Here is a 56,332-nt window from a genome sequence, read left to right on the forward strand (position 1 = left end):
GTGGGCGAATATTCCAAACTGCTCAAGGATCAGCGGGACGCTTTCGCGATGGCGGAAACGCTGCTCGGGGATCTGAACATCGAGCAGGAAAGCACCATGCACAAGGTGCTGATGCAGATGATCGCCACCGCGGCATTCCAGATGATGAACTCAGTATCGGAGGCGGGCGGCGATTGGGACCCGAAGGGGCTCGCGCATCTGTCGCGCATGCTGAAAGACCTGATGCAATCCGCCGGGCTGCGCGAACGCCTGCGCGAAGACGAAGAGCGGCGCATCGCCCGAAAGGAACGCGAGCGCCTTGCCGGAGAGATCGAGCAGAAGGCGCATCAGCTCGGCATGACCAAGGACACCGTGGCATCGATCAAAGCCGATATTCTCGGGGTGAACACATGACGGCAACCGAGGTCATCACAGACGCGGATTGGGAGGCGCAGCGCGCAGCCGACCGGCAAATGCTGCCGAACGTGCTGGACCAAAGTATGGAGCTGCCGCATGTGCTTCTGTCCTACCAGCAGCAGCTCCTGCAAACGACCGCTCACTATCAATTTGTGGTCTGCGAGAAATCGCGCCGGATCGGGATGACCTGGGCGGTCGGGGCCGATGGCGTTTTGACCTCTGGTCTGGCGCGAGCCGAGGGCGGAATGGATACGCTTTACATTGGCTTCAACCTCGATATGGCGCGCGAGTTTATCGACACCTGCGCCATGTGGGCGAAGGCCTTCATGCCCGCCGCCAGTTCGGTGCAGGAGTTCCTGTTCAAGGACCAGGATGACGGCAAGGAAGACCGCGATATTCAGGCGTTCCGCATCCGCTTTGCCTCCGGGTTCGAGATCGTGGCCCTGTCCTCCAAGCCACGTTCGCTGCGCGGTCGCCAGGGCTACGTGATCTTCGACGAGGCCGCGTTCCATGACGAACTGGAAGAGATGCTGAAGGCCGCAAACGCCCTGCTGATGTGGGGCGGTAAGGTTCTGGTGATCTCCACCCATGACGGCGACGCCAATGCCTTCAACGTGCTGGTGCGTCAGGTCAACGAGGGGGAGAAGGGCGACACCGCCAAGGTCGTGCGTGTCACCTTCAATGATGCGGTCGACGCGGGGCTTTATGAGCGCATTGCGTTGATCCAACGCGCCCAGGGCCGTGAGCCAATGGGCAAGCAGAAATGGATCGACAGCACACATGCGGTCTATGGCGACGACGCGGACGAAGAGCTGCACTGCATAGCCAAGGCCGGGACCGGCGCTTGGTTGTCCGCGCCACTGATTGAGGCGCGCATGAATGCCGAGGCACCTTGCCTGGAGCTGGAGTTGCCCGACGACTACTTGCAGCGCACCAATGCTCAACAGAAGGAGCTGATGCGCCTCTTCCTGGAACGTCTGGAAAAGGTGCTGAGTGCCGTGCCGCTGGACGTGCTCTATGCGCTCGGCTTTGACTTCGCCCGCGTCTCTGACCTCTCGGTGCTAACGCTGCTCGCCATCGAGAAGAACATGCATCGCCGCGAGGCGCTCTCAATCGAGATGCGCAACGTTCCGGGCAACGAGCAGAAGCTCATTGTCGGCATGGTCATGGAGCGTATCCGCACGCGCTGCGTTGGCGCGGCCTTTGATGCCACCGGCATGGGCTGGACCGTGGCCGAGGATGTCGGGCGCAAGTTTGGGCTGAAGGAGGGCGACGACAGCCCTGGTATGGTCTGGGCGATCAAGTTCTCGCAGGACTGGTACCGCATCAACATGCCGCCGCTGAAAACCGCCTTTGAAGAGGCGACAATTTCTATTGGCCGCTGGGATCCACACATGAGCGACCTGCGCGCCGTCAAGAAAGTGCGCGGCATTCCCCGCGTGCCTGAGATCCGCGAGGCCGACGCCAAGGGTAAGAAACGCCACGGCGACTATGCCATCGCCCTGGCACTCGCCCACTTCGCCTCGCGTATGCGCTGGGTCGAGATCGACTATACCCCGGTGCCCAACAACCAGAACCGAGAGCCGCACAGCGGTCAATTGGGCATGACCGCAGATGAACAAGACGCGCTGAACCGCCCCTGGTGGAACCCTCCGCTGGGCACCGCAATGCGCGGCGGTCTTTAGACACCTTAACGGCAAAGGGCTGAAACATGGCACGTAGCAAACAAGTGCTGGACCGCTGGGGCAACCCGGTGCGCCGCGCCGAATTGGCAAAATACGAAGAACCCTCGATGATCGGCGGCGTGCGCAGCCCTCTGACCGGATATCCGGGCGATGGGCTGAACCCGGAGCGGTTGGCGTCCATCCTGCGTGAGGCCGACGCGGGCGATCCGATCCGCTATCTGGAATTGGCAGAAACCATTGAAGAGCGGGATCTGCATTATCTCGGGGTTCTGGGAACGCGCCGCCGTTCCGTCTCGCAGCTCGACATCACGGTGGAGCCACGCGACGACAGCGAATTGGCAGAACAGATCGCCGAGCGTGTGCGCACCTGGTTAAAGCGCGATGAGCTGACGGACGAGCTGTTCGACATCCTCGATGCGCTCGGTAAAGGATACAGCTTCACCCATATCCGGTGGGATACCTCCGAGGGGGAGTATGAACCTGCCGCGCTGGAATACTGCGACCCGCGCTGGTTCCGCTTTGATCGCAGGGATCTCAAAACGCCCCGGATGCTGAACCCGCAGACCGGCGAAGAAGAGATCCTGCCGCCGTTCCAATACATCTACGCACCAATGAAGGCGAAGTCGGGCTTGCCGTTGCGCTCCGGGCTGGCGCGTGTTGCGTTGTGGGCGTGGCTATTCAAGGCATTCACCCAGCGCGATTGGGCGATTTTCACCCAGACCTACGGTCAGCCGCTTCGGATCGGCAAATACGGGCCGGGCACCTCTGAAGAGGATCGCAAGACGCTGTTTCGCGCGGTGGCGAATATTGCGGGCGATTGCGCGGCCATCATTCCCGAAAGCATGATGATCGAGTTTCAGGAGGCCAAGAGCATTGGCGCGTCGACCGATCACTATGAACGGCGAAGCGACTGGCTCGACAGACAGACGTCAAAGCTGGTGCTGGGGCAGACCTCGACCACCGATGCGGAAACTGGCGGCTTGGGATCCGGCAAGGAGCACCGTCAGGTGCAAGAGGACATCGAGCGCGCCGACGCCAAGCAATTGGGTGCGATCATCAACCGCGATTTGATCCGCCCCTGGGTGCAGCTCGAATATGGGGCGGACGCGCCATCGCCGCGATTGAAGATCGGCCGCCCGGAAGAGGAAGACCTCGCATCCTTCTCAAAAGCCCTGTCGCCGTTGGTGGCGCGGGGGCTGCGGGTGAAGCAATCGGAAGTCCGAGCTAAGTTCGGCCTGTCTGATCCGGGCGAAACAGATGACGTGATTGGCGGAAAATCGGAGAAAACGCCCCAAACCCCGCCGAAAGCTGCCCCGGCACCCACCGAAACAGGCCCAGCAGCGCCACAGAGCGAAATTGAAGGGCGATTGAATGTACATCTCGGCGTTTTAGGGGGCGTTGGGGCCGCGCAGGCAGAAGAGGCCTCAGAGGCGCTCTCTGCGCCGGTTTCGCCAGAGGCTGGTCTCGCGGCGCGCCTCGGAACGGACGGGCGCAAGGCCATGGCGTCGATGCTGGCACGGATCGAGGCGATGCTGCAGGCGTCTGGTAGCTTGGAAGAGTTCCGCGAAACCCTGTTGGCAAGCTACGGTGATCTCGATGCAAGCGAGCTGCAACAGGCGCTCGCGCTGGCGAACTTGGCAGCACATTCCGGCGGCCGGGCCATGACCGAGGGTGAAGCGGATGGCTGAACTGGCGGCGATCTTCCGCAAACCGTTCCCTGAGCAGGTCGCCGCATTCCGGCTTCGCTTGGGCGATCTGGTGCCCACCGCGCGGTGGGATGACATCACCAGGAACGCGCACGACCGAGCGTTTATGGTGGCGGGCGCGACCAAGGCTGACCTGCTTTCAGATATTGGCGCAGCCGTGGAGAAAGCCATCGCCGACGGCACCGGGTTTGAGGCGTTCCAGCGTGATTTCCGAGATATCGTGGAACGCCACGGCTGGCATGGCTGGACGGGCGAGGGCACGCCGGGCGGCGAGGCCTGGCGCATGCGCGTGATCTACCGCACCAATATGCGCGTCTCCTATCAAGCCGGGCGCTTTGCGCAGCTTCGCGAGGGCGGTTTTAAATATTGGGTCTACCGTCATGGCGGCTCGGATGATCCGCGCCCGGAGCATCTGGCGCTCGATGGCCTGATCCTGCCTGCCGACCATCCGTTCTGGATGATCTGGTTTCCGCCGAACGGCTGGGGGTGTTCCTGCCGGGTCTTTGGCGCGCGGTCTATGGAGGCTGCGATACGGCGCGGCGGCAATCCGGCTGTGAGGCTGCCGACAGGCTGGAACACGCGAGATCCGCGTTCGGGCACGCCCAAGGGGATCGACAAGGGTTGGGACTATGCCCCAGGCGCAAGTGCGGCTGACACGATCCTGGCCTTCCGCGATAAACTCGAAAAGCTGCAGGCGCAGCCGTCGCAGGATTTGATCGGCGACTGGCTTCAATGGCCGTTCAAAGACTGGTTTGAGAATCCGCGCGGGGCGTGGCCTTTGGCGCGATTGGGCGATGACGATGCCCAACTGATCGGCTCACAGCCCCGGGTGGCGGAACTGTCGGCTGAGACGCTCGCCAAACAGCGCCGCCGTCACCCGGAATTGACGCTGGAAGACTATGCACAGGCACAAGCCACCGTGAACCTCGCTACCAATAAGGTGCAGGACGGCGATAGCAGCATGATCTTCGTCCGAGCTGATCCGGGCGAGGCGGGGCATGTGCTGGTGGTGAAGACCACCAAAACGGGGCAGGGTCTGTTCGTGACCAGCTTCCGCCGCCTGAGCAGCGATGACCTGAAACGAGATCAGGAACTGATCCGCCTGATGAGAAAAGGCGATTGAGTTTTGAACGCGTGGCAGTGGGGCGCGACACTGTGGTGAAAACTGCAGGCGGTGGGGCCTCCCAATCCAGCAAGCTGGCAACCCCACATTGCGCTCCGATCCAAGGACCGTGCTACGGCCGGGAGAGTTTCACCGCGTCACGCCTGCAGTTAGAAGAATAGCTATGTACACCCTGAAATTCAATGAAGATGGGTTCGAACTGCGCCTGAAGCAGCTTGAAACTCAGCTATCCGACCTGTCGCCCGTGATGCAGGATCTGGGCGAGCTCCTGGTGCAATCAACCCAAGACCGAATGCTGAAGGGGCAGCAACCAGACGGCAAGCCCTTCGCGCCACGCTCTCAGAACACGCTGGAACGCTACGCCGCGCGCGGGTTCCGGTTCGGCCCGCAACCATTGAACAAGAGCGGTGAAATGCGCCAGCAGCTTCACTACCAGGCCAGCGCCGCCGGTGTGTCCTGGGGCAGTAATGCAATTCAGGCTGCTGTGATGCAGTTCGGTGCGCAGAAAGGGGCTTTCGGCACATATGAGGGCAAGGGGTTCGGCGATACGACCCCGAAGATCTCGATCCCTTGGGGCAACATCCCGGCGCGCCCGTTCCTCGGGGTCTCCGAGGGGGACCGCAGCGCGATTGTGGAGGAACTGGAAGACTGGCTTTATAATAATAGGTGAAATAGCTTGCGCCTTACCCACCTTCAGCCATGCTGCGTGCGCCCTTCTTGCCAATATCAAGTTCAAGCCCGTTTGGGCCTACTTTTGCTGCGCCTGCCAAGCCCATAAGGGCGCGAAGTGCACGAGTGCTTTCATCTTCTTGAGCTTTTTGTGCTCCACCTGAAAAGAGATTCCGGGTCACAGCCTCAATCCATTCAGACGGGAGTTCCCCCTTGGCCTCATGTTTGACCTCATGGATGGCTTCAATTACCCATGAGGCGCGCTCGATGTCAGCTGCAAAGGCAATCATTTCACGAGACATGCGCATTTCTTCATCGTAATAGCGCTTCATCCAGGCAACTGCTGCTGAGAACCCGACAAGCGCTACTACAGTGGACAAAACTAGCTTAATAATCATGAACCATTCAAGCGCGATAGACCCGTCTTTCGCAGGTGAAATGCTAGTTTCTACCGCTTGCGCAGAAGACTCGAGGTCTCCAGAAGTTGTCTGTGTGATATCGGGAGTTGCTGCGCCTCCGGTATTTTCGTCAAATCTCACTTCGCCTTGGTTGGCGTTTGACGATAGACGTTCGATCACCTTAGACATCAACGCACTTTCTGCTGGCGATGGACCCGTGTCATTCATTGAAGAGAAAGATAAGTAACTGCTCATCGCGCCAAATGCACCAATTGACATGTAGGCAAGAAAAACAGCGGTTGCGAAAAACAATGATCTACGACCTTCGCGCTTCAAAGCATTTGATTGCATCAGGTCTTTGATCGATGTGGTAATATTCCTTCGTTCACTCATATGAGACTGTAGAAGCAATTTCTTCCGTTCAGCCTCGAGAGCTTCCAACGCCTCAGTGTGAGCTGTTTCTCTGATTTTCTCGGCGGTCGACGCTTCTTCTTCTAGTTCCGCACGCTTGGCCATCATGTCTTCAACTGACTTATTCAGAGAAGCCATGATCTCTCGATGGGTGGCGCTATTGCTCAAGATTAGTTCTCTGAGAACGCTAGGACCTTCTCCCGTGTCGACATGTGCAGCAGGAGTGCCTCTACTCGAAATTATGCGCAATACATCCGCAACAATTTCTGGCTTCTTCTTCCAAGCATTTCGCTCACTGCTGAATATTACAGTCACTTGATCAAACAGAGGTGAGTGATCTCGAGTATTTGTTTGATTTAATCTCGAGAAACGAACTGAAATCCCTAGGTTGGGAGCTAGACTGAAGTCAAACGACATTTCATTGATCGAATAAGAGTCCGCGGTTAGGTTTGTTTCACCGTATTCTTCTAAAGTAAATGGAAACCCGTGAACGGGGAAAAGTAATATCTCCTCACGTTCCCCCTGCAGCCGCTCGCGTATTTCCTGCAACATCGAGTAGGCTGCTCTGTCATCAATCTTGTGCAGCTTGAAGTTCTGTACACCTGTAGTCGCCATTAAATTCACCCGCAAAAAATTCGTACTGCAACGCCTTGCTTCATTTCAGGCCAAGGGCAGTGGCAGAAGTTATCTCTCTCATAGCAGGATCGAGCGGAGCGGGTCGATAGCTTTGCGGTACTGAGAGTAGACTACCAAACCTAAGCCAGTTCTCGTTTTGGGGATTCGAAGCGAGGCTGCGATGCCACTATCTTACAAAGAGATTGACCAAGACTAAGCTTCACAACAGGATTAGGACACAGATCCATTAACCCCCAAACGAACACCCGCACATCGCTGCGGGTGTTTTGCGTTTGGGCCATTCGCGAAGATGGCTGCATGAGCAGAGCATCACATATCGCCTTGATGGCCTCCCAGGAACTCCCTTCTGTCACTGAAGACGCGGGCGTTCCCGAATGGATCCAACTGACCCCGGCCGGGCGCATCGAGACCTTTGATGCGCGTGGCCCTTACGAGATCACGGACCCGCAAGCCGTGATTGAGGCCAGCTTTGAAGGCCGGGACGAAATCGAGATCGACGTCAATCACGCCTCCTTCACCGCTGCCAAGGCGGGAGGGGACGCGCCCGCGCGCGGTTGGATCATTGAGATGCAAGCGCGGGAGGACGGCATCTGGGGGAAAGTGCGCTGGACCTCTGAAGGTGCGCGGCTTGTGGCCGATCAGGCATATCGACGGATTTCCCCGGTTCTCCGACATGACAGCCACAACAGGGTTCAAAAGCTCCTGAACGCGTCGCTCGTGAACCGTCCCAACCTGCGCGGCATGGCTGCGCTCAACTTTGAACAGGAGGACGACAGCATGTCGTTTCTGAAACAGCTCGCGGCTTTGTCCGGCCTTGGTGACGACGCCACCGAAGACCAGGTCATTGCCGCGATCAAGAAGCAGGGCGAGGGCAGTGACGGCGCAATCGCCGCGCAGTCCCAGCTTGACGAGGTTGCGACCATTCTCGGCGTAGATGTTGGGGGTGATGTGGTTGCGGCGGCAAAGGCGACGACTGCGGGGGCACCGGATGTGGTGGCGCTTCAATCCGCGCTGACCGAGCTGCAGGGCACCATCGCTATGCAGGCCGAGCAGCTCACCACGCTGCAGGGCACAGCCTCCAAGGATAAGGCGGAGGCCTTCATCGACGGCGAAATCAAGAAGGGCCGCATGATCCCGAAATCCCTGCGCGATCACTACGTCTCGATGCACCAGGAAGACCCCGCGCGCGTCGAAAAGGAGATCGCCGGTCTGCCGGTATTGAACAGCACCGGCGTCGCCCACCTCACGCCCGCGAGCGAGGACGGCAAGATTTCTCTGAACGCCGAACAGCAAAGCGCTGCCCGCCTTCTGGGGCTTTCGTCCGAGGATTACCAAACCGTTCTCGAAGAAGAACGCGAAGCGCAGGAGGGCCTTTAAATGACGGCGTTGACAACTGATCGGAACACCCCCCGCCATGACGGCGAGCTGCGCCACGGACTGGTGGCAGCAGCCTCCCTGATCTACGCCGGGTCCATCGTGCTGCGTGCCGCAGACGGCTACCTGCACGAAGGCCACACCGCGACCGGGCTGGTTGGCGTGGGCCGGGCCGAGGCGCGGGTCGACAACCGCCTGGGCGCAGACGGCGACGAGGATCTGACCTATCGCCCCGGCATTTTCCGGTTCGCCAACTCCGCAGGCGCGGACGGAATCACGTTCGCCGATGTCGGCGAACTGGCCTTTGTGGTGGATGACCAGACCGTCGCCAAGACGGACGGCACCACCACCCGCTCGCCTGCCGGGATCATCGACGGCGTGGACGCGAATGGCGTCTGGGTTCGCTTCGATGAAGCCCTGACCAAAGCATCCTGAAAGGACTGACACATGCTCGTTAACGCAGCAAACCTCGACGCGCTTCGGGTCGGGTTCAAGAAGAACTTCCAGAATGGGTTGGCGCAGGCCTCCTCCGACTGGACCAGCGTCGCGACCGAAGTGCCGTCGATGACCAAGGAACAGAAATACGGATGGCTGGGCAAGATGCCCAACGTCCGTGAATGGATCGGCGCGCGTGCGATCCAGAACCTCGCCCAGCATGACTACTCCATCGCGGAGAAGCCCTGGGAACTGACCATCGGCGTCGACCGTGACGACATCGAGACCGACAACCTCGGGATCTATGCGCCGCTGTTCACCGAGATGGGCGCATCCACTGGCGCGAAGAAGGATCTTCTTGTCTACGGCGACACGCTGAAGAAGGGCTTCGACATGGCCTGCTATGACGGTCAGCCCTTCTTTGACACCGACCACCTTGTGCTGGACGAGAACGGCAACGAGACCTCCGTCGCCAACACCGATGGCGGCTCCGATGCGCCGTGGTTCCTGATCGACGACACCCGCGCGTTGAAACCGATCATCCTGCAGCGCCGCAAGGACTTCGAGTTCGTGAACATGGACAAGCTGACGGACCAGAATGTGTTCATGAACAAGGAATTCATCTACGGAGCGGACGCCCGGTTCAACACCGGCTTTGGCTTCTGGCAGATGGCATGGGGGTCCAAGCAACCGCTGACTGCCGCGAACTACGCCAAGGCGCGTGCCGCTCTGTCCAGCATGAAAGGCGACCACGGCCGCCCGCTGGGGATCCGCCCGAGCTTGCTGGTGGTGGGGCCGAGCAATGAAAGCGCGGCGCTGAAGATCCTCAACTCCGAATTCGCTGCTGGCGGCGAGACCAACGAGTGGAAGGGCACCGCCAAGATGCTCAACACTCCCTGGTTGGCATAAGGAGCTGAGCGATGAGTGAACGTGATGACCTCAAAGCGCGCGCGGAAGAGCTGAAGCTCGACTTCGCGCCCAACCTCTCAACCGCCAAGCTCGCCGAGCTGGTTGCAGAGGCCGAGGCGCAAGGCGCCTCTGCTGATGAGGACAAGGCCCCCGCCGATGACGGGAGCAACTCCTTCGAGGAAGCCTTGGCCGTTGCCGCCGCTTCCAGCGAGAACGCCAAGCAACCGGGCGGCACAGATGCGGCGCAACCGACCTTTCATGGTCGCAAGTTCCTGCGCGTCGTGGGGCCGGAAAAGGGGTTCCGCCGTGCCGGGCGTAAGTTCGGGTCCAAGCCCGTGGACATCCCGCTTGATGAATTGAGCGAGGAGCAGGAGCTGGCGCTCAAAGGAGAGCGCCGCCTGATCACCAGTTACCACGTCGAAGGCGTGTCCGACTAAGCGGCCGTCTCTGCCCCAATAGCCGCTTTGCCCTGGCAGACAGGGCCTTGCTCCGGCGGCGATCCTCGCGTCGCCGGAGCATCACCTTCCGCCCATCGGAGCGCAGGCAGATGACCTATACCACCCTTGACCAGCTTACCGACCGCTACGGCGAAGGCATGCTGGTTTCTCTCACAGATCGCGGCGAGGTCGTAACCGGCGCGGTCGATCTGGACACAGTGAACCAGGCGATTGCCGACGCGGACGCCATGATCGACGGCTACCTGAAGGGGCGCTATCAGCTCCCGCTGGCCGAGGCACCCGCCCAGGTCTCCGCCCTGAGCCGGGCCATCACGATCTGGAACCTTCATATCTATGACGCGCCGGAAAAGATCGCCGCCGACTACAAGGACGCGGTGCGGCAGCTCAAGGAAATCTCTCAGGGCGTGATTACGCTGGATGTCGCAGGCGTGGAGCCGAAGACCAGCGGCAGCCAGGGCGTGCTGACCACCGACCGCGAACGGCCATTCACCGGACAGAGCCTGAAGGGGTTCATCTGATGCTGGACGCGGTCAAGGATCGTCTTGAGGCGCGTTTGCCCGAATTCGCGGGGCGCATCGAGACTGCCGTGGATTTCACCCGCCTGCTGAAAGACCGGGGCCTGCCGCAGTCGTCGACCGCCTTTGTGATCCCGCTTGGCCTTCAGGGGCAGCGTGCAAACGACGCCACCGGGATTTTCTCGCAGGCCTATTCCGAGACCGTCGGCGTTCTTCTGGTTGCGCGCTCCCACGACCAGACCGGCTCCAAAGCATTGGGGCAGTTGCGACCGATCATCGGTCAGGTGCTGGAGGCTTTGGCGGGCTGGTCGCCGGGGTCCGATTTCGGCGTCTTCGAGCTGCGTCGGGGCGATCTCGCCGGAGTGGGCGGCGGGGCGCTGTTCTACATGATCGAGTTTTCCATCAACGACCAACTGAGGATCACGGTGCAATGACCAAGCCGACCAAACCACAAAAGCCCAAATTGCCCGCCTCGGGCGGCAGCTATGCCGTCCAGCGTGATGGCGCCCTGAAACAAGAGGCGGCGACCCAGCCCAAACCACCTCGCACCTCTGCCGGTCAAGCCGCGAAAAAGGAGGCCTAAATGTCCCTGAATTGGAAGCAGAAGATCCTCCTGGTCAAAACCGAGGTGACCTATGGCACTGACGCGGCCCCAAGCGGCGCGGCCAATGCCATTCTCGCCCAGGACGTGCAGCTCAAGCCCATGGAAGGCACCGACGTTTCGCGTGATTTGGAACGGCCCTACTTCGGCGCAGATGCCACGATCCCGACCGAGCTGATGAGCGAGATTTCGTTTGATGTGGAACTTGCCCCGTCTGGAACGGCTGGCACGGTGCCCGCCTGGGGCGCGCTTTTGCGCGGATGCGGGCTGGCTGAAACAGTCAACGCGGGCACCTCGGTGATCTATAACCCGATCACTCAAAACCCGGAGAGCACCACCATCCACCTGCATATCGACAGCACCCGCTATGTGATCCTGGGCGCGCGCGGCAACGTGCGGTTTGACCTTCAGGCGCAGGCGGTGCCCAAGCTGCGGTTCACCTTCAAAGGCCTGTTCGTGAAACCGACCGAGGCTGCCTATCCCACGGCAGACCTGTCGCCCTGGCAGATGCCGCAGGTCGTGACCATGGGCAACACGCCGGTCTTTGAGATCGACGGTACGGATCTGGTGATGCGGTCCTTTGCCATGGATCTGGGCAATCAGATCGAAGGGCGGTTCCTGGTCGGGCGCGAAGAGGTCAAGTTGGGCGACCGCCAGGAGAGCATCGAGACCACAGTCGAGGCGGTGCCGCTGACCACCTTTGACCCGTTCCAGCGGGCGCTCGACCAAAGCGCAACCGCGCTGCAGCTCGTCCACGGGACCGGGGCGGGCAAGATCGCGACGCTGGATATCCCCGCCGCGCAGATGCAGCGGCCGCAGGGGCTGTCTACTGCACAGAACGTGAAGGAATGGCCGCTGCGCCTGGTGCCGCTGCCACAATCCGGCAACGACGAATTCACCCTGACACTCACCTGATCCGAGGGACAGACCATGTTCAAAATCGACGAAAACCCCTCCTTTACCCGTACCGTCAAAGTCAATGTCCCCAAGGGCGAGGGACACGAGCAACAGACCTTCAAAGCCACCTTCAATGTGGTGGATGACGAGGTGGTGGACGGCGTGGCGCTGAACGATTCAGCCAACGTCAAGGCCGCCCTGCGCGAAGTGCTGGCCGGGATGGAAGACCTGGTGAACACAGCCGGTGAGGCGATCCCTTACAGCGAAGAGATCCGCGAACACATGCTGAAGCGGCCCTATGTGCGGCTTGCGCTGATCGCGGCCTACTACAGCGGCGTGACGGATAACCGCTCGGGAAACTGAGGTGGGCCGGTCGCGCCTGGGCGACCGGCACTTTGGCCGCCGAGGCGACCGGGGGCGAGGTGATCGACGACGCGGCCCTGTTCGGTCTTCAGTTCGACACCGATGCGTTGGACCAAAAGCGGGCACATTCGGCGATTTGGCGCTGCAACCTTCCATCACTGAACGCTTTTCTAGCGGCACAGACGCAATGGCGGGCCTTGGCTCAGGCAGACGGCTCGCGCTTCTGGATCGGTCTTGACTACGCCGCTGTTGAACCGGCGCTCCGCCTGGAAGGTCTGGACCTAACACCCGCCGAATGGATCGGGTTTCGCATCATCGAGGACGCGGCGCGTACGGCGCTGAACGAGAGGTAGCCAATGACGTTTGTCGTGCAAGGTGAGATCCTGATGGACGGCTCCGACGCAAAGTCGGAGCTTCAACGCCTGCGGTCCGAAAACGCGAAGCTGGTGGCCTCCACGGACAAGGTCAACCAATCCACAACCCGCTGGGGGCGTGCAATGTCGGGCGTGCGATCCCGCGTGTCTGCATTGCGCTCCAATACGGCCAGTTGGGTCGCCGGGTTGCGCAATGTTGACCAATCGCAGGCGCTTGCCGCCGGGAGCGCCGCAAACCTCACAGCGCAGTTCAACGACATCGGCGTGATGATGGCAGCGGGCCAGGACCCGATGCAGCTTGCGATCCAGCAGGGCACCCAGATCACCCAGGTGTTTGGCAACCGGGGCGCGGCTGCGGCCTTGGGGGCCACCCGCCAAGCCGTTCTTAACATGATCTCGCCGCTGAACCTGATCACCATTGGCTCAATCGCGGCGGGGGCGGCGTTGGTGAACTGGCTCTCCAGCGCGGGCGAAGAGGCCGAGAGTTTTGAAGATCGTTTGAAGGCCATGAGTGATGCCGTCAGCACCTTCGGTGACCGTCAGGAAGACGCCTTTCAAAGCGCCGCCGATATGATCAAGAAATTTGGTTCGGCGTCGCCTGAATTGCGTGCAATCCTTGGCGACCTCGCCTTGATGTCGAAGCTTGAAGCAAAGGAAGAGCTGGACGAAATCTCTGAGAGTGTTCGTGATCTGGTGCTGGATCTTTCCTTCTTGGATGACCGCACGTCGCGGTCGGCCGCGCAGGATTTTCTGGGCCTGAGTTCTATCAGCAGTAAAGCCCGTGAACTGGGCGCGATCTTCGCTTACAATCTGGAAATCTTGAGCAAGTCGGAAGACCCGGTCACGAAGCTGCGGGCGGCGCTCGATGTCCGCGATATGCTTCTTGAGGCGGGCGGCGGTATTGAAAACCTCAACGCTCAGCAGCGGGAGTTTTACCAAGGGCTAGCCCAGTTGATCCAGCAACTGGAGCTTTTCGGCGCTCGGATCCGCCAGCCATGGGAAGATCTGCGTGAGACCGGCAGCGACTTGTGGTCGTCGCTGGCGGCAAACGCGCAAGACTACCTCGGCAACCGGCTGGAGATCGACGCGGCTGCCAGATCCACGATCCAGCAACTTCAGCTGGAAGCCGAAATCAATGAGGCAATCCGGGTCAGCGGCGAAGGCAGCGTTGAAGTCGCGGAACTGCGTCTGCAGGCCGAACGCGAGTTGCACCAGGAACGCGTGAACGAGCTGGAAATCACCGAAACCCTGAAGGCCGAAATGATGGCGTCCTGGGACGCTGCAAACGGCGTCGCCTCGGTCGATATGGCCGGGAATATCTCGCTGGCGGCGGATCAGGCGCAACGACTGAAGGAACAGCTCCACGCGGCACGCGGTGCGCGCATCATGGCGCGCGTGAGGGAAAACCCGGATTTTAGCGACCCGCGTGGCGAAAGCCCCGGAGCGGGCAACTCCGACTATGTCTATCACGATCAGGGGCTACCGCCTGTGCGGATGCCGCCAAACCCACGCAAGTCACGTTCTGGTGGCGGTGCGGCGGCCACCAACCGCGAGCGCAAGGCGATTGAAGAGTTGCTGCGCCGCGAGGCCGAGCGCCTCGAAGTCCTGCGCGAGACCGATCCTGTTCAGCAGGAGATGATCCGCCACCGCGAGGCCATGAAATCCGCCACGGACGCCGAGCGCGAAGCCCTGGAGAAGATCGTCCGCGAGCGTGTCGAGGAACAGCAGGTTATCGAGGCGACGCAACAGGCGGGCGCGTTTCTCGGCGACACGATGGGCGATGTGCTGACGGCGCTGCAGGCGCAGGGCGATGATGCGGCCGCCGCCTGGGACCGGGTCAAAGCCTCCATTGCCGCTGCGATCCTTGAGGCCGCGCTGCTGGGCGACGGGCCGCTCGCCGGGGTGTTTGGCACCGCTGATGGCGGCGGGCTTCTGGGCAGCCTGTTCGGGGTGCAGAAGAAGGCTGACGGCGGGATCATCACGGGGCAGGGCGGTGACCGCAGTGACAAGGAAATTGCCCTGGTCAGCCCCGGCGAATTCTTCGTGAACGCCAAAGCGACGCGCAAGCACCGCCACCTTTTGGAAGCCATCAACGCGGGTGCGTTGCTGCCCGGTATGGCACCGGCCTTTGCCAACGGCGGGGCCTTTGCCGCGCCGCCCTTGCCAAGCGCGCCGGGTGGTTCGCTGGGCGCTGAAACCGGCGGCGGCGTGTCGCGAGTGCTGATCCAGCCGAGTCCGCTGTTCAAGGCGGTGGTCGAGCAGCAATCACGCGATACCGCCATCGAGGTGACCGAGACTTACGACCGGGAACACTCACGATCCACCTTTGACCGCAATGTAAATGACCCTTGGAGTGTTGGCTGATGCCGTTGTCCTGGCCTCTTACCGTCGATCAGTTTTTCGCGGGCCTTCCGATTCAGAAGATCAGTTGCCGCCTTGGCCGCTCGGAAACCACGTCCGAGACCGGCGGCGGTGAAATCATCAGCCATGGCATGGGCACCCGGCTTTGGCGGGGGCGCGTTGTCCTGGACAAGGACACCCACGCCTATTGGGCGGCGGTGGAGGCCAAGTTGGCGCTTTTGGAGCAACCGGGGGCAAGCCTGCTGCTTTGGGACACGCGGATGCGTGGCACGATCCTCGACCCGGATCTTGCGCTCCTGGGCGCATCGGCCCCGGTGATCGGCGACCTCGCGGCCAATAACCGCGAGCTGGGACTTTCGGGCCTGCCTGCGGGCTATGAGATCTCGGCCGGGGACCTGCTGGGCTTCACCTACGGGGCCAACCCAACCCGCTATGCCTACCACCGCGTGGTGGTCGGAAGCTCCGCCGATGGCAGCGGCGTCGCCAGCAACATCGAGGTGATCCCCTACATCCGCCCCGGCGCGCAGACCGGCGCGGCCGTCACCCTTGGGGTGCCGGTGCTGAAGGCCCGGATCGCAACCGCAGAATACGGAGAGAGCCGGGCCAGCCTGAGCGAGGGCGGCTCCTTCGAGTGGGTTCAGACGCTGAGGTGACCATGCAGTATGACGCAACAACGCAATCCCAGCTTGAGGAACGGCGCGGCACCGATGCGCGGGTTCTGCTGTGGATCGAGGCCAAGAACCGCGCCACCGGCTTGCCGGAGGTCATTGGCTTTTGGTCGGGTGACGACCACCAGGAGTTCCTGATCGACGGTGAGCTGCGCACCTATTTCGGCGCGGGTCAGGTGATCGACGTGCCGCCGATCATTGTCGAGCCGGGGTTCCAGGTGCGCAATTACCGGGTCAAACTGCCGCCCTTCACCGAGGAGGTGAAGACGCTTCTGCAGGCCTATGAGCCGCGCCTGGCGCGCGTGCAAATCCATTCCTGCCCGCTCGACATCGACACCGGCGCGCCACTTGGCACGCCGCAGCGCCGGTTCAAAGGCTTCCTCAATCAGGCCCCGGAAGAGCGCAAACGCAAAGGGGTCAGCTTCACCGAGCTGGTGATGGTGTCGAATGCCCGCATGCTGACCTTTGGCCTGCCGTTGAAGCGGTCCAGCGCCGAGCTGCAGCGCCGCAACCCGGATGATCGGGGCCGGGAATACATCGACACCACCGGCCAATGGACCGTGCCATGGGGGGGCTGATGCAGGATCGCGGCGAGCTGTTGTTGACCTATCTACGTGGCGTGCGCCTTCGGTGGTCCGGGTTTCGTCCTGGGCGGGTGGACTGCGCGAACTTCGCGGGCGGGTGGCACAAGCTGCTGACCGGCCAGGACGTGCGCGCCCAGCTCGGCGTGCAATACAGCTCGCTGGAAGAGGGCAAGCGGGTGTTGAGGGACAACGGCTATGCGGACCTCGCAGCCCTTGCCGCCAGCGTGATGCCGGAGCTGCAGCCCGCAGACGCGGCCCTGGGCGACATTGTCGCCTTACGCGAAAATGACGAGCTGGCGCTTGGCATCATCGGCGGGCCGCAGATCCATGTTCTGACACTGCAGGGCCTGAGCGTTGTTAGCCGCTGCAAAGCCGAGCGGGTGTTCCGCCCATGACCCGCTTTCTTCTGATCCTCGCGCTGGCGCTCTGGGCGGGACCGGCTGCTGCTGACCCGATCAGCACGATTGCGGCGGCAATAACGACGTTCTTTGGCGGTGGTGCCGCCTTTGCAGCGGCAACTGCTGCCGTCCTGCGGTCGCTGGTCAAAGCCGGGATTTCCCTCTTGGTGGCGAAGATCCAGCAGCGCAAGCAAAAGACGCCGGGCATTCAGTCCAGCCACACCACAAGCGGCGGCACCGAGCCGCAGGCGACGGTCTTGGGGCGGTTCACCACGCGCGGCCATCTCGTCTATCAAAACAGCTATGATGAGAACAACAAGTGGCTGACTCATGTGGTCGAACTGGGCGATGTGCCGGGCGCGTCCCTGCGCCGCCTGATCATCGACGGGGCCTTTCAGGATCTGCCCGACACGTTGGTGAATGGCCAGTCCTACCCGATCACCAACAAGCAGAAAGACGGCAGTATCTACGGCTACCTGTGGTTCTATGACGGCAGGCAGACGGCGGCATCGCCGTATCTCACCGGCATTTATGGCGGTGCGGGGCGGCCTTGGACGCCTGATCACATTCTGACCGGCACCTGCTACGCGATCCTGGCCTTTCATCGCTCCAATGAAGTGTTTCCCAACGGCGTGCCGAACTATGCCTTCGAGCTGGACGGGCCGCCGCTCTATGACCCGCGCCAGGACAGCACGGCGGACGGTTCTGGCCCGCAGCGCTTTGGCGATCCCGGCACCTGGGCACAGACCGCCAACCCCATGGTTATCGCCTATAACGTCCTGCGCGGGATCACCCTGCCAGACGGTCGGATCTGGGGCGGCGGGTTTGACGCCGAGGATCTGCCCTTTGCCGATTGGTCGGATGCGATGGACGCTTGCGATCTGGGCATCGGGGCGGAGACCCGTCCGCAGTTCACAGCCGGGTTTGAAGTCAAGTTTGAAGAGCCACCGGCTGACTTCCTGCAGGAGCTGTTCGCCTCGGCGAATGCGCAAATTGTCGAGATGGGCGGCTATTGGTTCCCCATGGTCGGCAGTGCGTCGGCGGTGTCTGCGCAGGTGGGCGATGATGACCTGCTGGTGACTGAGCAATGGCAGCATGACCCTTTTCCCGGCCTTGAAAACACCTTCAATGCGGTGACCACGACCTACACCAGCCCCGCCTCGCTGTGGGAGGCCTCGACGCTGGAGAGCATCGTGAAGGAGGATTGGGTCGCCGAGGACGGGCGACAGAAGCTCTTCGAGCTGCGCTTGCCGATGGTCTATGCCCCGGAGCAGGCCCGCCAGCTTGCCAATGCGCTGCTGCTGGAAAACCGCCGGTTTCGGTCACACCGCCTGCCGCTGCCCGGTGAGTTCGCGCGTCTGCGCCCGCTGCAGAACATTGCCCTGTCGCTGGCAGACTATGGCTATGAGCAGAAGGTGTTCCGCATCATCGAGGCGGCCTATGACCTTCAAACGCTGAACGTCTCGCTGTCGCTTCGCGAAACCGATCCCAGTGACTTTGACCCGGATCCGGGGCTTGAGCTGCCGGAGACCCCGCATCCGGTTGGACCGATCGCGCCCACCGACGCCGGTGTCGTCGGCTTTGCGGTGGCGGGCGAGACGGTGAAGAACGACAGCGGCGCGGCGTTTGCCCCGGCGATCCGCATCGTCTGGGACGGGCGTCTGTCGGACACCTGCGAGGGGCTGACGTTCCAGGTGCGTCTGCAGGGGCAGACCGACGAGGACACGATCAGCACGACGAATGTGGCCAGCGGCACCTATCGCCACCAGCCGGTGCAACCGGCGTCGGAGTATGAGGTCCGGGCCAAGGCCATTGCGTCCAGACGGGCCACCGCGTGGAGCGTCTGGCTGCCGGTCAGCACCCCGGATGTGAGGATCTCGCCCGCGCTTTTGGACGATGCCGTCTGGGAGGCCATCAGCACAGACGCGGCCAGCGTGGCCTCTGCCCTTGATGCGGAGCTGACGGCCGAGGTGATCGCGCCGATTGCTCGCGATCTGGAGCTGCGCACCGTCGAGCAGCGCACCGTTGCGGAGGCGGTGGGGATCATCGGCGAGCAGGTGGTCTGGGCGATCAGTCGCCTGTCGGACGTGGACGGGCGGCTGTCTGATGCGGGCATCGTGCAGGACCCGGAAACCGGCACCGTTCGGATCTATGCGCTGGAGCATGAGGCCGAGCGGATCAGCGAGACGGAAATCCGCCTCAACGCGGCGGAGGCGTCCCTGTCGCTCTCCGCCACTGAGGCTTGGGTCAATGAGCAGATCTCGCTCGCGGTTCTCGACCCGTCGCAGATCCCGCTGGTCGATGACCTACAGATGCAGGTCAACCAGGTGCGGGTGGATCTGGACGCCGCCGAGGCGGAGCTGGCGCTGTCGGCGTCGCAAACCGAAGTGGACGGCATGTCCGCGCGGCTGTCCACGGCAGAGGCGGATCTGGACGCGGCAGAGGCGGCGATTGCTTTGAAGGCCGAGCAGTCGCAATATGAGGATCTGCAGGGCCGCGTGCAAACCGCAGAGGTGCAGATCGACGCGCTCGACGGGGCGCAGATCACGCAGACCGTCGCGGACACCCGGCACCTTCTGAACAGTGATGATGCGGCGGCGGTCCAGACGCTTGCCAACCTGCTGCACGCCCATGAGGCGGGCGAGCGTGTGCAGCAGGACATCGCCTATGCGACACAGGATCTGCGGGCACGGGTCAATGAGGATCGCGAGGCCGTGGCGGCGCTTGGCGTCACCTTGGGCGCGTCCATCGACAATGCCGTGGCGCTGGTGCAGGCGGAGACGCTCGCCCGCGCGGCGGCGGATAGCGCTCTGGCCTCGGATGTGGTCACGCTGGATGCGCGTCTGGAGGATGCCGAGGGCGAGATTTCCGGGCAGGCGCAGGCGCAATCACAACTGGCAAGCCGGGTCACGTCGCTGGAAGGCACGACCAGCAGTCAGGCGCAATCCATCACGTCCCTGACCGCGCGTCTGACCGTGGCGGAGGACGAGCAGGGCGATCAGGCGACGGCGGTGCACTCCCTGACCACGCGCATGTCGGATGCCGAGGGCACGATTACGGCGCAGGCGCAGTCACTGGCGTCCCTGTCGACCACGGTTGGCACCAATACCAGCACGGTGCAGACCGTTTCGGAAAGCGTCGACGGCGTGCTGGGGCGGCATATGCTGCGCGTCAATGTGAACGGTGTGGCCACCGGCATGGTGATCGCGTCTGAGGCGGGCGATGACGGGGCGGTCAGCAGCACTATCGCCTTTGCGGCGGATGCCTTCACGATTTCCGCGCCAAGCGGGGCCGGGGCGGTCTCGCCCTTTGCGGTCTATACCTCGGGCCGCACCATCGGCGGGATCTACTATCCGGCGGGCGTCTATCTGGAACGCGCCTATATCGGGCAGGCCGCCATCGGGCGGGGGCAGATCACCGACACGCTGCAGTCTGACAACTACGCAGAAGATGGCGATGGCCGTCCGACTGCCGGTCTAAAGCTAGACTTCGCGGCTGGTGAGCTGAAGGCATTCGGTGCGGTCATGTCCCGCGATCAGGTGCTGGCGTCTGGATCATTTACCTACGGTGGGCAGATCGGCAACGGCGCGGTGTTCCGGTTTGTGAACACCGGGATCCGCGTGTCATCGACCGATGTGCGCTCTGTCACCGAGGCCTCTTTGATTGTCGAGGCGGGCATCAAGACATTCAGTCAGGCGGCCAGTGGCTTTGATCCCAACAATTCATGGTGGTGCGCCAAATGCACCCTCCTGAACGGGCCGCGCTGGTACGGGTTCAACGCCAGCCGCCCGCAACCCGCCGTCAGCTACCGCCAGGACCCGGCGGATCTTGTCGATCCCTATTGGGCGACCGGCATTGATCAGCGCGTCTGGTTGGAAATCGAGGTTGTCCTGGAGGGCATCCCCTGGATCGAAAACCCCACCATCGAGTGGATCGTCAAGCAAGTCACATAAGGAGACATCATGGCTTGGGTATCATCTGGCACGGTGAGCGTGACCAACGGCAGCACCACCGTAACCGGCACCGGCACCAGCTGGTACGGCGGTCTGCAGAATGGCTGGGGCTTTGTCGGCCCGGACGGTCGGGTCTATGAGATCCTGACCGTCGATGACGCGGCCACGCTTACATTGAAAACCCCGTATCAGGGCGCAACGGCGGGCGGGCAGGTCTATGCGGCGTTCCCGACCGGATCCCTGACGGCGGATCTGACGGCCTCGCTGCAGGAGCTGATCGCGAATTACCAGGGCGTCTATGACACCGTGGGGCAGGGGCGGTTTACCAGTGATCTGGTGGCCGACAACGACCGCGATACCGGCTTGAGCTGGTTGGCAAGCAATCATCTGGGGATCTTGGTCGGCGGCGCTGTTGTCGCGGCAATGAAGGCGGGCAAGTTGGGCGTGAACGTCCAGGATCCCTCGGCCCCGCTGGAGGTGCTGGGCGCGCCCGGCGTGCTGGCTAAGTTCCGCGATGGCGTTGCCTCCAACCTCCTTGTGCAGACCGATGGCAACAAAACCACCATCGGCAATGCGGCGGGCAGTTCCCGGCTGGCGCTGATGGCGGGCAATCAGGAGGCTATCGAGTTCGACAGCAACGGTCGCGCATCCGGCGCGGCGGTGCAGAGTAGCCCTACTGATACAACTGCCGGGCGGTTGATGACGGTGCCAGCTTTTGGTCTAGGAGTGATGGATGGCATGACGTCCGTCGATGTTGATGACATGGATACTGCCCCTTCGGGGTTTGGCAGGATCTCTGGAAACACCACAGGTGTGAGACCCACTGGCGTTACCAGTGGGGCGGTTCTTACACTTGCGAACCAAGATGGGCGTTCAAGCCAGTTGGTCTTTCGCGCGGCCAGCAACCGGGTCTATGCGCGTACAAAACACGATGGCGCCTGGCGTCAGTGGTCCGAAATATTCTGCTCAGAAAACCTGATCGGTACCGTCTCGCATTCCGGCGGCACCCCCACCGGCGCCGTGATTGAGCGCGGCAGCAACGCCAACGGGGAATATGTGCGCTTTGCCGATGGCACGCAGATTTGTATGAGTGAAGTTTCAACGTCTGCCTCTGGCGGCGTTTCATGGACATTTCCGGCCGCATTCGCGGCTCTGGTCCACTACGGAGGGGCGGCCATCGCCGCAGCGGCTCCACTATTCATCGCATGTTCATCGCCAACGGCAACGTCCTTGCTGATCCATGGGTGGTCTGCCGCTGAGGCGCGATCAGCTTTTAATTGCAAGGTCGTGGCGATTGGCCGCTGGTTCTAAAGGAGCATCACAGCATGCAAATCTCACTCACACCCATGCGCTGCGACACGGCGCTGACCGCAACCCGCCAGGGCGATGTGCTGACCCTCAACGGCGAGACCTTCGACTTCACCGCATTGTCCGAGGGCGACGTGCTGCCCCGCGAGGCGGTGACCTGCGATTGGCTGGCCTCGGAGGTCACCCGCGAAGGCGGCGCGCTCCACCTGACCCTGATCCTTCCCCATGGGCCGCACGCGCCAGAGGAAACCCGCTTTCCGCAGCCTGTGACCCTGACCGGAGACGGGCCGGTGCCCCTGCCGCCCTATGAGGTGGAGCAGACTCCAACTGATGAAACGGAGGGCGAGGCATGAGCAACATCGACTTTTCCAAAGTGGTCACCGCTGCCGCGCGCATCGAACAGGACCGGGCCAAGGCGCTGTCCGACCTCGCCGATATCCGCTGGCAGTGTGCCATGGCGGGCGTGGTTCTGCCGGGCGGTCTGCAGGTGCCGGGCGATGAGGTGACGCGGGTGTCGCTCTCCGGCGCGGTCAGTGCCTTGCAGCAGGGCATGATCAGCGAGCCGCTGGCGTGGAAAACACCCACCGGCTTTGTGGAGCTGACGCAGGCGCAGGTCGAGGCGGCGGCGCAGGCTGTGGTGCAGCACATTCAGGCCTGCTTTGCCGCCGAGGCCAGTGTGGCCGCGCAGATCGAGGCGGCGAGCGATCCGGCGGGCTTTGACATCCAGGCGGCCTTTGGCGCGGCGCTCGCCGCATAACGCAATCGGGAGGCTGAGAGGCGCGCAAACGCCTCTCAACACGGGGCTTACATTCTCACACGCAACCCCGCCGACCAGCTATCGCTTCATGGCCGCTCCCTGTCCTCGAGGACGGCCTTCTTTGGAGTGATTCCACTTGAAGCTGCAAGACCAACGTTGTGGCGGATGCCGCAAGTTGCTATTCAAACTGGAGCCCGGCGCACTTGTCGGGGCGTTGTCTATCAAATGCCCCAGGTGCCGCGCTCATATCGAATTGAGGCCCTTGAGCCCTTCACCAGAACGCCCCGAGCGTGACGGAAAGGACCGGCCTAGTGCCCAAATCCCAAACCATCCCATTGCCGCCTCTACCGGCTGATACCCACGGCAAACCCAAGGGCAAGCGCTACAAACAGCAGTTTGGCGTGATTGCCCTTGTCCAGGACGAGCAGGCGCAGAAAGCGCTGTTCGAGCGGCTGACCTCCGAAGGCCTCAAGTGCAAGGTGGTGAACACATGAAGATTACCGTTCACCACCCGTCGCCCATTCCCGCAACCTATCGTGCAGCGCGGGTGTCCAGCCTGTTCAATGTCGAAGGCGACGCGGACTTCAAGATCAGCTTTGAAGCCCCTTTGAAGGACCGGCCATGGCAGGTCGGTCTGATCAAGGGGCCGTCAGGATCCGGCAAAAGCTCCATCGCGCGCCGCCTGTTTGGCGCGCGCCGGGTCAAATGCGCCAACCGCTGGCCGGGCAAAGGGGCCATCGTGGATGAGATCACCCCTGACGGGTCGTTTGATGCGGTGACGGCGGCGCTGTCGGCGGTGGGGCTTGGGTCGGTGCCGTCCTGGCTTCGCCCCTATGCTGCCCTGTCCACGGGTGAGAAGTTCCGGGCCGATCTGGCGCGCGTACTGTGTGAGCGGCCCGGCCTTTATGTGATGGATGAGTTCACCTCCGCCATCGACCGGCGGGTGGCGACCATTGCGGCCGGGGCATTCGGCAAGGCCTGGCGGCGCGGGGCAGGGCAGTTTGTCGCCGTGGCCTGCCACGATGACGTGGAGGACTGGCTGCAGCCCGATTGGGTGATCGACACCGGCCGGGGCGGTGAGTTTGCATGGAGGCGTCTTCGACGATGCCCCAGCCTCGAAGTCGACATCCACCAGGTCGACGGCAGCCTCTGGCCCGCCTTTGAGCCGCATTACTACCTGAAATTGAACGCGATGCCGAACGCTGCCTATTTTGTCGGCCGGGTCAACGGCGAGGATGTCGCGCATGTCGCATTCTCGCCGCGCCCTGGCATGACGGAAATCCGGGCAAGCCGCCTTGTGGTCATGCCAGAATGGCAGGGCGCGGGCATCGGGCTGCGGTTCCTGAACGAGCTGGCGGCGCTGTGGCGGCGCGGGCTGAACCGTTGGGAGAAGCCGCTGCCGACGCTGTTCCACACATCCCACCCCGGCCTCGCGGCGGCGCTCCGGCGCGATCCGCTCTGGGCGCAGACCTCGGCTGCGCTGCACGGGGCCACAAAGAAACCGCTCAAATACGGTGGCCATTTCCGGCCGGTGCAGGGCTTCCGCTACATCGAGGGCATGGCATGAAGGTTCTTCTCTTCGGCAACAAACACCTCGGCGCGCTTGTCCTGGACATGCTTCTGGCGCGGGGCCACGAGGTCACGGTGGTCACGGCAGACGCTCAGAATGCCTGTGCGGTCTGGGCGTCGCGGCTTGGCGTGAACACCATCGTGAAGGCAAACAGCATGCCGCTGGTGGGGGAGGACATCCCGGCCGGGCTTGACCTGATTGTCTCGGCGCATTCGCACCGCGTCCTGCCGGGGTGGGTGACCGCGCGGGCAGGGCGCGGCTCTGTCGGCTATCACCCGTCGCTCTTGCCCCGGTTCAAGGGCCGCAATGCGATTGCCGACGCGCTGGCCGCTGGCGTGCCGTTCACCGGTGGGACGGTCTACCACCTGACGGGGGAGCTGGACGGCGGCGCGGCGGTGCGGGCGCGGGGGCGTGCGTTGCAGCGCGCGGTCCAGGTCATTTGGGGGGAGAGTGCCGCGCAGATCTGGCGGCGCGCCCTACTGCCCTTGGGGGTGGAGCTGCTCACCGCTGCGGTTGAAGAGTTCGAAGGGGCTTAAACGCCCCTTCAATCCCATGTCAGACCAAAACCGCGTTGCTGTAAAAAAGTCTGTAAATCACTGTAAAAAAGTCCGTCACGCTACAACAAAGACGCTACAGGAATGGGAAACCATGGCCCGGTTCACGGGAAATCATGGGCGGTATGGGAAATCATGGCCCGCCGCCAAGTTTGGCGTAAAACGAATCACATAAATTGAGAAAAGCAGCGGTTGGAGGCGGTATTTTGCATGCTGTGTGTGAACAAGGGGTGAACAAATGCTCCCGCCTGTCATCTGCCTAAAGGAATCGTGGGAAATTAGGGGAGATTTTTCACAGACGCAAGCGTGCCATATATATGGTGTTGATCTGAAGTTTCTGCCCCACATGCAGCTGTATTCGAGTATTTCGGCCTTGCGGACGACTTTGAAGTGCGACTCGGAGGGGCGATTCTCACCCTGCTACCTGTAGAAATCCCTTGCGGGGCCATGCATTCCCATTGTATCCCTAATTCATCGGATGAGAACGAAGAGCACGGGGCAACAAACGACCCCAACCTTACAAAACGGCAGGTTTCATACAGGCCTTCGCTTTCATCAATGAAGAGATCCGGCGCGCGAGCGAGCAGACATCCCCCCAGGTGGCGCGCGCAGTCGGACACCCCGCATAGCGGGTCAAGGCGGCGGGTTGATCAGTGGCAGCGGATCAACTCGCCCCTTTTGGTTTTAAGGCCCCGGGTTCAGGACGAAGCCGGGGAAACGCGCGGGACGCGGGAAAGGGCGGCGCAGTGGGTCGCAGGTTCAGAGGCGAGAGCCACCACAAGGTGGACAGCAAGGGGCGGGTGTCTATCCCAGCCTCCTTTCGCCGTGTGCTGGAATCCTCCGACCCGAACTGGCAGCCCGGTGACAGTCCCGAACTGGTGATCGTTTACGGCGACCACCGCCGCCAGTACCTCGAATGCTACACCATGGAGGCCATTGAAGAGGTCGACGCCAAGATCGCGGCGTTGCCCCGTGGCTCTCGCGGGCGCAAGGTCCTTGAGCGTATCTTCAATGGTCAGTCCCTGCCCACCACCGTCGATGAGACCGGTCGCCTTGTGCTGCCGGCCAAACTGCGGCAGAAGATCGACCTCGATAACGAGGCCTTCTTTATCGCATCCGGCGACACCTTTCAGATCTGGAAGCCCGAGACCTACGATGAGGTCGAGATGGCCGAAGCTGAGAAGCTGCTGGACGATCTGCCCGAAGACTTCGATCCCCTTGAATTCCTAGACGGCGCCGGAGGCGCGTAACTCATGTCGGACCGCCCCGCTGCTTCTTCCGGTCCCCATATCCCCGTCCTGCTGAAGCCGCTGCTGGCGGCTGTGGCGCCGGTCCGGGGGCGCTGGCTCGATGGCACATTCGGGGCAGGGGGCTATACCAAGGGTCTGCTGGCCGCCGGGGCCGATCAGGTCATCGGCGTCGACCGCGATCCGCTGGCTTTCGAGATGGCGCAGCCCTGGGCGGCGGACTACGGCGACAAGCTGGTGCTGCAGCAGGGGGTCTTCTCCCGCATGGATGACTACGCGCAGGATCTGGACGGCGTGGTGCTGGACCTTGGTGTCTCCTCTATGCAGCTTGACCTGGCCGAGCGGGGGTTTTCCTTCATGAAGGACGGCCCGCTCGATATGCGCATGTCGCAGGACGGCCCCTCTGCCGCGGATCTGGTGGCAGAGCTCACCGAGGTGCAACTGGCGGATATCATTTACAATTTCGGCGAGGAGCGTGCCTCGCGCCGGATCGCCAAGGCCATCGTGCGCGAGCGCGCCATTGAGCCGATCACCACCACCCTGCGCCTGACCGAGATCATTGAGAGCTGCCTGCCGCGTCCCAAGCCCGGCCAGTCGCATCCCGCCACACGCAGCTTTCAGGCGCTGCGCATCGCGGTGAACGGCGAATACGAGGAGCTGATGGGCGGTTTGCTGGCTGCCGAACGGGCGCTGAAACCCGGCGGCCTCTTGGCGGTGGTGACCTTCCATTCGGTCGAGGATCGCATGGTCAAACGCTTCTTCCAGCACCGCGCCAACAAGACCGGAAATGCCAACCGCTACGCCCCCGCACTTGAAGAGCTGCCAAGCCAGTTCGAGCTGGTCACCCGCAAGGCCGTTGGTCCCGATGACGAGGAGCTGGCGCAGAACCCTAGATCGCGCTCGGCCCTGTTGCGCGTGGGGCGCCGTACGGATGCGGCCCCGACCGAAATCACCGCCCGCGAACTGAGCATGCCGCAGTTGAAAGAGACGCGCTGATGAGAACCCTTGCCTATATTCTGACGATCCTCGCGGTCTTTGGTCTGGCATTCTGGGCCTACCGCGAGAATTACGCCACGCAACAGGTGCTGAAAGAAACCCGCGGCCTGCGCAGCAATATTGCCGCGGCCCAGGTGCGTCTCAGCGTGTTGCGGGCGGAATGGGCCTATCTCAACCGCCCGGATCGGCTGCGCAATCTTGCCGAGCTGAACTTTGACAGCCTCGGTCTGGTGCCGCTGCGTCCGGATCAGTTTGGCCGCGTCGACGAAGTGTCCTTTCCGCCCTCAGGTCTGGTGATCGAAGAGGGCGTTGAAGTGTCCGCCTATGGGCAGGAGGACGACCAATGATCCGCACGCCTCTGCGTCCCTTGGCCCGTGTGCTGCCAGCCCGTGCGCGCGGCGAGAACCCGGACCTGATCGAGCGCGAGAACCTCGCGCAGCGCCACAGCGAGATGGAGGTGCGCGCGCGCACCCGTGCCGAGGGCCGGCTGCTGGTCTTGGCGGCGTTCTTTGTCTGTGCCTATGTGGCGATCGGCGGGCGTATGGCGTTTATGGCAACCTCCGAGCCGTCAGAGCCGGTGGCCTCCGTCGGGGGCAGCGCGATTGCCAACCAGCGGGCCGATATCGTGGACCGTGATGGCCGCATCTTGGCGACCAACTTCGAGACCCATTCGCTCTATGCGCAGCCGCCGCAGATGATTGATCCCGTCGCCGCCGCCGACAAGCTGGTGGCGATCTTCCCCGATCTGGAGCGCGAGCGCCTGCTGAAGGATTTCACGGGTAAGCGCAAGTTCCTGTGGATCAAGAAGAAAATCAGCCCGGAACAGCTTCAGGCAGTGCATGATATCGGTGATCCGGGGTTGATGTTCGGGCCGCGTGAAATGCGCCTGTATCCCAATGGTCAACTGGCGTCCCATGTGCTGGGCGGTGCGTCCTTCGGCAAGGAGGGCGTGAGCGCGGCCGAAGTGATCGGTGTAGCCGGGGTTGAAAAACAATTCGACGACTACCTGCGCGACCCGGCCAATGCGGGTAAGCCGCTGGAGTTGAGCCTCGATCTGTCGGTGCAGGACGCCTCCGAAGAGGTGCTCTATGGCGGCATGAAGCTGATGAACGCCAAGGGGGCGACTTCGATCCTGATGGACGTGCACACCGGGGAGGTGATCTCGGTCGCAAGCCTGCCGGATTTCGACCCCAACGAGCGGCCCCGGCCGCCAACCTCCGGTTTCGACCCGTCGCAAAGCCCGCTGTTCAACCGCTCGGTTCAGGGGGTCTATGAGCTGGGCTCCACCTTCAAGATCTTCACCGCGGCGCAGGCGATGGAGCTGGATCTGGTGACGCCGGACACGGTCATCGACATTCGTGGCCCCCTGCGCTGGGGCAAGTTCTCGATCAAAGATTTCAGCAACTACGGCAAGGAGTTGACGGTTTCCCGTATCATCGAGAAATCGTCCAACATCGGCACGGCGCGCATGGCCCAGCAGATCGGGGCCGAGCGTCAGCGGGCGTTCCTCGACCGGCTCGGCATGCTGAAGCCCACCCCGTTCGAGATCGTCGAGGCCTCCGGTGGTCAGCCGCTGTTGCCCAAGAACTGGTCGGAACTGTCAACAATGACCATTTCCTACGGTCACGGTATTTCCACCACCCCAATGCATCTTGCGGCGGGCTACGCGGCGATTGCCAATGGCGGGCGCTATGTGGCGCCAACGATCCTGAAGCAGACTGGCCCTCAGATGGGTGAGCGCATCGTGAGTGAAGAGGTGGCAAAGGCGTCACTGGACATGCTGCGACTGGTCGTCAGCAACGGCACAGCCTCCATGGCTGAGGTGAAAGGCTACAGCGTGGGTGGGAAAACCGGCTCCGCTGACAAGCCAAAGCCGATGGGCGGCTATTACAAGGACAAGGTGATCGCGACCTTTGCGGCTGTCTTTCCCACCGATGAGCCGAAGTATGTGTTGGTGGTGACGCTCGATGAACCTGAAATCATCGCCCATGGCGAGGATCGTCGCACCGCGGGTTGGACTGCGGCACCGGTTGCCGGAGAGATGATTGCACGGCTGGCGCCGCTGCTTGGCCTCAGACCGCAGATTGAACCCGCCCATATCTCTGGTGTAACCCTCACCTCAAACTAACATGTGGGGACACCATGAACGACAAACCAGCGCTTAAGCTCAGCCAGTTGGGGCTGACCGCACGTGGCGGTATCGATCCGGTGATTTCCGGGCTGGCGGTGGACAGCCGTGATGTGCGGCAAGGCTTTGTTTTTGCGGCCCTGCCGGGCACCCGTGTGCATGGGGCCGAATTTGTCCCGCAGGTTCTGGAGCAGGGCGCAGTTGCGATTCTGACCGATGCCCATGGTGCAGAGACCGCAGGGGCGGCAATTGCGGCCGCCGGGGCCGCGCTGGTTGTCACAGAGGACCCGCGGCAGGCCCTGTCGGGCGCGGCGGCGCTGTGGTTCGGCGGACAACCGCCGGTCGCGGTGGCGGTGACCGGCACCAACGGCAAGACCTCGGTTGCCACCTTCCTGCGCATGATCTGGACGGAACTCGGCCATCAGGCGGTGAACCTTGGCACCACCGGGATCGAGGGGGCATGGACCCATCCGCTCGCCCATACCACGCCGGAGCCGATCACGCTTCACCGTGCCCTCGCGGCGGCGGCAGAGGCGGGTGTCACCCATGTGGCGATGGAGGCATCTTCGCACGGGCTGGATCAGCGCCGCCTGGACGGCGTGCAGCTTCTGGCCGGGGGCTTTACCAACTTCACGCAGGATCATCTCGACTATCACGAAACCTTCGAGGCCTATTTCGCCGCCAAGGCCGGTTTGTTTCGCCGTGTCATGTCGGAAGATGACGTGGCCGTTATCAACATGTCTGACCCGCGCGGTGCGGAGATGCGGGCCATTGCAGCTGCACGCGGCCAGGAGGTGATCTCCGTTGGTCGCGGCCTCGGGGATCTTGCGTTGATGGGCATGCGGGTGGATGCCACCGGGCAGGATATCCGCTTCACCTGGCATGACCGCCCCTTTGCCAAGCGGCTCAACCTGATCGGCGGTTTCCAGGCGGAGAACATTCTGGTTGCGGCGGGGCTTGCCATTGCCAGCGGCGAGGTGCCGGAGCAGGTGTTTGAAACACTGCCGCATCTCAGCACAGTGCGGGGCCGGATGGAGCTGGCCGCGACGCGTGATAATGGCGCGACGGTTTTTGTCGATTACGCCCATACGCCCGATGCGGTGGCCACCGCGATCAAGGCCTTGCGCCCGCATGTGCTGGGACGTCTTGTGGCCATCGTTGGTGCGGGCGGCGACCGGGACGCAACCAAGCGCCCCCTGATGGGGCAGGCGGCGCATGACCACGCGGATGCGGTGATCGTCACCGACGACAACCCCCGCTCGGAAGATCCCGAAGCGATCCGCGCTGCCGTCATGGGTGGTGCGCCAAATGCCCTGAACGTGGGCGACCGGGCCGAGGCGATCCTGCGCGGGGTCGACATGCTGGAGCCGGGTGACGCGCTGCTGATTTGTGGCAAGGGCCATGAGAGCGGCCAGACCATTGGCAACGACGTGTTGCCCTTTGACGATGTGGAACAGGCCAGCATGGCCGTCGCCGCGCTGGATGGGAGGCTGGCATGAGCCTTTGGACCGCACAGGAGGCCGCCGCCGCAACGGGCGGGCAGGCCATAACCGACTGGCGCGTCGACGGGATTTCCATCGACACCCGTAGCCTGCAACCGGGCGATCTGTTCGTGGCGCTCACTGCGGCGCGGGACGGGCATGACTTCGTGGCGCAGGCGCTGGAAAAGGGGGCGGGGGCCGCATTGGTGTCGAGCATCCCTGAAGGGGTCGCCGCCGATGCGCCGCTCTTGGTCGTGGAGGACGTACAGGCCGGGCTTGAGGCATTGGGACGGGCCGGGCGGGCCCGGACGCAGGCCCGCGTGGTTGCGGTTACGGGGTCTGTCGGCAAGACCTCGACCAAGGAAATGCTGGCCGCGATGCTGGCGCCGCAGGGCCGCACCCATGCCGCTGTGGCGAGTTTCAACAACCACTGGGGCGTGCCGCTGACACTGGCGCGGATGCCTGCCGATACGGAATTTGCGGTGATCGAGGTCGGTATGAACCACCCCGGCGAGATCGCGCCACTGGCCCTGCAGGCGCGCCCGCATGTGGCCATGGTGACCACCGTCGCCGCCGTGCATCTGGAAGCGTTTGAGGATGTGGCCGGCATCGCCCGCGAGAAGGCGGCCATCCTTGAGGGGCTGGAGCCCGGCGGGGTTGCGGTGCTGAACGCCGACCTCGACGAAAGCCCGGTGCTGGGTGAGGTGGCCGTGGCCAAGGGCTGCGAGACCCGCTGGTTTGGACGCAGCGCATCAGACTATGCGCTCTGCGCCGTGGAGCTGGACGGTGATGTCACCCGCGCCTCCTATCGCTTTGAGGGGCGCGAGATCAGTGCAGAGATCCAGTCGCTTGGTGCGCATTTTGCCATGAATGCCATTGGCGCGCTTGCGGCGGTCACAGCACTTGGCGCGGACCTCGATCTGGCGCTGGCCGGGCTGGCGGGCTGGTCGCCGGTCAAGGGGCGCGGCGCGCGCTTCACTGTAGATCTACCCGACGGCACCGTCACCGTGCTGGACGACGCCTATAACGCCAACCCCACCTCGGTCACGGCGGCGCTGACGGTGCTGGCCGCGACCAAGGGCGAGGGGCGCAGGATTGCCTTTCTGGGCGATATGGGCGAACTGGGCGACGAGGCCGCGACGCTCCATGCGCAGCTGGCCGCGTTTCCGGCGATGGACAATATTGATACCGTTCACTGTATCGGACCGTTGATGGCAGCGCTGCATGCGGCTCTGCCCGAGGCCAAACGAGGCCTGCGGGTCGCAACCAGCGCCGAGGCGGTGGCAGCCCTCAAGGGGGAAATCCGCGCCGGCGATGTGGTCTTGGCCAAGGGCTCTCTCTACATGCAGATGGCGCGCGTGGTTGACGCGATCCGGGAAATCGGTCAAGGCAACGCACCTTCATGACACATCAACTTGCACCACTCAGAACAGGAACCGCTCTGGTATGCTTTACTGGCTGACCGCCCTGTCGGACGGGGGGGACTTTTTCAACCTCTTCCGCTACATCACCTTCCGCGCTGGCGGAGCTTTCCTGACCGCGCTGATCTTTGGCTTCGTGTTTGGCAAACCGCTGATCAACGTGCTGCGCCGCCGGCAAGGCAAGGGGCAGCCGATCCGCGACGACGGGCCGGAGGGGCATCTGGCCAAGGCCGGCACCCCCACCATGGGCGGCTTGCTGATCGTGGGGGCGCTGTTGTTCTCGACCCTCGTCTGGGCGCGCTGGGACAACCCGTTTGTCTGGCTGGTGCTGTTTGTGACCATGTCGTTCGGCCTGATCGGGTTTGCGGATGACTATGCCAAGGTCTCCAAGCAGAACACCAAGGGCGTGCCGGGCAAGGTGCGGTTGGCGTTGGGGTTTGCGATCGCGATCATCGCGGCGCTTTGGGCCAGCTGGAGCCATCCGGTCGAGCTGCAGAACCAGCTTGCTCTGCCGGTGTTCAAGGACACGCTGGTAAACCTCGGGCTGCTCTATGTGCCGTTCTGCATCTGCGTCATCGTCGGCGCGGCCAACGCGGTGAACCTGACGGATGGCTTGGATGGTCTGGCGATCATGCCGGTGATGGTCGCGGCGGGCACGCTGGGCATCATCGCCTACGCGGTGGGGCGTGTCGATTTTACCGAATACCTGGATGTGCACTATGTGCCGGGCACCGGTGAAATTCTGATCTTTACCGCGGCGCTGTTTGGCGGCGGGCTGGGGTTCTTGTGGTACAACGCGCCACCGGCTGCTGTGTTCATGGGCGACACCGGCTCTCTCGCGCTGGGTGGGGCCCTTGGTGCGATCGCCGTGGCGACCAAACACGAACTGGTGCTGGCCATCGTGGGTGGGCTGTTTGTGGTCGAGGCGCTGTCGGTGATCGTGCAGGTGCTCTACTTCAAGCGCACCGGCAAGCGGGTGTTCCTGATGGCGCCGATCCATCACCACTACGAGAAAAAGGGCTGGGCAGAGCCGACCATCGTGATCCGCTTCTGGATCATCTCGCTGATCCTGGCGTTGATCGGACTGGCAACACTGAAGGTCCGCTGAGGCCCAAGCGAAAGGGCAGCGCCCGACCCTGGGTGGGTGCAAAGCGCCCTCCCAGGGTCGGGCGCTGTCCGACCTCTCGGTCGAACGGGGGGGAGGCATCCAATCCACCTTGGGCACCCGACCTGCTGGCGGGGCGCTCAAGCGTTACTCTGAGATATGTGACACCGCGTTGGGGAAGCCTTGCGCGGTTTCGTCGTTAAGAAAGGCGGCGCCGCCGGAGGGGCGGAGCATGGGCTGGCCTGTTTTAAGGGCCAAATCCAGTGAGGCCTCGGGTGGATCCGCCCTGCACCCAATGAGGGGGTGGTCTCGGGACGGGCCGAACTCCTGTGGGTCTTTGATGTCGCGACGCATCAAGACTAGCACGCTGGCATGAAGGTGGTGTCAGCAGGGAGCGCGCGAGGATGGCAACGGTTCGGTCCGACCTCTCGGTCAGGCGCTTTCCGGGTGCTCAAGCCCGCTTGCATTCCCGCCGCGCTCCGGTGCAGTGTCGCGCCGAACAGAGATGTCAGAAGAGGTGCGGCATGATCCCGGTTAAAGGTGTCACAGGGCAGAAGATTGCGGTCTTGGGGCTGGGCCGGTCCGGCCTCGCCACGGCGCGGGCGCTGCGCGAGGGCGGCGCGGAGGCGATCTGCTGGGACGACAACCCCGCCGCGCGGGAGGCCGCCGAAGGTGAGGGCTTTGCCTGCCGCGAGCTGACCAGACAGGACGCGTTCGACGATATCGCGGCGCTGATCGTGTCGCCGGGTATTCCGCATCTCTACCCCAAGCCAAACCCGGTGGTGCGCGCCGCCCTGATTGCGGGCGTGCCGGTGGACAATGACATCGGGCTGTTTTTCCGCTCTGTCGCCTCGGGCGAATGGGACGAGTTTGTCACCATGCCCAAGGTGATCGCGATCACCGGATCCAACGGCAAATCCACCACGGTGGCGCTCTTGAATCATATCCTTGAGCACGTGGGCCGCGACAGCCAGATGGCGGGCAACATCGGCCGCGGGGTGCTGGACATCGACCCGCCTGGCGATGGCGGCGTGGTGGTGCTGGAGCTCTCGTCCTACCAGACGGATCTGGCCCGGGCGCTGACGCCGGATGTGGCGGTCTTTACCAATCTGACGCCGGATCACCTGGACCGTCACGCCGGTATGGGCGGCTATTTTGCGGCCAAGCGACGGCTGTTCGCCGAAGGTGGTCCCGACCGCGCGGTCATCGGCGTTGACGAGGACGAGGGGCTGTTCCTGGCCGGGCAGCTGAGCGAGGGCAATGGCGATGACCGGGTGATCCGGGTGTCGTCAGGGCAGAAGCTGTCGGGCGGCGCGGGCTGGACGGTTTTTGCCCGCAAAGGGTTCCTGTCGGAATATCGCAAGGGGCGGCAGGCAGGATCGATCGACCTGCGCGACATTCCCGGTCTGCCCGGAGCGCACAACCATCAGAACGCCTGTGCGGCCTATGCGGCGGCGCGCACCCTGGGCCTGGCGCCCCGGGTGATCGAGGCGGCGATGCGCACATATCCCGGTCTGCCACACCGCAGTCAGCGCGTGGCCGAGGTGGATGGGGTGTCTTATGTGAATGACAGCAAGGCCACCAATGTCGACAGCGCGGCCAAGGCGCTAAGTGCCTTCAAGAAGATCCGCTGGATCTGCGGCGGGCTGGAGAAGGAAGGCGGGCTTGAGGGCCTCAAAGGCGCGACCGACGAGGTGGTCAAAGCCTATGTGATCGGCCGCGAGGCGGCGCAGTTCGCCATGCAGCTGGACGTGGAAGCCGAGGTCTGCACCTCCATGGCGCAGGCGGTCGCGCGCGCGGTGGCGGATGCAGAGCCGGGCGAAACCGTGCTGCTGGCTCCGGCGGCGGCAAGTTTCGACCAATACGACAGCTTTGAGAAGCGCGGCGAGGATTTCATCGCCGAAGTCACGGCCCGATTGCAACTCTGAGGTCTGAGGCTGCCCGGACCTGCTGGCGCGGCCTTGGTCACAGGCCGAGGTCGCGCAGCATGTGGTCGGACATATGCGACAGCTCACGGCGGGCGTGGCGGTGCAGCGCGTGCTGACTCGGGCCGCGTTTGTGCGTGGGGCGGGTAAAAAACCTGCTGATGGCGGCCCAAAGGCTCAGCTGTGCGATCATGGTGGTCATGGCAGTCTTCCTTGCGTGATGTCCCATAGATGTGTGCGTTGCAGCGGCAAATGACCAATTGAAACTCAAGGGGCTTGGTATAAGCTGCCCTAATGGATAAAGCGAAATCCCCCCTACCACCCCTGCCTGCGGTGCGCGCCTTTGAGGCGGCGGCCCGGTTGGGCAGTTTCAGCCGCGCCGCGGAAGAGCTTGCGATGACGCAGGCGGCGGTCAGCTATCAGATCAAGCTGCTTGAGGATCGCGCCGGTCAGCCCCTGTTTCGGCGCCTGCCGCGTGGCGTGGTGCCAACAGCGGCGGGCAAGGCGCTGCAGCTGCAGGTTGGTGAGGCGCTGGACATGGTGCGTCGCGGCTGGGCAGAGGTGCGCGGTGGCGGTGGGCAGGAGCTGGTGATCAGCGCCATTGCCAGTTTCGCGGCCTTCATTCTGGGCCCGCGACTGGGTCTGTTTCAGGTCGCCCATCCCGGCATCACCACGCGGGTCGAGGTCAATCACCGTTACGTCGATCTGGAGGCAGGCGAGGCCAGCGTGGCCATTCGTGTCGGACATGGCAGCTGGCCCGGGTTGGCTGCGGACCTGTTGTTTCGCTCCAGCTATACGCCGTTACTGACCCCGGCCCTGATGGAGACCTATGGCCCGATCACGCAGCCAGAAGATCTGCTGCGGGTGCCCTTGGTGGATGCGGCTGATCCGGCCTGGGAGATGTGGTTCCGGGCGGCCGGTGTCGATTATGTTCCGCAGGCAGAACGGCACAGTCTGGGCACTCAGGTGCTGGAGGTGCAGGCGGCCTTGGCGGGGCATGGGGCTTGTCTGCTGACCCCGGCCTATGCCAGCGGCATGATCGCCAGCGGCGCGTTGGTGCAGCCGTTTGATCAGGTGACGGAGGATGATATCTCGGTGTGGCTGGCCTATCCGGAAGCGCGTCGCGCGGACCCTGCGGTTGCCGCCTTTCGCAACTGGCTGCTGGCAGAGGTTGCGGATTTCGACAGCAACTGAGGCGGGTTGGATCGCAGTGCCTGTGTCAGGGCGCGTATCAGGCGCTGGTGGCGATGGCCTGTCCAGCGGCAAAACCGGAGGCCCAGGCCCATTGGAAGTTGTAGCCGCCGAGCCAGCCTGTGACATCCACCGCCTCGCCGATCGCATAGAGGCCGGGCTGGGCCTTGGCCTCCATCGTGCGCGAGGAGAGCGCGTCGGTGTCGATCCCGCCAAGGGTCACTTCGGCGGTGCGGTAGCCTTCGGTTCCTGTCGGTTTCAGGCGCCAGTTGTGCAGCCGGTCGCACAGCGCCTGCAAGGCGGCGTCGGACTGATCTGCAAGGCGTCCCTTTAGGCTGCCATCGGCGGCGAGGTCTTCGACCAGCCGGGCGGGCAGGTGGCGCGCAAGCTCGGTGGTCAGATCCTTGCGCCCGCTTTGCTGACGCTGGTCGCGCAGGGCGCTGAACAGGTCGAAGTCGGGCAACAGATGCGCGGTGATTTCCTCGCCTTCATGCCAGTAGCTGGAGATCTGCAGCACCGCCGGGCCCGACAGGCCACGATGGGTGAACAGCAGCGCCTCGTCAAAGCTGGTGCGCGCGTTCGACAGGCGCGCGGGCAGCGCGACGCCGGCCAGCGGCTTGAACCGGTCCGCGCCAAACGTGAAGGGCACGAGGCCGGGGCGGGTGTCCAGCACCGAGAGGTCGAATTGCTGTGCGATGTCATAGGCCAGCCCGGTGGCGCCCATCTTGGGGATTGATTTGCCGCCGGTGGCCAGCACCAGGTTCTGCGCGGTGACGGTGATCGGTTTGCCTTCGCGCTCCAGCCGGACTGTGTATCCACCGGCGCCGTGGCGCACATCCACCACCGAGGTTTGCAGCCACAGATCCGCGCCCGCATCGCGCAGTTCTTTCACCAGCATGGCAACGATTTGGCGGGCCGAGTCATCGCAAAACAGCTGCCCGAGGGTTTTTTCGTGCCAGGCGATGCCGTAGCGGGTGACCAGGTCGATGAAATCCCACTGGGTGTAGCGGGCCATGGCCGATTTGCAGAAATGCGGGTTCTGCGAGATGTAGTTCTCGGGCGTGGCATACATATTGGTGAAGTTGCAGCGCCCGCCGCCGGAGATGCGGATTTTCTCGCCCGGGTTCTTGGCGTGATCCACCACCAGACAATCGCCGCCCGCATGAGCCGCACACATCATGCCAGCTGCGCCGGCGCCGAGAATCAGGGTCTTGATCTGCATGAGCCGCATCGACCACGAAAGCTGTGTCCGCGCAAGCATCGCCGCTGCGGGCAATTGTGGTCGCTACGGGGCCGAACTGCGGTAATTTCCCGTGTGATCGGGGAGGAAGTGACTGGCCTGCGCAGCGTTATCAGGTTACACTTTATGTAATAAGTCCCGCAAATGGGACATTTTCGAGGCAAAACCGGCGCTGATTTCAGCGCCCAATCAAGGCAGTGAACCCATGACTGAGATGGTCTATGGCGCGCTCCCCGCGCAAGAAGGGGAGCCGATTCTTCCCAAATGGTGGCGAACACTGGACAAGTGGACGATGACCTTTGTGGTCACATTGTTCATTGTCGGGCTTCTGCTGGGCCTGGCGGCCTCGGTGCCGCTGGCGGCCCGCAACGGGTTTGACAATTTCCACTATGTGCAACGTCAGGCCTTCTTTGGCTGTACCGCGCTGGTGGCGATGGTGCTGACCTCGATGATGTCCCCGACACTGGTGCGACGGCTGGCTGTGATCGGATTTGTCTGTGCCTTTGTCGCGATGGCCTTGCTGCCGATCTTCGGCACCGATTTCGGCAAGGGGGCTGTGCGCTGGTACAGCCTTGGGTTTGCCTCGCTGCAACCGTCGGAATTCCTGAAGCCGGGCTTCATCGTGCTGGCCGCCTGGATGATCGCGGCGAGCCATCAGATCTATGGCCCGCCGGGCACCTTGCTGTCCTTTGGCCTGTGTCTGTCGGTGGTGATGCTGCTGGTGATGCAGCCGGACTTTGGTCAGGCCTGTCTGATCCTCTTTGGCTGGGGCGTGATGTATTTCGTCGCCGGGGCGCCGATGCTGCTGCTGGTGGGCATGGCGGCTGTGGTGATTTTTGGCGGCGTTATCGCCTATTCCAACTCCGAACACTTTGCCCGTCGTATTGATGGCTTCCTGAGCCCGGATCTCGACCCGACCACGCAGCTGGGCTATGCCACCAACGCCATTCGCGAGGGCGGCCTGTTTGGTGTTGGCGTCGGTGAGGGGCAGGTGAAATGGTCCCTGCCGGATGCGCATACCGATTTCATTATCGCCGTGGCGGCCGAGGAATACGGGCTGGTGCTCGTGTCGATCATTATCTTCCTCTACGCCATGATCGTCGTGCGGTCGTTGTTCCGCCTGATGCGCGAGCGGGATACATTCATCCGTCTGGCGGGGGCCGGTCTGGCCTGCTCCTTTGGTGTTCAGGCGATGATCAACATGGGGGTTGCGGTGCGGCTTCTGCCCGCGAAAGGCATGACTTTGCCGTTCGTGAGCTATGGTGGCTCCTCCCTGATTGCAGGCGGCATCGCAATGGGTATGCTCCTGGCCTTCACCCGGTCCCGACCTCAGGGCGAAATCGCGGACGCATTGCGCGGACGTGGGCGCGGATAAGAGAGGTGGGCCGGTCAACGGATAAGAACGCGAAGGCAGGCACGAAATGACACAGAAACTGCTCCTGATGGCGGCGGGCGGCACCGGGGGGCATATGTTCCCCGCGCAGGCGCTGGCAGAGGCGATGTTGCGCAAGGGCTGGCGGGTGAAGCTCTCCACCGATGCGCGCGGCGCGCGCTACACTGGCGGCTTTCCCCATTCGACCGAAATCTCCGAGGTGCCTTCGGCCACATTTGCCCGTGGCGGGCTGCTGGCCAAGGCGCTGGTGGGGCCGAAGATCCTGTCGGGCGTGGCGCAGATGGCACTGGACATGAGGCGCGACCGTCCCGATGCGGTGGTGGGCTTTGGCGGCTACCCGTCGATCCCGGCGCTGGGTGCGGCGACGCTGTTGGGCCTGCCACGGATGATCCACGAACAGAACGGCGTGCTGGGCAAGGTGAACCGCAAGTTCGCCACGCGCGTGGCGCAGGTGGCCTGCGGTGTCTGGCCCACGGACCTGCCGGAGGGCGCGCAGGGCGTGCATGTGGGCAATCCGGTGCGCGGCGCGGTGCTGGAACGTCAGGGCGCGCCCTATATTCCGCCCGGGGATTACCCGATGTCGATCCTGGTGATCGGCGGCAGCCAGGGCGCACGCATCCTGTCCGACGTGGTGCCAGAAGCAATTCTGGCCCTGCCACCCGAGCTGCGCCAGCATATGCGGATCAGCCACCAGGCGCGCGGCGAGGATGAGGCGCGGGTGGCCAAGGTCTATGCCGACAATGGTATTGATGCCGACGTGCAGCCGTTCTTTACCGATGTGCCGTCGCGCATTTCCGAGGCGCAGCTGGTGATATCGCGCTCGGGTGCGTCGTCGATTGCCGATATTTCCGTCATCGGGCGGCCCTCGATCCTGATCCCGCTGGCCTCGGCCGCTGGCGATCACCAGACCGCCAATGCGCGCGGGCTGGTTGAGGCCGGAGGTGCCATCCGCATCCCCGAAAGCGCCCTTGACAGCAACAGCCTTGCAGAGCAGATCGCCGCTGTTCTGACCCATCCGCAAGGGGCCACCCAGATGGCCAATGCGGCGATGAACGCCGGAATACCCGATGCCACGGACCGTCTCGTGGCGCTTGTTGAACACTTGTCCGAGGAAGCTGCCCCATGACACCTGCCACCAAACTGCCCGGCGACGTCGGCCCGATCCATTTTGTCGGTATCGGTGGCATCGGCATGTCCGGCATCGCCGAAGTGCTGTTGAACCTTGGCTATGTGGTGCAGGGGTCCGACCTGAAGTCCTCCAAGATCACCCAGCGGCTGGAAACCCTCGGGGCCACCGTGTTCGAGGGCCAGCGGGCCGAGAACCTGGAAAACGCCGAGGTGGTTGTGATTTCCTCCGCCATCAAACCCGGCAATGCCGAGCTGGACGAGGCGCGCGCGCGAGGCCTGCCGGTGGTGCGCCGGGCCGAGATGCTGGCGGAGCTGATGCGGCTCAAGTCCAACATCGCCATCGGCGGCACCCACGGCAAGACCACCACCACCACCATGATGGCCGAGCTGATGGTCGCGGGCGGCTTTGATCCCACCGTGGTCAACGGCGGCATTATTCATGCCTATGGCTCCAACGCGCGGATGGGGCAGGGCGAGTGGATGGTGGTCGAGGCCGACGAGAGTGACGGCACCTTCAACCGGCTGCCCGCCACCATCGCCGTGGTGACCAATATCGACCCCGAGCATATGGAGCATTGGGGCGACTTTGATCGCCTGCGCGACGGGTTTTATGAGTTTGTCTCCAATATTCCCTTTTACGGTCTTGCGGTTTGCTGCACCGACCACGCCGAGGTGCAGGCGCTGGTGGGGCGGATTTCGGATCGCCGCGTGGTGACCTATGGCTTTAACGCGCAGGCGGACGTACGTGCGGTGAACCTGACCTACAAAGGCGGGGTGGCGCATTTCGACGTGCTGCTGCAGGCCGAAGGGCAGAAGATCGAAGGCTGCACCCTGCCGATGCCGGGCGATCACAACGTCTCCAACGCGCTGTCGGCGGTGGCGGTGTGCCGTCATCTGGGCATGAAGCTCGATGAGATCCGCACCGCGCTGGCGGCCTTTGGCGGCGTGAACCGGCGCTTCACCAAGGTGGGCGAAGTCGACGGCGTCACCATCATCGACGATTACGGCCACCACCCGGTGGAGATTGCCGCCGTGTTGAAGGCGGCGCGTCAGGCCATCGGCAGTGAGGGTGAGGGCCGTGTTATCGCGGTGCATCAGCCCCACCGGTATTCGCGCCTGTCGAGCCTGTTCGATGATTTCTGCGCCTGTTTCAATGACGCCGATGTGGTCGCCATCGCCGAGGTCTTTGCCGCCGGTGAAGACCCCATCGAAGGCGCGGGCCGCGACGATCTGGTGGCGGGGCTGATCCGCCATGGTCACCGCCATGCGCGCGCGATCCTCAACGAGGACGACCTGCTGCGGCTGGTGCGCGAACAAGCCCGCCCCGGCGACATGGTTGTCTGCCTCGGCGCTGGTACGATTTCCGCCTGGGCGAACGGGCTGCCCGAAAGGCTGCAGGGATGAGGCGGCGCGCACTCCGGCCCGTGGTGGCAGAGGGGAGGGACGCATGATGTCGTTCTCGCTCCTTGCCGCCGTGGTCTGGGTGCTCTGCGCCAGCGTGGTGGCGTTCCTGCCACTGCGCTATCAGCGTCCGCCGGGACTGCTGTTGCTCTTGGTGGCGCCGCTGTTGATCTGGCTGCTGTATCGTGATTTCGGCCTGCTGGCGGCGGGCTTTGGCCTGTTTGCGCTGCTGTCGATGTTTCGCAAGCCGCTCTCCGCCTTGCTGCGTCGCGCTGCTGTTGGGTGCGAGACCGGAGGGCCACGCCCATGAATACCTCCCTGATCCTGGCCTGTCTCTGGGTGGTGCTGGCCAACCTGCTGGCGATGATCCCGTCAAAGGACAACCACTGGTCCCGCGCGTATGTGCTGATTGCCATTGGCATTCCGCTCCTTGGCTATGTGACCTATGAGAACGGCCCCTGGTGGGGGCTGGCGATGCTGGTCGCAGGCATGTCGATCCTGCGCTGGCCGGTGATCTATCTGGTACGCTGGCTGCGCGGTGTGCGGCGCGGGTAGGCGGAGGCCGTCTGGTCTACGGTCCTCGACACGCGCTATGCGGCGCAGATCCAAAGGCGGCGAAACACGCGCAAACGGCAGGCGGAGTGGGCTCTGGGGTTTTCCTTCGCGCGGGCATGGCCTAAACCCACGTCGAAACCAGAAGTGAGCCGTGATGACCGATCTTCCAGCCGTGCGCGGGCGCCTGACGCCGAACCGAGACCTCTGTGACCTCACATGGCTGCGTGTGGGCGGGCCTGCGGATTATCTGTTCCAGCCCGCCGATCTACAGGACTTGCAGGATTTCCTGCGGGATCTGCCAGCGGATGTGGAGGTTTTCCCCATGGGGGTGGGGTCGAACCTGATCGTGCGGGATGGTGGCTTGCGGGCCGTGGTGATCCGGCTGGGGCGCGGTTTCAACGCGATCGAGGTCGAAGGCGACACCGTGACCGCAGGCGCGGCGGCGCTGGACGGCCATGTGGCGCGCAAGGCCGCAGAGGCGGGTGTCGATCTGACCTTTCTGCGCACCATTCCCGGCAGTATCGGCGGGGCGGTGCGGATGAACGCGGGCTGCTATGGCGCTTATGTAGCGGATGTCTTTGTCTCGGCTCAGGTGGTGCTGCGGGATGGCAGCGTAAAGACCCTGACGGCGGAAGATCTGCAGTTCGAGTATCGCCAGACCGACCTGCCGGAGGGCGCCGTTCTGGTGTCGGCCACCCTGCGCGGACCTGCGGGCGCGCCCGAAGCGCTGGCGGCGCGCATGGAGGAGCAGCTGCGCAAGCGCGACGAAAGCCAGCCCACCAAGGAGCGTTCGGCAGGATCGACATTCCGCAATCCGGCGGGATTTTCCTCGACCGGCAAGGCCGATGACGTGATGGACCTCAAGGCCTGGAAGGTGATCGACAACGCCGGCCTGCGTGGCGCGACCCTTGGCGGGGCGCAGATGAGTGAGAAGCATTCCAACTTCATGATTAACACCGGTGGCGCAACCGCCGCAGATTTGGAACAGTTGGGCGAAAATGTGCGAAAAAAGGTTTACGCGGACTCCGGCATTTGGCTAAAGTGGGAAATCATGCGTATAGGCGATCCCAAGCGAGTGTGATCCAGGAAAATTCAGCGATTTCAATAACCTGACCCGGTGCGGCCAATTTGCGTCCCGTCAGGTTTGCGCAAGCGCAGATGCTGAAGTCCCGAACATGCGGGAAACTTGGTGAACAGCCTTTGTGTTTTGGCCCTGTCACGGGGCGCGCAGGTGTGATGTTGCCATCGGGATGCAGGTCCCATGGTGTTGAAGGCCGAGGTCTTTGCGGGAGCCGGAAAACCGGCACCGGAATAATTATAAAGGGCAACAATGCCCGGTAGAAATTGAGGCAGTGATCGTGGGTGGAGCGAGCAGAACACTCCCGAAGGTTGCGATGTTGATGGGTGGCCCCTCCGCCGAGCGGGAGGTGTCTCTGTCCACGGGGCGTGAATGCGCCGGCGCACTGAGGGGAGAAGGCTACGAGGTGGTCGAGGTCGATGCAGGCCCGGACCTTGTGGCGCAACTGCAGGACATCAAGCCGGATGTGGTTTTCAACGCGCTGCACGGCCGTTGGGGCGAGGACGGCTGTGTGCAGGGCATTCTGGAATGGATGCGCATTCCCTATACGCATTCCGGTGTGCTGGCCTCGGCGCTGGCGATGGACAAGGAACGCTCCAAGGCGACCTATCGCACCGCCGGTCTGCCGGTGGTGGACAGCGTGATCGCCGCCAAGGACGAGGTGATGGCGCGCCATGTGATCGCGCCGCCCTATGTGGTGAAGCCCAACAACGAAGGCTCCTCTGTCGGGATCTATATCGTGCATGAGGCGGCCAACAGCCCGCCGCAGCTGTCCCAGGAAATGCCCGCGCAGGTAATGGTGGAGACCTATGCGCCGGGGCGCGAGTTGACGGTCACGGTGATGGGAGAGCGGGCGCTTTGCGTGACGGATATCATCACCGATGGCTGGTATGACTACGAGGCGAAATATGCCGACGGTGGTTCGCGCCACGTGTTGCCCGCCGAGGTCCCCGAAGAGATCACCCAGCTGTGTCTCGACTATGCGATCCGCGCGCATGACGTGCTGGGCTGCCGGGGCCTGTCACGCACCGATTTCCGCTGGGATGAGGCGCGTGGCACCGACGGGCTGATCCTGCTTGAAACCAACACGCAGCCGGGCATGACGCCAACCTCGCTGACACCTGAGCAGGCGCAGCATTGCGGTCTGAGCTTTGGCCAGCTGTGTGCCTGGCTGGTGGAGGATGCCTCATGCGAGCGCTGACATCACGCAGGTCCAAAGCACATGCGGCCGAGAACAAGGCCGATCCGGCACCGTCGCGTCTGAAGTATCGTGTTCAGCGCTGGATGCTGACGCCGGGTATCCGCATGGGGCTGCGCGTGGGGCTTCCGGTCTGCGCGGTGCTGGCTGCTGCCGGGGGCTACCTGGCGAGCGAGGCGCGGCGCGACCATCTGGTCGGACTTTATACCGAGGCCCGTGCGGCCTTTGAGACGCGGCCTGAGTTCATGGTCAACGTGATGGCCATCGACGGCGCAGGGGAGAGCGTGGCGACGGACATCCGCGAGGTGACCTCGCTGGATCTGCCGCTCAGCTCGTTTGATCTGGACCTCGCGGCCATTCGCGATCTGATCGTCGGGCTGGACCCGGTGAAAACCGCAGCCGTGCGCATTCGTCCCGGCGGCATTCTGCAGGTGGATGTGGTGGAGCGTCAGCCCGCCATCGTCTGGCGCAGCCGAGACGGGCTGGCTCTGCTGGATGAAACGGGCGCTTTTGTCGCCGAGCTGGGCCAGCGCGGGTTGCATCCCAACCTGCCATTGATTGCGGGCAGGGGCGCGGACCGGGCTGCCGTGGAGGCGCTGAAGCTGTTTGCAGCCGCGCGTCCCCTGGGGGAACGCCTGCGCGGCATTGTTCGTGTGGGGGAGCGGCGCTGGGATGTGGTGCTGGACCGTGGCCAGCGCATTCAGTTGCCGGTTGAACGCCCGGTTGCGGCGTTGGAGCGTGTGATCGCTGTCAGCGAAGTGAAGGACCTATTGGAACGGGATGTGGCGATCGTGGACTTGCGCCTGCCGACCCGTCTGACCGTGCGGATGAACGCGCCAGCCGTTGAGGACTGGTGGCGCATTCGCCAATTGAACGAGAGCTCTTATTGATATGACAGACCTGTATCAATCCCAACGTGCGATGCGGCAGATGCGCCGCCAGGCCATGCAGCGCGGTGTGGTGGCCATTCTGGATGTGGGCAGTTCCAAGATCTCCTGTCTGGTGCTGCGGTTCGATGGTATCGGACGGCTGAGCGAGGACAATTCCATCGGCTCATTGGCCGGTCAGTCGGGATTTCGCGTCATCGGCGCGGCAACGACGCGGTCGCGCGGCGTGCAGTTTGGCGAGATTTCCGCCATGCAGGAAACCGAACGGGCCATCCGCACCGCTGTGCAGGCGGCGCAGAAGATGGCCGAGGTGCGGGTGGATCACGTGATTGCCTGTTTCGCCGGTGCGACGCCGCGCTCCTACGGGCTGGACGCCACGGTGGAGCTGGAAGGCCAGGAGGTCACGGAAAACGAGATCGCCCGCGTTCTGGCCGCCTGCGAAGTGCCGGAATATGGCGCCGGACGTGAGGTGCTGCATGCGCAGCCGGTGAATTTCGCGCTTGATAACCGTTCCGGTCTTGAGGACCCGCGCGGCCAGATGGGGCAGGCACTGTCGGTCGACATGCATATGCTGACGGTGGAGGCCGCCACGATCCAGAACCTGGTGCGCTGCGTGCAGCGCTGCGATCTGGAACTGGCGGGGATTGCCTCCTCGGCCTATGTCTCTGGCGTCTCGGCGCTGGTAGAGGACGAGCAGGAGCTGGGCGCGGCCTGCGTCGACATGGGCGGCGGAACCACCTCGATCTCTGTCTTCATGAAGAAGCACATGATCTATGCCGATGCGGTGCGCATGGGCGGCGACCATATCACCAGCGACATCTCGATGGGGCTGGGGGTGCCGGTGGCCACCGCTGAGCGGATCAAGACCATGTCCGGCGGCGTGCATGCCACGGGCGCGGATGATCGCGACATGATCGACATCGGTGGCGAGACCGGCGACTGGGAGCGCGACCGCCGCACCGTCAGCCGGGCGGAGTTGATCGGCATCATGCGCCCCCGGGTCGAGGAGATCCTGGAGGAGGTGCGGGTGCGGCTGGATGCAGCCGGGTTCGATCATCTGCCGAGCCAGCAGATCGTGCTGACCGGGGGCTCCAGTCAGATCCTCGGACTGGACGGTCTGGCGAGCCGCATTCTGGGCCAGCAGGTGCGTCTGGGTCGCCCGATGCGGGTGCATGGCCTGCCGCAGGCGGTGACTGGACCGGGATTCGCCTCTGCCGTCGGCATGTGCCTGTTCGCGGCTCATCCGCAGGACGAATGGTGGGATTTCGACGCGCCGGTGGACCGGATGGCGGGCGGATCGATGCGCCGCGTCGTGCGTTGGTTCAAAGACAACTGGTAATGCGCGCGGCGCTCGGCAAAGCTTTGCCGATCTGCGCCGTTTCGCGGGATCTTATCCACCGGTTACCCACAGTTTTTCCACATACCCCGTGACAGGGGTCTTCACTTGCGTTAAAAATCGTCCCAATACGCTGAAATCAGCGATGTGCGAGGCCGAGCAGGGGTTCGCAATCATATCAAGATCGGTCTGGCGTGCCTGTTCTGGCAGGCGCGGAGAGATTGTGTTTATGTATCGACCCTCTGCATACCACCATATTTCGCCTGAATGGCGATATTCGGCAAAGTCCCCCACCATTTGGCCCATATTTTGTGGGTGAATGCGCTTTTGGGGATGACGAGACTCCTGCATCGCGATAGGATTAAGGCAGAAGAGTGACAATCGACGCCCTTGCGGGAGGGCTAAAACACAGGCGGAAAAAGCATGACCCTGAACCTTTCGATGCCCGGACAAGAAGAGCTGAGCCCCAAGATCACCGTATTCGGTGTCGGCGGCGCGGGCGGCAATGCCGTCAACAATATGATCGCCAAAGAGCTCGAGGGTGTGGATTTTGTTGTGGCCAACACCGACGCGCAAGCGTTGCAGCAGAACGCGGCCAAGAGCCGGGTGCAGCTGGGTGTGAAAGTGACCGAAGGTCTGGGTGCCGGCGCGCGTGCCTCGGTCGGGTCCGCCGCTGCGGAAGAGAGCATCGAACAGATCGTGGATCACCTTGCGGGTGCGCACATGTGCTTTATCACCGCTGGCATGGGCGGCGGCACCGGCACCGGTGCGGCACCGATCATCGCGCAGGCCGCGCGTGAGCTTGGCGTGTTGACCGTTGGCGTTGTGACCAAACCCTTCCAGTTCGAAGGTGCCAAGCGGATGCGCCAGGCCGAGGAGGGTGTCGAAAACCTCCAGAAGGTCGTGGACACGCTGATCATCATTCCGAACCAGAACCTGTTCCGTCTGGCCAATGAAAAGACCACCTTCACCGAAGCGTTCTCGCTTGCGGATGACGTCCTGTATCAGGGTGTGAAGGGTGTGACCGATCTGATGGTCCGTCCGGGTCTTATCAACCTCGACTTTGCGGACGTGCGCGCCGTGATGGACGAGATGGGCAAGGCGATGATGGGCACCGGCGAGGCCGAAGGCGAAGATCGCGCCATCCAGGCCGCCGAGAAAGCCATAGCGAACCCGCTGCTGGACGAAATCTCCCTGCGCGGCGCCAAGGGTGTTCTGATCAACATCACCGGCGCGCATGACCTGACCCTGTTCGAACTGGACGAAGCAGCAAACCGCATCCGCGAAGAGGTCGATCCGGACGCCAACATCATCGTCGGCTCCACGCTGGACACGGCGATGGAAGGCAAGATGCGAGTCTCCGTGGTTGCAACCGGTATCGATGCCACCGAAGACGTCCACGACGTTCCGGTGCCGCGCCGTCCGATGTCCGCGCCGCTGACCAAGACCGTCAGCGTCGAGGACAACCGTCGCGCGCCGCTGGAACTGAAAGAGCCTATGGAAGCCGCTCCGGCTGTCGCAGCAGATGCGGTCACCGGGCAGGAGCCTTCGCTGTTTTCCGAGTTTGACAATGACCGGGCGGCAGCCCAGGCGCAGAACGACGAGCTGATCGAAGACGTGAACGAGAGCGCCGACGCCAATGACGGCCTGCCGCCCCCGGCATACCGCCCGCAGCCGCAAGTGCAGCCGCAACAGGTGCAGCAACAACGTGTCGCTCAGCAGCCTGCGCCGCAGCAACACCAGCAGATGGCTCAGCCGCAACCTGCACAGCAACAGCCTGCCACGACCCAGGCCGAGGGCTTTGTCGCGCCGCGCGCTCCGGCTCCGGGTGCTCCTTCGCAAGATGCCATTGTGCGTCTGCGCGAGGCGGCGCAGCGTCATCAGAGCGGCCAGCAGAAGGCTCCGCAGCATCAGCAGCAACCTGCCGCAGCGCAGCAGCAGCGCCCGGCTACGGATCCGCAGGAGCAGCGCCGGTTTGGCCTGAACTCCCTGATCAATCGGATGACCGGCCACCCGCAGGAAACCACGCAGAACCGTCCGCAGGCCGCACAACGGACGCAACCGAGCATGCAGTCCGCGCAGCCGCAACAGGCCGAACAGCCGCATGATGAAGATCAGGAACGCATCGAAATTCCCGCATTCCTGCGTCGTCAGGCCAACTAATTACTCACGGAAAACGATGAAAAGGCCGCCAGTTGGCGGCCTTTTTTATTTTGAATACAGTGGCTTAACATGGCCGTGGCGGTGTTCTGCCGAACTGTAATATTCATGTTTCATTTGGTTGCAAAGATTGAGTTGAGGCGCAGGCATGGAGCGCTTAGGTGTACCGGCGAGATGGTCAGTGCGACCCGAACAACCCATGAGGCACCCTGTGCAGAACACGCTCAAAGCAGCAGTTACGTTTGAAGGCATCGGCCTGCACTCCGGCAAGCCGGCCAAGATGGTCGTGCTTCCCGCCGCAGCGCAGCATGGTGTGACCTTCAAACGGACCGACATTGCCCTGGGCAACACCGTCATCCCGGCGCGCTGGGATATGGTGGAGCGCACGGCGCTTTGCACGCGTCTGGTGAATGCTGCCGGTGTTTCCGTCTCCACTGTCGAACACATCATGGCGGCGCTGGCCGGCTGTGGTGTGCACAACGCGCGGGTGGAGATCGACGGACCGGAAGTGCCGATCATGGACGGGTCGTCCGCTCAGTTCGTGCGTGAAATCATGGCCACCGGCATTCAGCGCCTGCACGCGCCAGTGCGCGCCTGGAAAGTGCTCAAGCCGGTGATGGTCGAAACGAAGGACGCACGGGCAACCCTGCTGCCGTGTGACCGCCTGAAGATTTCCTTTGATATCGAATTCGCCGAAGAGGGCATCGGCCATCAGAGCCGTGAACTGGACCTGCGCAACGGCACCTTCGCGCGCGAGCTGTGCGACAGCCGCACGTTCTGCCGCCGCGTCGATGTCGAGGAGATGCAGGCCAATGGTCTGGCTCTGGGCGGCGTGCCGGGTGAAAACGCGGTGGTGTTCGACGGTCCTGTCGTGCATGCGGGATCCGGTCTGCGCCATTCTGATGAACCTGTGCGCCACAAGATGCTCGATGCGCTTGGCGATCTGGCGCTGGCCGGTCTGCCGATCTTTGGCCACTACGTGGGCGAACGTGCGGGCCATTCGATGACCAACACCCTGTTGCGCGCCTTGTTCAACGAGCCCGGCGCGGTTGCCGAGGTCACCTGTGATCCGGTTATGACTGCACGTCTGCCGGGGCAGGGGCTGGTTTGGTCCGAAATCCCCGCTCAGGTGCGCCGCGTCGCCTAAGCCTGCGGGCATGTCTTTACAATCGCATTAATGGTCGGCCTGTCGCCGGCCGTTTTTCTATGTGCGGGGGCTTCTGTAGGGATCACCGGATTTCAGGCGGATTGCGGGGGTGCAGTGCGGCATGCAGACTTGACCCTCGCAAGCTTTCTCTGCCAATTGAACGGGAGCAGCGTGAAAGGCGTTTTGCACATCATATGAATGTGCTAGACCGTGGCGACGCCGGGCGTCATGTTTGACATGGACAGTCCGGGCCGCGCCAGTGCGCAGGCAGAGGATGCGACCTGCGGGTTGTAGAACAAGACGGTGAAGTGAGGCAGGAATGATCGGCATCAGGGCAGCAGCCAAAGGGATCGGAGCGGTCGCACTGATGGCGACTCTCGCCGCATGTGGCGGTGCAGATGGCGACGCCCGGCAATCTTCTCAGAACCTGGAAGTTTATACTCCGGAACAGATCTATGAGCGCGGTGAGTTTGAGCTGGCGCGTGATCGCGAAGGGGATGCAGCCTATTATTTCTCCGAGGTTGAGCGTCTTTACCCCTATTCCGAATGGGCGAAGCAGTCGCTGATCATGCAGGCCTTCACCTACCATCAGGCCGAGGACTACGAGAACAGCCGCTCGGCGGCGCAACGCTACATTGATTTCTACCCAACGGAAGAAGATGCAGCCTATGCGCAGTATCTGCTGGCCCTGAGCTACTATGACCAGATTGACGAAGTGGGCCGCGATCAGGGGCTGACCTTCCAGGCGCTGCAATCGCTGCGGACCGTGATCGAGGTCTATCCTGACAGCGAATATGCCACCTCTGCGATCTTGAAATTCGACCTCGCCTTTGACCATCTGGCGGGCAAGGAGATGGAAATCGGGCGGTATTACCTGAAGCGTCAGCACTATACTGCGGCGATCAACCGGTTCCGCGTCGTGGTCGAGGACTTCCAGACCACATCACACACGGCCGAGGCGCTGCATCGTCTGGTCGAATCTTATCTATCGCTGGGCCTTACGGATGAGGCACAGTCTGCGGGGGCCATCCTCGGCCACAACTTCCGTTCGACCGAATGGTATGAGGACAGTTTCAAGCTGCTGACATCGCAGGGGCTGAAGCTGAAGGATCGCGGCAACAACTGGCTTGCCAAGATCTATCGTCAAACGGTCAAGGGCGATTGGCTCTGACGGCATTTACGGGGCATCTTGATGCTGCGCGCGCTTGATATTCGCGACTTACTGATCATCGACCATCTGGAGCTTACGTTCCAGTCAGGTCTCAATGTTCTGACCGGCGAAACCGGGGCAGGCAAATCGATTCTGCTCGATTCACTGGGCTTTGTTCTCGGCTGGCGGGGGCGTGCTGCGCTGGTGCGTCAGGGTGCGGATCAAGGCGAGGTGGTGGCGGAATTTGATCTGCCCGAGGGCCACGCCGCCCGTGCCGTGCTGGAAGAGGCGGGGCTGCCTGTCTCGGACAGTCTGCTGCTGCGCCGGGTGAACACCGCTGACGGGCGCAAGACGGCCTGGGTCAATGACCGGCGCTGCTCGGGCGAGGTGCTGCGGGCGCTGTCGGACACTCTGCTGGAATTACACGGACAACATGATGACCGAGGGCTGCTGAACCCGCGTGGCCACAGGGCCATGCTGGATGAGTTCGCCGGTGTCGACGCCTTGGTCGGCGAGGTCCGTACAGCCTGGACCGCGACGGCAAAGGCGCGCAAACGGGTCGAGGAAACCCGCGCAGCACTTGAGGCGGTGCGGGCGGAAGAGGAATTCCTGCGCCATTCTGTGGGCGAGCTTGACCAGTTAAACCCGGAGCCGGGCGAGGATGAGAGCCTCGATGCGCGTCGTCGTCAGATGCAAGCGGCTGAACGTATTCGCGGCGATATCGCCCGTGCGCACAGCCTGCTGTCCGAGGGGGCCGAGGGCACCATGGGCGAAGCGCAGCGCTGGCTGGAGGCGGTGGCCGGAGATGCGGGCGAGGCGCTGGACGCGCCGCTGGCAGCCCTGAGCCGCGCGATGATAGAGCTGGGCGAGGCGCAGGACGGTGTGGAACGCGTCCTTGAGGGGCTGGAGTTCAATCCCGGCGATCTGGAGGATTGCGAGGAGCGTCTGTTTGCGATCCGCGCTCTGGCGCGCAAGCATAATGTGCAGCCCGATGATCTGGCCGACTACGCCGATGTGCTGCGTGAAAAGTTGCAGGCGCTGGACGCAGGCGATCAGAACCTGGCCGATCAGGAACTGGCGCTGAAATCGGCAGAGGCAACCTATGCCACGGCAGCAGATCGGCTGTCGGCCAAACGCCGGGACAGCGCCGCGACGCTGGATGCAGCCGTGATGGCGGAGTTGGCGCCACTGAAAATGGAACGCGCGGTGTTTGAGACCCTCATCACCCCGGCCGAGGCAGGACCAGAGGGCGTGGATGCGGTGGCCTTTACCGTGGCGACCAACCCCGGCGCGCCTGCGGGACCGTTGAACAAGATCGCGTCGGGCGGTGAGCTGAGCCGCTTCCTGCTGGCGCTGAAGGTCTGCCTGCGCGGTGAGGATTCGGCCAAGACGCTGATTTTCGACGAGATCGACCGCGGCGTCGGTGGCGCCACGGCGGATGCGGTTGGCCGCCGCCTCAAGGCGTTGGCCGATGGCAGTCAGGTGCTGGTGGTGACCCATTCGCCACAGGTTGCCGCGCAGGGCGCCCATCACTGGCGGGTGCAGAAGTCCGTCGAGGATGGCGTAACCCTGTCACAGGTGGTGCCCCTGAGCGCTGATGACCGCGTGGATGAGATCGCCCGCATGGTGTCGGGCGACAGGATCACACCGGAGGCACGGGCCGCCGCCAAGGCGCTGTTGCAAGGCGATTAAAGATTTACCGCACGGATAGAACTGTTTGCTAAAGTTATTGGGTCCCGCGCGACTGATTTATCGGTGAATTGATCGGAGAACCCCAATGCCGCGATTGCAAAGCACGGCCCTGTCCTCATATCTCGCCCAGACACGGGCGACGCTGAAGGACGCACAGCGTGTGCTGCTGCATCGCGGACCGAGCCAGCTGCAGTTCTGGCTGATCGCGTTGGTGATTGGTGTGCTTGCCGGTTTTGCCGCCCTGTTCTTCCGCAAGGGGATCACAGCACTGCAGGGCGCTGTCTACGGCGCCGAAGACCTTGACTACCTTCATAGTTTCGCGGCGACCTTGCCCTGGTACCTGCTGTTGCTCGTGCCGGTAATGGGCGGGCTTGCGGTGGGGGTGATCCTGCATCGGTTCACGCCGGATGGTCGCGTGCGGTCTGTTGCCGATGTCATCGAGGGCGCCGCGCTGCGCGACGGGCGGGTGGAAATCCGCGAAGGTCTTGCATCGGCCTGCGCCTCCTTTCTGACGCTCTCCACCGGGGGGTCCTCCGGACGGGAGGGGCCGGTGGTCCATATTGCCGGCATGATCTCCACCTGGGTGAGCGACCGTATTCGCGCTGATGGGGTCACGGGGCGGGATCTGCTGGGCTGTGCGGTGGCTGCAGCGGTTTCAGCCAGCTTCAACGCGCCGATCGCCGGGGCCCTGTTTGCCATGGAGGTGGTGCTGCGGCACTTCTCGGTCAACACCTTTGCGCCCATCGTGGTGGCCTCGGTGGCGGGTACGGTGATCAACCGGCTGGAATACGGCGATGTGACAGAATTCGTGCTGACCACGCCCGGCGCGCTGCAGTTCTATGTTGAGCTGCCCGCATTTCTGATCCTCGGGGTGATTTGCGGCGTGGTGGCCGTGCTGCTGATGCATTCGATCTTTCTGGCAGACCGGCTGGGAACGGCGGTGCAGAGTGCGCTTGGCGTGCCGCGTTGGCTGCGCCCTGCGGCGGCGGGTTTCCTGCTTGGGCTCATTGCGATCTGGTTTCCCCATATCATCGGGGTTGGTTACGAGACCACCGTTCTGGCGCTGTCGGGCCAGCTGCTGTTGAGCCAGGCGATCCTCTTTACCATCGTGAAGGCTGCGGCAGTGTCCATCACCATGGGCGGACGCATGGGCGGCGGCGTGTTCTCTCCGTCGCTGATGGTGGGCGCGTTGACCGGGCTGGCCTTCGGGATCATCGCCACCGCCACGCTGCCCGATGTCTCCGGGACACATACGCTCTATGCGTTTGCCGGAATGGGGGCAGTGGCCGCAGCGGTTCTGGGCGCGCCGATTTCCACCACGCTGATCGTGTTTGAGCTGACCGGCGACTGGCAGATTGGTTTGGCCGTGATGGTCTCCGTTTCCATGTCCACGGCGCTGGCCTCGCGTCTGGTGGATCGGTCTTTCTTCCTAACCCAGCTGGAAAAACGCAATCTGCGCTGTTCGGCGGGCCCTCAGGCCTATCTGCTTGGCACCCTGCTGGTGGGCAAGGTGATGCGGCCGCTGTCGGCATCCGACCCGGAGAGCGCGCAGGCGCTGATGGATGAAGGCATTGCAATCAGCCCCCTGGCGACGCTGGAGGCGGCGCTGCCGATCTTTGACCGAGCAGGGGTGGAGTTCATCCCGGTGGTGGAGGAAGAGGAGCGGTCAGAAGAGACCGGAGAGCCGCAGCTGACGCTGATCGGGGTGATCCATCATCTGGACGCGTTGAAGGCCTATAACCGGGCTCTGGTGGCGAGTTCTGCAGAAGAGCATCGCTGACGCGGCAATTCGGGTCTGACGCGGCGATCGCGCAATGGCCCTTTGCTTTGACATTCGCGCACATGCTCATCGGCACATTCCAATCGGTTCGGTGCCGCGCATTTGAATGTTGGCGATGCCAAAGCGGCGTCAATACGCAAGCAGGGTTCAGGGATGGAGCAGGCCGCTGAGGTGAGTGTGGTTCTGTTGCGGTTCGTGCGCAGCGGACATGACCACGCGACCCTGCGCATCAATTTCTCATAATAAATTTTCGCAAACGCAGCGTCAAATTTCGCTGATATGCAATAAGCCAATTCTAGGTTTGAACCCGTCCGCATTTTATACTTGATAACAAAGGTTAATCCGGGCACTTAATATTACTAAAAGATTAACAATGGCAGGCATCGGGTGGACGAAAATAATGCGTGCTTGGGCAGATGACCTCGCAGAGGTCGCGTCCTTCGGGACAACCAAAGAGCAGGAAAATGAGCGGGCGGCACTAACCGCCCTCATAGACTATGTTGTTGAAACAACTTGCGATTCCCAGTCTAGCATTGGGAGGGACGGGGCCGATGACCTGCGTCGAAGTCTGAGCGCAGCGGTGCTTTCAGCGTAAGTCTCAGACCATCTCAACTGTGGTCAGATCATGCGTTCCGCGAATGTGTCTCCGGAAACGGGGAGTGCAGAACTGCGGTCTGCGACCTGCTGTTTTATTCACGAAAATGGAATGCGGAGCGTCCGGGGACTGAGAAAACCCAGGAGTGTTGCAAAAAAGCCGGACGCAATTGCCCGGCTTTCTATATCCTGTTTCTTGTGAATTGGTATGGTTTGTACCATTCCAATTTCAATCACAGTATCAGTCTATTGAGGGGGATCTCTGCGATTTCAGACCTGTTCAACTTTGACAGAGTCGAGATGCAGGAACGCCAGGTGACCTTTGATCTCGGTCACGGCCTCCAGTGGGGCCTCATAGCTCCAGACCGCGTTTTCGGTCACGGAGGATTTGTTGACGATGGAATAGAAGCTCGCGTCGCCCTTGTGCGGGCAATGGGTTGTCTTGTCGGATTTGTCGAGGAAGGCCATGGCGACATCTTCCCGCGGGAAGTAGATCACCGGGGCCAGATCGCCCTCGCTCAGTTCCAGTGCGTTCGAGGTCTCGCCCAGAACGGCGCCGCCCGAACGGACAACCCATCTGCCTGTCGCTTTGCGGATCGTGATCTTGCTCATCGGGTTCCCCCTCCTTCTAGCTTTGGTAAGGCTTCTGCCCGGTCAATGTAACAGTCGAATATCAGAGCGGCGCACAGGCCGTCTCCAACCACTTGGCCGCAGTTGCGCTGAGGCGCGGTGCGATGTTGCGGTATACGTCTGCGTGATAGCTGTTGAGCCAGTCGCGCTCACCCGTTGACAGCATCTCGGGCACCACCAATCGGTGGTCGATGGGCGCAAAGGTCAATGTGCGCCACGTGTGCATCTTGCGGTCTGCGTCGCTGGTGTCAAGGGGGGCAGCGTCCTCGACCACCAGGAGATTTTCGATCCGGATGCCAAAGGCGCCCTCGCGGTAGTAGCCGGGCTCGTTCGACAGGATCATGCCGGGCTCCAGCGGCACGGTAT

55 protein-coding genes (2 of these 55 cut by a window edge) are annotated in these 56,332 nt (G+C 62.9%); 50 read left to right on the forward strand and 5 right to left on the reverse strand.

Going from position 1 to position 56,332, the window contains the following annotated elements:
• The 5 genes from CLV89_RS08770 to CLV89_RS08790 form a co-directional block, all read left to right on the forward strand.
• A protein-coding gene (locus tag CLV89_RS08770; protein ID WP_106163279.1) for a phage protein Gp27 family protein crosses the window boundary here: on the forward strand, window positions 1–393 show its 3' portion. 162 nt of this gene lie to the left of the window's left edge; 393 of the gene's 555 nt are visible here — the last part of the coding sequence; its start codon lies beyond the left edge, outside the window; the stop codon is at window positions 391–393.
• Window positions 390–2,081, forward strand: a complete 1,692-nt coding sequence (locus CLV89_RS08775) for a terminase large subunit domain-containing protein (RefSeq protein WP_106163280.1) — start codon at window positions 390–392, stop codon at window positions 2,079–2,081. The genes CLV89_RS08770 and CLV89_RS08775 overlap by 4 nt, the downstream gene beginning before the upstream one ends.
• Before the next feature lie 26 nt (window positions 2,082–2,107).
• Entirely contained in the window at window positions 2,108–3,769 is a 1,662-nt protein-coding gene (locus CLV89_RS08780; protein WP_106163281.1) for a DUF935 domain-containing protein, read from the forward strand.
• The gene (locus CLV89_RS08785; protein ID WP_106163282.1) at window positions 3,762–4,910 is read left to right on the forward strand and encodes a phage head morphogenesis protein; all 1,149 of its coding nucleotides are present in this window, start codon (window positions 3,762–3,764) and stop codon (window positions 4,908–4,910) included. Before CLV89_RS08780 ends, CLV89_RS08785 begins: the two co-directional genes overlap by 8 nt.
• 163 nt (window positions 4,911–5,073) lie before the next feature.
• A complete protein-coding gene (locus CLV89_RS08790) occupies window positions 5,074–5,580 on the forward strand; it encodes a phage virion morphogenesis protein (RefSeq protein ID WP_106163283.1) in 507 nt (168 codons plus the stop codon).
• 13 nt (window positions 5,581–5,593) lie between these two features.
• Here CLV89_RS08790 and CLV89_RS08795 read toward each other — a convergent pair whose 3' ends face one another.
• On the reverse strand, window positions 5,594–7,003 hold the full coding sequence (locus tag CLV89_RS08795) for a hypothetical protein (protein ID WP_106163284.1): 1,410 nt from the start codon (window positions 7,001–7,003) through the stop codon (window positions 5,594–5,596).
• Between the two features lie 318 nt (window positions 7,004–7,321).
• On the opposite strand from CLV89_RS08795, the gene CLV89_RS08800 reads away from it, so the two are divergent.
• The 30 genes from CLV89_RS08800 to murD all read left to right on the forward strand — a co-directional run bounded on the left by CLV89_RS08800 (window position 7,322) and on the right by murD (window position 35,409).
• Window positions 7,322–8,401 (forward strand): phage protease, encoded by a 1,080-nt coding sequence (locus CLV89_RS08800; protein ID WP_165798108.1) that lies wholly within the window; start codon window positions 7,322–7,324, stop codon window positions 8,399–8,401.
• Window positions 8,402–8,833, forward strand: coding sequence for a hypothetical protein (locus CLV89_RS08805; RefSeq protein WP_106163286.1), 432 nt, complete (start codon window positions 8,402–8,404; stop codon window positions 8,831–8,833). It begins immediately after the preceding gene.
• Between the two features lie 12 nt (window positions 8,834–8,845).
• On the forward strand, window positions 8,846–9,742 hold the full coding sequence (locus CLV89_RS08810; RefSeq protein ID WP_106163287.1) for a Mu-like prophage major head subunit gpT family protein: 897 nt from the start codon (window positions 8,846–8,848) through the stop codon (window positions 9,740–9,742).
• Between the two features lie 11 nt (window positions 9,743–9,753).
• Window positions 9,754–10,179, forward strand: a complete 426-nt coding sequence (locus CLV89_RS08815) for a hypothetical protein (protein ID WP_106163288.1) — start codon at window positions 9,754–9,756, stop codon at window positions 10,177–10,179.
• Window positions 10,180–10,289: 110 nt separating this feature from the next.
• Complete coding sequence (locus CLV89_RS08820; protein ID WP_106163289.1) at window positions 10,290–10,718, forward strand: gp436 family protein; 429 nt, start codon at window positions 10,290–10,292, stop codon at window positions 10,716–10,718.
• Window positions 10,718–11,149, forward strand: a complete 432-nt coding sequence (locus CLV89_RS08825; RefSeq protein WP_106163290.1) for a phage tail terminator protein — start codon at window positions 10,718–10,720, stop codon at window positions 11,147–11,149. Before CLV89_RS08820 ends, CLV89_RS08825 begins: the two co-directional genes overlap by 1 nt.
• A complete protein-coding gene (locus tag CLV89_RS22600) occupies window positions 11,146–11,298 on the forward strand; it encodes a hypothetical protein (RefSeq protein ID WP_165798109.1) in 153 nt (50 codons plus the stop codon). Before CLV89_RS08825 ends, CLV89_RS22600 begins: the two co-directional genes overlap by 4 nt.
• Entirely contained in the window at window positions 11,299–12,231 is a 933-nt protein-coding gene (locus tag CLV89_RS08830) for a phage tail tube protein (protein WP_106163291.1), read from the forward strand.
• 15 nt (window positions 12,232–12,246) lie between these two features.
• Window positions 12,247–12,576: a hypothetical protein gene (locus CLV89_RS08835; RefSeq protein WP_106163292.1), complete on the forward strand. Its 330-nt coding sequence runs from the start codon at window positions 12,247–12,249 to the stop codon at window positions 12,574–12,576.
• Window positions 12,577–12,608: 32 nt separating this feature from the next.
• Entirely contained in the window at window positions 12,609–12,929 is a 321-nt protein-coding gene (locus tag CLV89_RS08840) for a DUF1799 domain-containing protein (protein WP_243394973.1), read from the forward strand.
• Between the two features lie 3 nt (window positions 12,930–12,932).
• The gene (locus CLV89_RS08845; protein WP_106163293.1) at window positions 12,933–15,314 is read left to right on the forward strand and encodes a phage tail length tape measure family protein; all 2,382 of its coding nucleotides are present in this window, start codon (window positions 12,933–12,935) and stop codon (window positions 15,312–15,314) included.
• Window positions 15,314–15,964: a hypothetical protein gene (locus tag CLV89_RS08850; protein WP_106163294.1), complete on the forward strand. Its 651-nt coding sequence runs from the start codon at window positions 15,314–15,316 to the stop codon at window positions 15,962–15,964. Before CLV89_RS08845 ends, CLV89_RS08850 begins: the two co-directional genes overlap by 1 nt.
• A gap of 2 nt (window positions 15,965–15,966) precedes the next feature.
• Window positions 15,967–16,557, forward strand: coding sequence for a hypothetical protein (locus CLV89_RS08855; RefSeq protein WP_106163295.1), 591 nt, complete (start codon window positions 15,967–15,969; stop codon window positions 16,555–16,557).
• The gene (locus CLV89_RS08860; RefSeq protein ID WP_106163296.1) at window positions 16,545–16,958 is read left to right on the forward strand and encodes a DUF6950 family protein; all 414 of its coding nucleotides are present in this window, start codon (window positions 16,545–16,547) and stop codon (window positions 16,956–16,958) included. The genes CLV89_RS08855 and CLV89_RS08860 overlap by 13 nt, the downstream gene beginning before the upstream one ends.
• Window positions 16,955–20,914, forward strand: coding sequence for a phage tail tip fiber protein (locus CLV89_RS08865; protein WP_106163297.1), 3,960 nt, complete (start codon window positions 16,955–16,957; stop codon window positions 20,912–20,914). The genes CLV89_RS08860 and CLV89_RS08865 overlap by 4 nt, the downstream gene beginning before the upstream one ends.
• 9 nt (window positions 20,915–20,923) lie before the next feature.
• On the forward strand, window positions 20,924–22,225 hold the full coding sequence (locus CLV89_RS22910) for a pyocin knob domain-containing protein (RefSeq protein WP_106163298.1): 1,302 nt from the start codon (window positions 20,924–20,926) through the stop codon (window positions 22,223–22,225).
• A 14-nt stretch (window positions 22,226–22,239) separates the two neighbouring features.
• On the forward strand, window positions 22,240–22,575 hold the full coding sequence (locus CLV89_RS08875; RefSeq protein ID WP_106163299.1) for a hypothetical protein: 336 nt from the start codon (window positions 22,240–22,242) through the stop codon (window positions 22,573–22,575).
• On the forward strand, window positions 22,572–22,979 hold the full coding sequence (locus CLV89_RS08880; protein ID WP_106163300.1) for a DUF4376 domain-containing protein: 408 nt from the start codon (window positions 22,572–22,574) through the stop codon (window positions 22,977–22,979). The genes CLV89_RS08875 and CLV89_RS08880 overlap by 4 nt, the downstream gene beginning before the upstream one ends.
• A 136-nt stretch (window positions 22,980–23,115) precedes the next feature.
• Window positions 23,116–23,334 (forward strand): Com family DNA-binding transcriptional regulator, encoded by a 219-nt coding sequence (locus CLV89_RS23220; RefSeq protein ID WP_207796904.1) that lies wholly within the window; start codon window positions 23,116–23,118, stop codon window positions 23,332–23,334.
• Complete coding sequence (locus tag CLV89_RS22380) at window positions 23,291–23,473, forward strand: hypothetical protein (RefSeq protein WP_133166711.1); 183 nt, start codon at window positions 23,291–23,293, stop codon at window positions 23,471–23,473. Before CLV89_RS23220 ends, CLV89_RS22380 begins: the two co-directional genes overlap by 44 nt.
• Window positions 23,470–24,546, forward strand: coding sequence for a GNAT family N-acetyltransferase (locus CLV89_RS08890; RefSeq protein WP_106163301.1), 1,077 nt, complete (start codon window positions 23,470–23,472; stop codon window positions 24,544–24,546). Before CLV89_RS22380 ends, CLV89_RS08890 begins: the two co-directional genes overlap by 4 nt.
• Window positions 24,543–25,085 carry a formyltransferase family protein gene (locus CLV89_RS08895; protein ID WP_106163302.1) on the forward strand — a complete coding sequence of 181 codons (543 nt, stop codon included), beginning with the start codon at window positions 24,543–24,545 and terminating at the stop codon, window positions 25,083–25,085. Before CLV89_RS08890 ends, CLV89_RS08895 begins: the two co-directional genes overlap by 4 nt.
• Window positions 25,086–25,849: 764 nt before the next feature.
• Entirely contained in the window at window positions 25,850–26,353 is a 504-nt protein-coding gene (gene mraZ / locus CLV89_RS08900; RefSeq protein WP_106163303.1) for a division/cell wall cluster transcriptional repressor MraZ, read from the forward strand.
• A 3-nt stretch (window positions 26,354–26,356) separates the two neighbouring features.
• A complete protein-coding gene (gene rsmH / locus CLV89_RS08905; RefSeq protein WP_106163304.1) occupies window positions 26,357–27,346 on the forward strand; it encodes a 16S rRNA (cytosine(1402)-N(4))-methyltransferase RsmH in 990 nt (329 codons plus the stop codon).
• Window positions 27,346–27,693, forward strand: a complete 348-nt coding sequence (ftsL, locus tag CLV89_RS08910) for a cell division protein FtsL (protein WP_106163305.1) — start codon at window positions 27,346–27,348, stop codon at window positions 27,691–27,693. Before rsmH ends, ftsL begins: the two co-directional genes overlap by 1 nt.
• Window positions 27,690–29,474 (forward strand): peptidoglycan D,D-transpeptidase FtsI family protein, encoded by a 1,785-nt coding sequence (locus CLV89_RS08915; protein ID WP_106163306.1) that lies wholly within the window; start codon window positions 27,690–27,692, stop codon window positions 29,472–29,474. Before ftsL ends, CLV89_RS08915 begins: the two co-directional genes overlap by 4 nt.
• Window positions 29,475–29,488: 14 nt before the next feature.
• Window positions 29,489–30,973: a UDP-N-acetylmuramoyl-L-alanyl-D-glutamate--2,6-diaminopimelate ligase gene (locus CLV89_RS08920; protein WP_106163307.1), complete on the forward strand. Its 1,485-nt coding sequence runs from the start codon at window positions 29,489–29,491 to the stop codon at window positions 30,971–30,973.
• Window positions 30,970–32,361, forward strand: a complete 1,392-nt coding sequence (locus CLV89_RS08925; protein WP_106163308.1) for a UDP-N-acetylmuramoyl-tripeptide--D-alanyl-D-alanine ligase — start codon at window positions 30,970–30,972, stop codon at window positions 32,359–32,361. The genes CLV89_RS08920 and CLV89_RS08925 overlap by 4 nt, the downstream gene beginning before the upstream one ends.
• Before the next feature lie 40 nt (window positions 32,362–32,401).
• Window positions 32,402–33,484 (forward strand): phospho-N-acetylmuramoyl-pentapeptide-transferase, encoded by a 1,083-nt coding sequence (gene mraY, locus CLV89_RS08930; protein WP_106163309.1) that lies wholly within the window; start codon window positions 32,402–32,404, stop codon window positions 33,482–33,484.
• Between the two features lie 521 nt (window positions 33,485–34,005).
• Window positions 34,006–35,409, forward strand: coding sequence for a UDP-N-acetylmuramoyl-L-alanine--D-glutamate ligase (gene murD / locus CLV89_RS08940; protein ID WP_106163311.1), 1,404 nt, complete (start codon window positions 34,006–34,008; stop codon window positions 35,407–35,409).
• Window positions 35,410–35,446: 37 nt separating this feature from the next.
• On the opposite strand, the gene CLV89_RS08945 is transcribed toward murD, so the two are convergent.
• Window positions 35,447–35,608, reverse strand: a complete 162-nt coding sequence (locus tag CLV89_RS08945) for a DUF1127 domain-containing protein (RefSeq protein ID WP_165798111.1) — start codon at window positions 35,606–35,608, stop codon at window positions 35,447–35,449.
• A 92-nt stretch (window positions 35,609–35,700) separates the two neighbouring features.
• On the opposite strand from CLV89_RS08945, the gene CLV89_RS08950 reads away from it, so the two are divergent.
• The gene (locus CLV89_RS08950; RefSeq protein ID WP_106163313.1) at window positions 35,701–36,600 is read left to right on the forward strand and encodes a LysR substrate-binding domain-containing protein; all 900 of its coding nucleotides are present in this window, start codon (window positions 35,701–35,703) and stop codon (window positions 36,598–36,600) included.
• A 37-nt stretch (window positions 36,601–36,637) separates the two neighbouring features.
• Here CLV89_RS08950 and CLV89_RS08955 read toward each other — a convergent pair whose 3' ends face one another.
• Window positions 36,638–37,819, reverse strand: coding sequence for a BaiN/RdsA family NAD(P)/FAD-dependent oxidoreductase (locus CLV89_RS08955; RefSeq protein ID WP_106163475.1), 1,182 nt, complete (start codon window positions 37,817–37,819; stop codon window positions 36,638–36,640).
• Between the two features lie 223 nt (window positions 37,820–38,042).
• On the opposite strand from CLV89_RS08955, the gene ftsW reads away from it, so the two are divergent.
• The 14 genes from ftsW (at window position 38,043) to CLV89_RS09025 (ending at window position 54,742) form a co-directional block, all read left to right on the forward strand.
• Entirely contained in the window at window positions 38,043–39,212 is a 1,170-nt protein-coding gene (gene ftsW, locus CLV89_RS08960) for a putative lipid II flippase FtsW (protein ID WP_106163314.1), read from the forward strand.
• 46 nt (window positions 39,213–39,258) lie between these two features.
• Window positions 39,259–40,356 carry a UDP-N-acetylglucosamine--N-acetylmuramyl-(pentapeptide) pyrophosphoryl-undecaprenol N-acetylglucosamine transferase gene (locus CLV89_RS08965; protein WP_106163315.1) on the forward strand — a complete coding sequence of 366 codons (1,098 nt, stop codon included), beginning with the start codon at window positions 39,259–39,261 and terminating at the stop codon, window positions 40,354–40,356.
• On the forward strand, window positions 40,353–41,762 hold the full coding sequence (murC, locus tag CLV89_RS08970; RefSeq protein WP_106163316.1) for a UDP-N-acetylmuramate--L-alanine ligase: 1,410 nt from the start codon (window positions 40,353–40,355) through the stop codon (window positions 41,760–41,762). Before CLV89_RS08965 ends, murC begins: the two co-directional genes overlap by 4 nt.
• A gap of 43 nt (window positions 41,763–41,805) precedes the next feature.
• Window positions 41,806–42,069, forward strand: coding sequence for a DUF2484 family protein (locus CLV89_RS08975; RefSeq protein WP_106163317.1), 264 nt, complete (start codon window positions 41,806–41,808; stop codon window positions 42,067–42,069).
• Window positions 42,066–42,314, forward strand: a complete 249-nt coding sequence (locus CLV89_RS08980; RefSeq protein WP_106163318.1) for a DUF2484 family protein — start codon at window positions 42,066–42,068, stop codon at window positions 42,312–42,314. Before CLV89_RS08975 ends, CLV89_RS08980 begins: the two co-directional genes overlap by 4 nt.
• 154 nt (window positions 42,315–42,468) lie before the next feature.
• Window positions 42,469–43,395, forward strand: coding sequence for a UDP-N-acetylmuramate dehydrogenase (gene murB / locus CLV89_RS08985; RefSeq protein WP_106163319.1), 927 nt, complete (start codon window positions 42,469–42,471; stop codon window positions 43,393–43,395).
• A gap of 313 nt (window positions 43,396–43,708) precedes the next feature.
• Complete coding sequence (locus tag CLV89_RS08990) at window positions 43,709–44,593, forward strand: D-alanine--D-alanine ligase (protein ID WP_243394978.1); 885 nt, start codon at window positions 43,709–43,711, stop codon at window positions 44,591–44,593.
• A complete protein-coding gene (locus tag CLV89_RS08995; protein WP_106163320.1) occupies window positions 44,581–45,480 on the forward strand; it encodes a cell division protein FtsQ/DivIB in 900 nt (299 codons plus the stop codon). Before CLV89_RS08990 ends, CLV89_RS08995 begins: the two co-directional genes overlap by 13 nt.
• 1 nt (window position 45,481) lies before the next feature.
• On the forward strand, window positions 45,482–46,816 hold the full coding sequence (ftsA, locus tag CLV89_RS09000) for a cell division protein FtsA (protein WP_106163321.1): 1,335 nt from the start codon (window positions 45,482–45,484) through the stop codon (window positions 46,814–46,816).
• A gap of 420 nt (window positions 46,817–47,236) precedes the next feature.
• Entirely contained in the window at window positions 47,237–48,976 is a 1,740-nt protein-coding gene (ftsZ, locus tag CLV89_RS09005) for a cell division protein FtsZ (RefSeq protein ID WP_106163322.1), read from the forward strand.
• Window positions 48,977–49,172: 196 nt separating this feature from the next.
• Complete coding sequence (gene lpxC, locus CLV89_RS09010) at window positions 49,173–50,120, forward strand: UDP-3-O-acyl-N-acetylglucosamine deacetylase (protein WP_106163323.1); 948 nt, start codon at window positions 49,173–49,175, stop codon at window positions 50,118–50,120.
• A 319-nt stretch (window positions 50,121–50,439) separates the two neighbouring features.
• Window positions 50,440–51,291 carry an outer membrane protein assembly factor BamD gene (locus CLV89_RS09015; protein WP_106163324.1) on the forward strand — a complete coding sequence of 284 codons (852 nt, stop codon included), beginning with the start codon at window positions 50,440–50,442 and terminating at the stop codon, window positions 51,289–51,291.
• 21 nt (window positions 51,292–51,312) lie between these two features.
• On the forward strand, window positions 51,313–52,962 hold the full coding sequence (recN, locus tag CLV89_RS09020) for a DNA repair protein RecN (RefSeq protein ID WP_106163325.1): 1,650 nt from the start codon (window positions 51,313–51,315) through the stop codon (window positions 52,960–52,962).
• Window positions 52,963–53,047: 85 nt separating this feature from the next.
• Entirely contained in the window at window positions 53,048–54,742 is a 1,695-nt protein-coding gene (locus CLV89_RS09025; protein WP_106163326.1) for a chloride channel protein, read from the forward strand.
• An 864-nt stretch (window positions 54,743–55,606) separates the two neighbouring features.
• Here CLV89_RS09025 and CLV89_RS09035 read toward each other — a convergent pair.
• Together CLV89_RS09035 and CLV89_RS09040 are read right to left on the reverse strand one after the other, a co-directional pair.
• Window positions 55,607–55,948 (reverse strand): DUF427 domain-containing protein, encoded by a 342-nt coding sequence (locus CLV89_RS09035; protein ID WP_106163327.1) that lies wholly within the window; start codon window positions 55,946–55,948, stop codon window positions 55,607–55,609.
• A 61-nt stretch (window positions 55,949–56,009) separates the two neighbouring features.
• Window positions 56,010–56,332 carry the final stretch of an aminopeptidase P family protein gene (locus CLV89_RS09040; RefSeq protein WP_106163328.1) on the reverse strand. The gene runs 1,462 nt beyond the window's last position, so only the last 323 of its 1,785 coding nucleotides appear in the window; the start codon falls outside the window, past its right edge; it ends in the stop codon at window positions 56,010–56,012.

Origin of the sequence: Tritonibacter scottomollicae, assembly GCF_003003215.1 — a bacterium.
Lineage (GTDB): Bacteria > Pseudomonadota > Alphaproteobacteria > Rhodobacterales > Rhodobacteraceae > Epibacterium > Epibacterium scottomollicae.

What these genes read in the sequence shown, in the direction of transcription:
- CLV89_RS08895 (WP_106163302.1), top strand. Translation starts at nt 24,543, where the DNA reads ATGAAGGTTCTTCTCTTCGGCAACAAACACCTCGGCGCGCTTGTCCTG.
- CLV89_RS08995 (WP_106163320.1), top strand. Translation starts at nt 44,581, where the DNA reads ATGCGAGCGCTGACATCACGCAGGTCCAAAGCACATGCGGCCGAGAAC.
- ftsW (WP_106163314.1), top strand. Translation starts at nt 38,043, where the DNA reads ATGACTGAGATGGTCTATGGCGCGCTCCCCGCGCAAGAAGGGGAGCCG.
- CLV89_RS08945 (WP_165798111.1), bottom strand. Translation starts at nt 35,608, where the DNA reads ATGACCACCATGATCGCACAGCTGAGCCTTTGGGCCGCCATCAGCAGG.
- murB (WP_106163319.1), top strand. Translation starts at nt 42,469, where the DNA reads ATGACCGATCTTCCAGCCGTGCGCGGGCGCCTGACGCCGAACCGAGAC.
- CLV89_RS08795 (WP_106163284.1), bottom strand. Translation starts at nt 7,003, where the DNA reads ATGGCGACTACAGGTGTACAGAACTTCAAGCTGCACAAGATTGATGAC.
- CLV89_RS08965 (WP_106163315.1), top strand. Translation starts at nt 39,259, where the DNA reads ATGACACAGAAACTGCTCCTGATGGCGGCGGGCGGCACCGGGGGGCAT.
- CLV89_RS08805 (WP_106163286.1), top strand. Translation starts at nt 8,402, where the DNA reads ATGACGGCGTTGACAACTGATCGGAACACCCCCCGCCATGACGGCGAG.
- CLV89_RS08850 (WP_106163294.1), top strand. Translation starts at nt 15,314, where the DNA reads ATGCCGTTGTCCTGGCCTCTTACCGTCGATCAGTTTTTCGCGGGCCTT.
- CLV89_RS08955 (WP_106163475.1), bottom strand. Translation starts at nt 37,819, where the DNA reads ATGCAGATCAAGACCCTGATTCTCGGCGCCGGCGCAGCTGGCATGATG.
- CLV89_RS08860 (WP_106163296.1), top strand. Translation starts at nt 16,545, where the DNA reads ATGGGGGGGCTGATGCAGGATCGCGGCGAGCTGTTGTTGACCTATCTA.
- CLV89_RS08825 (WP_106163290.1), top strand. Translation starts at nt 10,718, where the DNA reads ATGCTGGACGCGGTCAAGGATCGTCTTGAGGCGCGTTTGCCCGAATTC.
- CLV89_RS08865 (WP_106163297.1), top strand. Translation starts at nt 16,955, where the DNA reads ATGACCCGCTTTCTTCTGATCCTCGCGCTGGCGCTCTGGGCGGGACCG.
- CLV89_RS08800 (WP_165798108.1), top strand. Translation starts at nt 7,322, where the DNA reads ATGAGCAGAGCATCACATATCGCCTTGATGGCCTCCCAGGAACTCCCT.
- CLV89_RS08875 (WP_106163299.1), top strand. Translation starts at nt 22,240, where the DNA reads ATGCAAATCTCACTCACACCCATGCGCTGCGACACGGCGCTGACCGCA.
- CLV89_RS09015 (WP_106163324.1), top strand. Translation starts at nt 50,440, where the DNA reads ATGATCGGCATCAGGGCAGCAGCCAAAGGGATCGGAGCGGTCGCACTG.
- CLV89_RS08920 (WP_106163307.1), top strand. Translation starts at nt 29,489, where the DNA reads ATGAACGACAAACCAGCGCTTAAGCTCAGCCAGTTGGGGCTGACCGCA.
- CLV89_RS08815 (WP_106163288.1), top strand. Translation starts at nt 9,754, where the DNA reads ATGAGTGAACGTGATGACCTCAAAGCGCGCGCGGAAGAGCTGAAGCTC.
- rsmH (WP_106163304.1), top strand. Translation starts at nt 26,357, where the DNA reads ATGTCGGACCGCCCCGCTGCTTCTTCCGGTCCCCATATCCCCGTCCTG.
- CLV89_RS08810 (WP_106163287.1), top strand. Translation starts at nt 8,846, where the DNA reads ATGCTCGTTAACGCAGCAAACCTCGACGCGCTTCGGGTCGGGTTCAAG.
- CLV89_RS08980 (WP_106163318.1), top strand. Translation starts at nt 42,066, where the DNA reads ATGAATACCTCCCTGATCCTGGCCTGTCTCTGGGTGGTGCTGGCCAAC.
- CLV89_RS22600 (WP_165798109.1), top strand. Translation starts at nt 11,146, where the DNA reads ATGACCAAGCCGACCAAACCACAAAAGCCCAAATTGCCCGCCTCGGGC.
- CLV89_RS08820 (WP_106163289.1), top strand. Translation starts at nt 10,290, where the DNA reads ATGACCTATACCACCCTTGACCAGCTTACCGACCGCTACGGCGAAGGC.
- CLV89_RS09025 (WP_106163326.1), top strand. Translation starts at nt 53,048, where the DNA reads ATGCCGCGATTGCAAAGCACGGCCCTGTCCTCATATCTCGCCCAGACA.
- CLV89_RS08890 (WP_106163301.1), top strand. Translation starts at nt 23,470, where the DNA reads ATGAAGATTACCGTTCACCACCCGTCGCCCATTCCCGCAACCTATCGT.
- ftsL (WP_106163305.1), top strand. Translation starts at nt 27,346, where the DNA reads ATGAGAACCCTTGCCTATATTCTGACGATCCTCGCGGTCTTTGGTCTG.
- ftsA (WP_106163321.1), top strand. Translation starts at nt 45,482, where the DNA reads ATGACAGACCTGTATCAATCCCAACGTGCGATGCGGCAGATGCGCCGC.
- CLV89_RS08950 (WP_106163313.1), top strand. Translation starts at nt 35,701, where the DNA reads ATGGATAAAGCGAAATCCCCCCTACCACCCCTGCCTGCGGTGCGCGCC.
- CLV89_RS08880 (WP_106163300.1), top strand. Translation starts at nt 22,572, where the DNA reads ATGAGCAACATCGACTTTTCCAAAGTGGTCACCGCTGCCGCGCGCATC.
- CLV89_RS08845 (WP_106163293.1), top strand. Translation starts at nt 12,933, where the DNA reads ATGACGTTTGTCGTGCAAGGTGAGATCCTGATGGACGGCTCCGACGCA.
- CLV89_RS08855 (WP_106163295.1), top strand. Translation starts at nt 15,967, where the DNA reads ATGCAGTATGACGCAACAACGCAATCCCAGCTTGAGGAACGGCGCGGC.
- CLV89_RS09035 (WP_106163327.1), bottom strand. Translation starts at nt 55,948, where the DNA reads ATGAGCAAGATCACGATCCGCAAAGCGACAGGCAGATGGGTTGTCCGT.
- CLV89_RS08925 (WP_106163308.1), top strand. Translation starts at nt 30,970, where the DNA reads ATGAGCCTTTGGACCGCACAGGAGGCCGCCGCCGCAACGGGCGGGCAG.
- CLV89_RS08785 (WP_106163282.1), top strand. Translation starts at nt 3,762, where the DNA reads ATGGCTGAACTGGCGGCGATCTTCCGCAAACCGTTCCCTGAGCAGGTC.
- CLV89_RS08790 (WP_106163283.1), top strand. Translation starts at nt 5,074, where the DNA reads ATGTACACCCTGAAATTCAATGAAGATGGGTTCGAACTGCGCCTGAAG.
- ftsZ (WP_106163322.1), top strand. Translation starts at nt 47,237, where the DNA reads ATGACCCTGAACCTTTCGATGCCCGGACAAGAAGAGCTGAGCCCCAAG.
- murD (WP_106163311.1), top strand. Translation starts at nt 34,006, where the DNA reads ATGATCCCGGTTAAAGGTGTCACAGGGCAGAAGATTGCGGTCTTGGGG.
- CLV89_RS22910 (WP_106163298.1), top strand. Translation starts at nt 20,924, where the DNA reads ATGGCTTGGGTATCATCTGGCACGGTGAGCGTGACCAACGGCAGCACC.
- CLV89_RS08780 (WP_106163281.1), top strand. Translation starts at nt 2,108, where the DNA reads ATGGCACGTAGCAAACAAGTGCTGGACCGCTGGGGCAACCCGGTGCGC.
- recN (WP_106163325.1), top strand. Translation starts at nt 51,313, where the DNA reads ATGCTGCGCGCGCTTGATATTCGCGACTTACTGATCATCGACCATCTG.
- CLV89_RS08915 (WP_106163306.1), top strand. Translation starts at nt 27,690, where the DNA reads ATGATCCGCACGCCTCTGCGTCCCTTGGCCCGTGTGCTGCCAGCCCGT.
- CLV89_RS08775 (WP_106163280.1), top strand. Translation starts at nt 390, where the DNA reads ATGACGGCAACCGAGGTCATCACAGACGCGGATTGGGAGGCGCAGCGC.
- CLV89_RS08830 (WP_106163291.1), top strand. Translation starts at nt 11,299, where the DNA reads ATGTCCCTGAATTGGAAGCAGAAGATCCTCCTGGTCAAAACCGAGGTG.
- CLV89_RS08990 (WP_243394978.1), top strand. Translation starts at nt 43,709, where the DNA reads ATGTTGATGGGTGGCCCCTCCGCCGAGCGGGAGGTGTCTCTGTCCACG.
- CLV89_RS08835 (WP_106163292.1), top strand. Translation starts at nt 12,247, where the DNA reads ATGTTCAAAATCGACGAAAACCCCTCCTTTACCCGTACCGTCAAAGTC.
- lpxC (WP_106163323.1), top strand. Translation starts at nt 49,173, where the DNA reads ATGAGGCACCCTGTGCAGAACACGCTCAAAGCAGCAGTTACGTTTGAA.
- mraY (WP_106163309.1), top strand. Translation starts at nt 32,402, where the DNA reads ATGCTTTACTGGCTGACCGCCCTGTCGGACGGGGGGGACTTTTTCAAC.
- CLV89_RS08975 (WP_106163317.1), top strand. Translation starts at nt 41,806, where the DNA reads ATGATGTCGTTCTCGCTCCTTGCCGCCGTGGTCTGGGTGCTCTGCGCC.
- murC (WP_106163316.1), top strand. Translation starts at nt 40,353, where the DNA reads ATGACACCTGCCACCAAACTGCCCGGCGACGTCGGCCCGATCCATTTT.